The sequence below is a fragment of the Allobosea sp. NPDC055353 genome (assembly GCF_053644975.1).
In genome coordinates, this window is record NZ_JBSHMC010000003.1 from 389999 (window position 1) to 446030 (window position 56032).

Below are 56032 nucleotides of genomic sequence, written 5' to 3' on the forward strand. Positions count from 1 at the left end.
GTTCGATCAGGCTGAAGCTTGCCGCTCGAACAGGGCGCGGATGCGATCGAGCGGCTCGCCGATGAAGGACTGGATGCCGATGGCGACCTGCCAGGGTTCCAGAACCTCCTCGAAGGAGGCGAGGCGCTCCATCCCGGCGACATCCTCGCTGAACCAGTAGACCTTGCAGAGTTCGCGCTCATCCGGCCAGTGGCCGGCGGCCTCGAGCCCCAGCACGCGCTCGACGAAATAGCCGTAGATCACATATTCCGAGAACTGCCGCTCGCGGGCGATCGCGGAAACCCAGTCGCGCCCGCTGACACTTTCGACATGGTCGAGCAGGGCCAGCACATGGTCGCGCCGCCAGCTCACCAGATTGTTGATGTAGTCCGGGCTCGGGAAGGATGGCGCATCGAGCCCGAGCAGGGCGCAGGCATGCTCACACCAGGGGATATGGCGCGCCATCTCGGCGGTGATCGCATCGGGCTTGCGATAAAGCCGGATCGCGCCGTCATCGGCGAGGCTCGTCAGGTCGAAGGGCCGCACAAACAGCATGTCGGAATCGGCGAAGAGGATGACGTCCTCGGCGCTCGCCCGCGCCACCGCGAATTTCCGGAGCTGCTGGGCGTGCCAGCCGCGCAGCGGCGGGACGCCGCGGGCCAGAGCTTGCGCGCCAGTCCAGAGGCGACGCCTGCCGAAGCTCAGTGGATCAGGCCGCGATTTCAGCCAATCCGGCAGCAATTGCGATTCCGGCAGGATACGCCGGCGCGGCCCTTCGAGCTCGCGAAAGAGCGGGACGTCGCGGTCTTCGACCAGGAGATAATGGACGGCGTGGCCGGTGACGAAGCGATCAATGCTGGCGCAAAGCAGCCGGCAACGCTCGATATCGCCCCTGTAGCTCGGCGTCGCCAGGGCAAAAGTTTCACTCAATTCGTTGGACTCACCCGCTCCGTCGGCCCCCCACGGCATATTGCCGGGCCATGCGCAGGAGGAAAGCGGGATTTCCGAGAACGTAGCGGCGCCAGAGCCGGCGCGGCTCGAGCCAGAGCCGATAGATCCATTCGAGCCTGATCTGGCGCATCAGCTCGGGCGCACGCGGCACCTCGTCGGCGAAGAAGTCGAACAGCGCCCCGACGGCGGCCGCGACCGAGCCATGCTGCGGCCCGAGCTTGTCGGCGATGAAGCGCTCCTGCAGCGGATTGCCCATGGCCACCAGCAGCAGGTCCGGACGCTCGACCTTCAGCTTGCCGAGAAGCACGATCTCCTCGTCGGCGGTGAAATAGCCGTGCGAGACGACGCTGAACCGATGCGCCGGATAGCGCTGCGTCAGATTGGCGACGGCGCGATCCGCGACGCCGGGCCGGCCGCCGAGCAGGGCAACCCGCATCGGCCGCTCGGAGCGGGCGAAGAGGGTGGGGAAGAAATCCGTCCCGTTGAGATTGGCCGGGAAGGCCTTGCCGTAGAGCATCCAGCTGCCGAGATCGACGCCGATGCCGTCGGCCAGAACGAGAAAGGTTGAGAGGCTGCGTTGCAGAGCCGGGTTGTTGGCCGCGACATTCACCAGATTGGCATTGCAGAAGGCGAGCTTCATATGGCCGCCCGTCAGCACCGCATCGGTGACCTCGGCGATCGCCGCCTCACGCTCCATCACGGCGATGCCGATGCCACCGATATCGCGCTTGGCATAGCCCGGCCGCTTGCGGTTTCCGGCATCGCGGGCGATCGTGATGGAGGCGGTTACGGACACGGTGCTCTCGATCAGGGGCACGGCGGCCCAGTGCGAACATCACGATTGTCTTGGCCGTTCCACGCCTCGGGTCAAGGCAAAGCCGGCTGAAAGGTGAACGGCTTATTCCCGCGATCGGCGAAGCCGCGTTAATGGCAATCCTTTTGCAGCAACAAGGCCTTGTACCGAACCGGAACGATAACCCGGATCGCGGTGCCACCCCCTCGCGCATGCCGTGCCGCGGCGATACAGAGCCCGTCCGAACCGCTCCGATCCGGCACGCGCGGGAGACCGTCCGCCGCGGATTTTTTTGTCATCATCCTTAACGATTTGCATGGCAGGTCTGCGCGTTCGTCGGAAGCCACGATGCCCTCTGGCCGCTGCCAATCCGGCCGGCTAGGGTGACTCGCACAAAAATTCGGGAGGGCTGGGCATGAACCAAATCGATTTAAAGAAGCGCGTCGCCATCGTGACCGGCGGGGCGCAAGGCATCGGCCGCGCCGTCGCCGAACGCTTCGCCCAGAGCGGTGCGACCGTCGCGATCTGGGATGTGGATGCTGCCCTGGCCGCGAAGGCCGCCAGCGAGATCGGCCATGGCGCGATCGGCGTCGGCGTCGACGTGACCGATGCGACTGCCGTCCAGAAGGCGAGCGACGCGCTGGAAGCCCAGCACGGCAGCATCGACATCCTCGTCACCAGCGCCGGCATCGCCGGACCCAACCACAAGACCTGGGAATACCCGCTGGAAGACTGGGCCAAGGTCATGAAGCTCAATGTCGACGGCACGCTGCATTGCTGCCGCTCGGTGATCCCCGGCATGGTCAAGCGCAACTATGGCCGCATCGTCCTGGTCGCCTCGATCGCCGGCAAGGAGGGCAACCCCAATGCCTCCGCCTATTCCGCCTCGAAGGCGGCGGTGATCGCGCTGACGAAGTCGCTCGGCAAGGAGCTCGCCGACAAGGACATCGCCGTGAACTGCATCACGCCCGCGGCGGCACGCACCCGCATCTTCGACCAGATGAGCGAGGAGCATATCGGCTACATGCTGGCGAAGATCCCGCGCGGACGCTTCCTGCTGCCCGACGAAGTCGCCGCGATGGTCGCCTTCCTGGCCTCGGCCGAGAACAGCTTCACCACGGCCGGCGTGTTCGACCTCTCGGGCGGTCGCGCGACGTACTGACGATTGCCGATTTCACGCGGAACCATGTTCCAGAACCGTCATGCTCGCCCTTGTGGCGAGCATCCACGTCTTGAACACCGCATGGCACGAAGGAAGACGTAGATGGTCGGGACAAGCCCGACCATGACGGCAAGCGTCGTGGCGCCCAGCGATACCGCAGGGGAGAAGCTGCTTGGCGAAATTGCCGGTCGCGGTTTTCGAAACCCTGATCTAGCTTGGCGGCATGACGCAGACGCTCCCCTCCGCCGCCGTCCTCGGCGCCCGTGCCTTCGCCGCGCTTGCCGGGCTCAACCGCTTCAGCGACGAGCCCGGCAAGCTGACGCGGCTCTATCTCTCGCCCGCGCACAAGCAGGCGGCAGAATGGGTCAAGGGTGCGATGGAGGTGGCGGGGCTGACCGCCTTCATCGATGCTGCAGGCTCCGTGCAGGGACGGCGCGAAGGCACCGTGCCGGGTCAGCCTGCCGTGCTGATCGGCTCGCATATCGACACGGTGAAGGATGGCGGACGCTTCGACGGCAATCTCGGCGTCGTCGCCGGCATCCTGGCGGCGCAGGCCTTGCGCGACGCCGGGATCAGCCTGCCCTTCCCGCTGGAGGTGATCGGCTTCGGCGACGAGGAGAATGTCCGTTTCCCGACCCATCTCTCGACCTCGGAAGCGCTGGCCGGCGCCTATGATCCGGCCTGGCTGGAGGCGCGCGACAGCGAGGGCGTCAAGCTCGGCGAGGCGCTCGTCGCCTTCGGCGGCAATCCGGCGGGGATTCCGGCGCTCGCCCGCAAGCCTGGCTCGATCCAGGCTTATCTCGAAATCCATATCGAGCAGGGGCCGGTGCTGGAGGCGGAGAACGAGCCGGTCGGCATCGTCACCGCCATCAACGCGCAGAGCCGCGCGCAGGTGCGCGTCACCGGCGAAGCCGGCCATGCCGGCACCGTGCCGATGGCGCTGCGCAAGGATGCGCTGACCGCCGCCGCCGAGATGGCGCTGGCGCTCGAGCAGATCGCGGCCGCGCATGAACTCGCCGTCGGCACGGTCGGTGTGCTCAGGCCTGACCCCGGCGCGGCCAATGTCGTTCCCGGCGCGACCGAATTCACCATCGATTTCCGCGCCCCGAAGGATGCGACGCTTGCGGCAATGGACGCGGAAATCCGCAAACGCTTCGGCGAGATCGCGACGCGGCGCGGCGTCGGGCTGGAGATCATCCCCTATGCCAAGGCTGCGGCCGTGCCGATGGCGCCGAAACTGCAGGATGCGCTCGCCGCCGGCATCGCCCGCTGCGGCAGCAATCTCGCCGGCCGCCGTCTGCCTTCCGGCGCCGGGCATGACGCCATGGCGATCGCGGCGGTGGCGCCCGTCGCCATGCTCTTCGTGCGCAACGAGAAGGGCATCAGCCACTCGCCCCTGGAGAATATGACCGAGGCCGATGCCGGCATCGCCATCCGCGTCCTGATCGAAACGATTCTGGAACTGGCCGGGCAGTCAAAGTAGAACAATTCCAGCCGCGACACCGCGCACCATTCCGAAGGCCGCCCGAAAGGCCTAGGAAAAGCGCGCCGCAGGAGGCTGGCCATGGATTTCGAGAATTTCTTCCGCCGGGAACTCGACGGATTGCGCAGCGAAGGCCGCTATCGCGTCTTCGCCGATCTGGAGCGCCAGGCCGGCCGCTTCCCGATCGCGACCTATCATGGCGAGAGCGGCCCGCGCGACGTCACCGTCTGGTGCTCGAACGACTATCTTGGCATGGGCCAGCATCCCAAGGTGCTGGCCGCAATGCATCAGGCGCTCGACGGCAGCGGCGCCGGCGCCGGCGGCACCCGCAATATCGGCGGCACCAACCACTACCATGTCCTGCTGGAGCGCGAGCTTGCCGACCTGCACGGCAAGGAAGCCGCGCTGATCTTCAATTCCGGCTATGTCTCGAACTGGGCCTCGCTCTCGACGCTTGCCGCGCGCATTCCCGGCTGCATCGTGCTGACCGACGGGCTGAACCATGCCTCGATGATCGAGGGCATCCGCCATTCGCGCGCCGAGAAGCACATCTTCGCCCATAACGACCCGGCCGACCTGCGCCGCAAGCTGGCCGCGCTCGATCCGGCCCGGCCGAAGCTGATCGCCTTCGAGTCGGTCTATTCGATGGATGGCGATATCGCGCCCGTCCGGGAATTCTGCGACATCGCCGAGGAATTCGGCGCGATGACCTATATCGACGAGGTCCATGCCGTCGGCCTCTACGGCGCGCGCGGCGGCGGCATTTCGGAGCGCGAGGGCCTGACCGACCGGCTCACCCTGATCCAGGGCACGCTGGCGAAATCCTATGGCGTCATCGGCGGCTACATCACCGGCTCTGCCGCGCTCTGCGATTTCATCCGCAGCTTCGCCTCCGGCTTCATCTTTTCCAGCTCGCTGCCGCCGGCCGTAGCGGCCGGTGCCATCGCCGCGATCCGGCATCTCAAGGAGAGTTCCGCGGAGCGCGAGCGCCAGCAGGACCGCGTCGCGGCGCTGCGCCGCAAGCTCGACCGGGCCGGCATCCCGCATCTCGCCAATCCCAGCCATATCGTGCCGGTGATGGTCGGCGAGGCGAAGGCCTGCAAGGCGATCAGCGACGAATTGCTCGATCGTTTCGACATCTATGTCCAGCCGATCAACTACCCGACCGTGCCGCGCGGCACGGAGCGGCTGCGGATCACGCCCTCGCCGTTCCATTCCGATGCCGATATCGACACGCTGGTGACGGCGCTCAGTGCGATCTGGGCGCGCGACGGGCTGAAGCGGGCGGCCTGAGGCTTTTCAGCCGCGCTTCGCCACGATCATCAGGATCGCCGAGAGCAGCGCGAAGACCATCGCTAGTCCACCGAGGATCAGGGTTCCCAGCCATTGCGACAGGAAGCCCTCGATCTCGGCCTTTTCCGGGGTCGCAGCGTCATAGAGGACGCTCACCCGGTCGCCCCTGCTATAGGCCGGCGGGCTCGTGCCCCATGAGGTCACGAAGGTGACGGACCGTCCCTGCGCCGTTTGAAAGCTCACGACCGGCCGATAGGTGGAATCCCCACCGCTATGCCGCAGTTCGACCACGGTCCCGGCGGCGCGGTCGGCACGCGCCAGCAGCTTCTGGTTGTGGCTGTAGATGAAGTAGCAGACCGTCGTGAGAATGACGGCGACGATGCCGAAAACGCAGCCGATGCGCCAGAACAGGAGCCGGCCATCCTGGGCCGGGCCCCCGAACTGCTGCTTCCTGCGGCTTTCGCCCATCCGCCCTCAGAGATTGAAGACGCGGTGGGGGACGAACTCGCCGTTCTGGACCGAGCCCGTCGACACCAGCGTGCCCGCGCAGGTGGCGTAGGCGGCCTCCAGCTCGATCGGGGCGCCGGCACCGCGCAGCAGGGCGCTCTGGCCGCGCTTGAGGCGGGCGGCGGCATCACGGTGGAGCACGATCTCCGGGATCAGCGTCAGAGCCGCCTTGACCGGCTGCAGGGCCGAGAGCGCGCTCTCAGGGCTCTCGCGCAGGGTCTCGACGCTCGCGGCCTCAGCGACCGTGAAGGGGCCGACGCGGGTGCGGCGCAGATGCGCGACATGGCCGAGGCAGCCGAGCTCCAGGCCAAGATCGCGGGCGATGGCGCGGACATAGGTGCCCTTGCCGCATTCGGCTTCGAAGGTGGTGGTGGCGCCGTCATGGCTGACGATGGTGAGCGCATCGATCTCGACGGGCCGCGCCTGCAATTCGACCTCCTCGCCATCGCGAGCGAGATCGTAGGCGCGCTCGCCGGCAATCTTGATCGCCGAGAACTTGGGCGGCGTCTGCAGGATCGTGCCGGTGAAGCGCGGCAGCAGGGCTGTGATCGCGGCTTCGTCGGGGCGCTCCTCCGAGGTCGCGATGACGCTGCCCTCGGTATCGTCGGTATTGGTCTGAGAGCCCCAGGCGACGGTGAACTGATAGGCCTTGCGGCCGTCCATGACGAAGGGAACGGTCTTGGTCGCCTCGCCCAATGCGATCGGCAGCAGGCCCGAGGCCAGCGGATCGAGCGTGCCGGCATGGCCCGCCTTCTTGGCGCCGAAAGCGCGCTTCACGACGCTGACCGCATGGGTCGAGGTCATGCCGATCGGCTTGTCGAGGATGACCCAGCCATGGACGTCGCGCTTCTTCGGGCGCGGCGCCGGCGCGGCTTCCTGGTCCGGGACGGTTTCGGATGGATTCTCAGCGGTCATCGTCACGGCGGTCTTCTTCGGGAGCCTGGTCTTCGTGGTCCTGGTCGATCCTGAGGCGCTCGACCTGCGTATCGCGGCGCACCGCGTCGGTATCGAGCAGCGCGTCGATGCGCTCGGCCTCGGCGAAGCTCTCATCGGCACGGAAGCGGAGATCCGGCGCGTATTTCAGGTTCACGCGATGGGCGATCTCGCCGCGCAGATAGCGCTTGTTGGCTTCGAGCGCCTTGAGCACCGGCTTAATATCCAGCCCGCCGAGCGGCATGATGTAGCAGGTCGCGAGCTTGAGATCCGGCGAAAGGCGCACCTCCGGCACGGTGATGACGTGCTTTGCCAGCACATCGTCATGGATGTCGCCGCGCGCCAGCATCTCGGCGAGCGCGTGGCGGATCAGTTCGCCGACGCGCAACTGCCGCTGGGAAGGACCGGTGGGTTTCGCAGGTTTTGCCATGGTTCTCGTTTCTCCGGGATCGGACCGGACCAAACGTCACGGCTGGACAAGGCCCGCCGTCTCAGGAGGATAAGGCGCTGGACGCGCTCTTCTCGTCACGAGATGGCCGGGCTCCGCCCGGCCATGACGCGCTGTTTCAGGAAGCGCAGCCCTTAGAGGCTGCGCTTGATCTCTTCGACGCGATAGCACTCGATCACGTCGCCGGCGCGCATGTCCTGATAGTTCTCGAAGGACATGCCGCATTCCTGGCCGGCCACGACTTCCTTGGCGTCGTCCTTGAAGCGCTTGAGCTGGCCGAGCTTGCCCTCGTGAACCACGACGTTGTCGCGGATCAGGCGGACATTGGCGCCGCGCTCGATCGTGCCGTCGGTGACGCGGCAGCCGGCGATCTTGCCGACCTTCGAGACGTTGAAGATCTCGAGGATCGTCGCGTTGCCGAGCATGGTCTCGCGCAGCGTCGGCGCCAGCAAGCCCGACATCGCATCCTTCACGTCATCCATGAGGTTATAGATGATGTTGTAATAGCGGATCTCGACGCCGGCCCGGTCGGCCGCCTCGCGCGCTTCCTTGTGAGCGCGCACGTTGAAGCCGACGACCACCGCGCCCGAAGCCTGGGCGAGCGTGACATCCGACTCGGTGATGGCGCCGACGCCCGACGAGAGCACGCGGGCGCGAACCTCTTCGTTGCCGACCTTTTCAAGCGCTCCGACGATGGCCTCGACGGAGCCCTGCACGTCGCCCTTGACGACGAGCGGGAACTCCTTGCGGCCAGCGCCTTCCTTGAGCTCGCGCATCATCTCGGCGAGCGAGCGGCCGGCGCCCGAAGCCGCGCCGCGGGCGGCAAGGCGGTCGCGACGCTGACGCTCGCGGTAATCGGTGATCTCGCGGGCACGGGCCTCGGACTCGACGACCGCGACGCGATCGCCGGCTTCGGGCGTGCCGTTGAAGCCGAGAACCTCGACCGGCATGGACGGCGGAGCTTCCTTCACCTGCGCGCCGGTATCGGCGATCAGGGCGCGGACACGGCCCCATTCGGCGCCGGCCACGATGATGTCGCCGGTGCGCAGCGTGCCGCGCTGGACGAGCACGGTGGCAACCGGACCGCGGCCGCGATCGAGCTTGGCCTCGATGACCGTACCTTCGGCGGCGCGATCAGGATTGGCCTTGAGATCGAGCAATTCGGCCTGAAGCGAGATCGCTTCCAGCAGCTTGTCGAGGTTGTGGCCGGTCTTGGCGGAGACCTCGACTTCGAGGGTCTCGCCGCCGAGCGTCTCGACCTGGATCTCGTACTGGAGCAATTCGGCGCGGACGCGGTCGGGGTTGGCGTCGGCCTTGTCGACCTTGTTGATCGCGACGATCAGCGGCACGCCGGCGGCCTTGGCATGATGGATCGCCTCGGCCGTCTGCGGCATGACGCCGTCATCGGCGGCCACGACCAGCACGACGACGTCCGTCACCTTGGCTCCGCGGGCGCGCATCGCCGTGAAGGCGGCGTGGCCAGGCGTGTCGATGAAGGTCACCTGGGTGCCGAGCGGGGTCGTCACCTGATAGGCGCCGATATGCTGGGTGATGCCGCCGGCCTCGCCGGTGACGACCTTGGTCTTGCGGATCGCGTCGAGCAGCGAGGTCTTGCCGTGGTCGACATGGCCCATGATCGTCACGACCGCCGGGCGGGAGGCCAGGGTCTCGTCGGTATCCGGCGTGTCGAACAGACCTTCCTCGACGTCGGATTCGGCGACACGCTTGACGGTGTGGCCCATCTCCTCGGCGATGAGCTGGGCGGTATCGGCATCGATCACGTCGGTGATCTTGTGCATCGCGCCCTGCTTCATCAGCAGGCGGATGACGTCGACGCCGCGCTCCGTCATGCGGTTCGCGAGTTCCTGGATGGTGATCGTCTCGGGGATGATCACCTCGCGCATCACGCGCTCTTTCTGCACATCGGAAGCCCGATGGCCGGTCATGCGCTGCACGCGCCGGCGGAACGAGGCGACCGAACGTGTCCGCTCGTCCTCGCTCCCGGTCGCGGTCGACAGCGTCAGGCGGCCGCGCGGCTTGTCATTCGTGGTCTTCGGCGTCTTGGGCGCGGCGGGAGCCGGGCCACGGCCGGCGCCGGCGCTCAGGCCAGGGCGGCGGAACGCGGCCTTGACGTCGACATCATCCGAACGGTTGCGAGTCGTGTTGGCCGAGGGCGCCTGGCGCACCGGCCGGGCGATCGCGGGCTCCGACGGGGCCGTCGTGTCGATGCGGGGCGTGCGCGGCGCATCGGAGCGCGGCGGGCGGCTGTCGAGCCGCGGCGGGCGCGCACCGGTATCGCGCATCGGCGGACGCGAGGTGAACTCGCGCGGTCCAGAGGGAGCCGGACGGCCGAAATACTGGGTCGGCTGCGGCGCAGGCGCCTGGGACGCAGGCGCATCCTCGCGGGCCGGGGGCGGCGAAGCCGGGCGGACGGGCTGGTCGTCGCGCTGACGCGCGGCGGTTTCGACCCGGCGCTTCTGGTCGTCTTCCTGACGGCGGCGCTCTTCCTCCTGGCGCTGACGCGCGGCGGCGGCTTCACGCTCCTGGCGCTCGCGCTCGGCGGCGGCGGCACGCTGGCGCGCCTCGTCCTCGGCGATCCGGCGGGCCTCGGCCTCGCTGCTGCGGGCCTCCGAGAGCGCGCGCTGACGGGCGTCCTTCTCCTCATCGGAGAGGGTGCGCAGCAGCATGCTGCTGGCCGGGCGCTGGGGCGGCTGCGGAGCGGCCGGGCGCGGCGGGGCCGCCTGGGGAGCCGGGGCCTGGGGCGCACGCGGCGCGACCGGCTCCTTGACCTCGTGCCCGGCGGCGCGGCGCTTCACCTCGACGACGACCTGCTTCGTACGCCCATGCGAGAAGCTCTGGCGAACAGTGCTCTGCTCGACAGGCCGCTTCAGCGACAGGGTCTTGGGCGGGTTGACGGTCAGCGTCTTGTCGCCCGGGGTCTTGGTATCGGTCATTCCGCGTTCGGTCCTGCCGGTTCGGTCGTGTCTTCGGTATCGTTCTGGTCGGATGCGGCGGCATCGTCCGTCCGGTAGCGGACGAGCCGACGCCAGCGGGAGAGGACGCCCTCGGCCGCTGGTCCCGGAGCAAGCGCGGCATGTATCACATGTGCCCGCCCCAACGCCAATTCCAAATCCGCCGCCGTGAAAATAGCGACGACGGGCAGTTCACGGGCCTTGAGCCCTTCGGCTTCACGGGCCACCCCGATCCGCCTGATGGCCTGGCCGATCTTGCGCTTGCCGTCATCGGCCCCATCGCTGGCCGCGATGACGCCGATACAACGGCCCGAGCCGATCAGGGCCTCGACCTTGGCGAAGCCCGCGATCACGAGCCCCGCCTTGTTGGCCATCGACAGCGCCTGGAGCGCATCGCGCAGCATCAGCGCATCGATCATCTCCGGAAGGTCGGCGGGAACCGCGACCTTCGCCTTGAGCGAGCGCTCGAAGGCCTTGCGTTTGATCGCCTCGGTGACCGTCTTGCGGCTGAGGCTGGCCCAGACACCACGTCCGGGCAGCTTGCGCCTGAGATCCGGCACCAGCATGCCGTCCGGCCCGGCGACGAAGCGGATCAGATCGTCAGGCGCCTTCACCGCACGGGTGACCACGCAACTCCGTTCCGATTCCTTCTGCGCCGCCGCTTTCACTACGCGGGCTCCGCTCAGGCCTCGGCCGCCTCATCGGCTTCCGCCTCAGGCTCCTCGGCCGGCGCCTCGATCCAGCCGGCGTGGATACGCGCGGCCATGATGATCGCTTCCGCCTCCTGGCGCGACAGGTCGAACCCATCGAGATAGCCGGCGTGGCGGGTGGTCTCGCCATCCTTGCGCTCGGTCCAGCCGACGAGATCGTCGGTGGCGCAGCCCGCGAGGTCCTCGACGCTCTTCACGTCGTTCTCGCCGAGCGCGACCATCATGGATGTGGTGACGCCCTCGACCTCGCGCAAGGCGTCCTCGACGCCGAGCGCACGGCGCTTCTCGTCGAACTCGGCCTCGACCGCGGCGAGATGCTCCTGCGCGCGGCTCTGGATCTCGCCGGCGGTGTCCTCGTCGAAGCCCTCGATCGAGGCGAGCTCGGAGAGGTCGACATAGGCGACCTCCTCGACATTGCGGAAGCCTTCCGAAGCCAGGAGCTGGCCGACCGTCTCGTCGACGTTCAGCGCGTTCATGAACAGGTCGGTGCGCTGCACGAATTCCTTCTGGCGGCGCTCCGATTCCTCCTGCTCGGTGAGGATGTCGATGTCCCAGCCGGTGAGCTGCGAGGCCAGGCGGACGTTCTGGCCGCGGCGGCCGATGGCGAGCGAGAGCTGCTCGTCGGGGACCACGACCTCGATCTTGTCGGCTTCCTCGTCGAGCACGACCTTGGCGACTTCCGCCGGCTGCAGCGCGTTCACGACGAAGGTCGCGACATCCGGCGACCACGGGATGATGTCGATCTTCTCGCCCTGCAATTCGCCGACGACGGCCTGCACGCGCGAGCCGCGCATGCCGACGCAGGCGCCGACCGGGTCGATCGAGGAATCGCGGCTGATGACGGCGATCTTGGCGCGCGAGCCCGGATCGCGGGCAACGGCCTTCACCTCGACGATCCCGTCATAGATCTCCGGCACTTCCTGGCCGAACAGCTTGGCCATGAACTGCGGATGGGTGCGCGACAGGAAAATCTGCGGGCCACGCGGCTCGCGGCGCACGTCGTAGACATAGGCCCGGGCCCGGTCGCCGACCTTGAAGGTCTCGCGCGGGATCATCTCGTCGCGGCGGATGATCGCCTCGCCACGGCCGAGATCGACGAAGACATTGCCGTATTCGACGCGCTTGACCGCGCCGTTGACGATCTCGCCGATGCGATCCTTGTACTCGTCGTACTGGCGGTCCCGCTCGGCTTCGCGGACCTTCTGGACGATGACCTGCTTGGCCGACTGAGCGGCGATGCGGCCGAAATCGAAGGGCGGCAGCGGATCGGCGATGACGTCACCGGCCTGGGCAGCGGGGTTATGGCGCTTGGCCTCGTCGACCGTGATCTCGATCGCCGGGTTCTCGACGAGGTCGACGACCTGAAGATGGCGGGCGAGGCGCAGTTCACCGGTCTTGGTGTTGATCTCGGCATGGACGTCGGTCTCGGCGCCGTAGCGCGAGCGGGCGGCCTTGGCGATGGCGTCCTGCATGGCGTCGACGACGATCTGGCGGTCGATCGACTTCTCGCGGGCGACCGCGTCGGCGATCTGCAGCAGTTCGAGCCGGTTGGCGCTGACGACCATGACGCTCACTCCTCTTCGTTATTGTCTGGCGGGGCCGTCTCGCCGGCCTTGGTCGGCCGCGGTCCCAGCGATTTCCCTCGGCCCTTCTTAGGGCTGGCGATCTCTTCGGCGGCCGGCATCTCCGGCGGCAGGCCGGACTTGCCGCGGCGCAGCGATTCGGTGACGAGCGCGTCGGTCAGGACGAGGCGGGCCTCGGCGATCGCCCGCATCGGAATCGCGACGTCACGCTCTTCCTCGCTCTTGGCGTCGTCGCGCGTCAGCAGCGCGTCCTGACCGGCGACACCGCGCAGGATACCACGGAAGCGCTTGCGCCCGGCGACCAGCTCGTTCGTATCGATCTTGGCGAGATGGCCGGCCCAGCGCTCGAAATCGCTGGCGCGCACCAGTGGCCGGTCGATGCCCGGCGACGAGACCTCGAGATGATAGGCCGCCTGGATCGGGTCGTCGACATCGAGCGCCGGCGAGACCGCCTGGCTGATCGCCTCGCAACCCTCGACATTCATCGTGCCGTCCGGCCGTTCGGCCATGATCTGCACGGTGCAGCCATTCTGGGCGCTGACGCGCACGCGCACCAGCCGGTAGCCGAGATCGACGATCGCCGGTTCGATGATCACGGCGACACGCGCCGCGACGCCACCCTCGACGACGAGGCGGGGTTCCTGATCGGGTGCCGTTGTCGGCTCGTGGGTGGGTTCACTCATGGCGCGGACCGTTCCGTCTGCCTCCGGCGGGTCGCGGCCAATAAAAAAGAGCGGGCCGGTGGGCCCGCTCTTGATCATCGGCGTTAACCGATACCAGAGCTGTTGCCCGCTATTTAGTCCGCATCGCCCCGATATGCAAGCTCGGTCACGGCGGCGCTAACCCGATGGTCATCCTTCGCATGCCAGAGTGCATGACGGGATAGCGGTTGAGGATCAGGTATGAGTGCGGTCGGCTCGCTGCTGCGAGATCTCGAATCCACGATGCTGCGCGGCTCGAACGACGAGCGCGCCGACATCCTCTCGCGGCTGACGGATCTGTTCCTGGCCACGGCCGTCCATATGGACGAGGAGCAGGTCGGCGTCTTCGACGTCGTGATCGGGCGGCTGTCGCGCGCCATCGAACTGCGCGCCCGCGTCGAACTGTCGGAGCGGCTCGCGCCGGTGCCGAACGCGCCGAGCGGCGTCGTCCGCCAGCTCGCCCTCGACGAGATCGCCGTGGCGCGCGCCGTGCTGGTGCAGTCGCCGCGCCTCAACGACCAGGACCTCGTCGCGGTCTCCGCCGCCAAGGGGCGCGACCATATGCTCGCGATCACCGAGCGGCCCGAGCTCGGCGAACCCGTCACCGATTTCCTGATCCTGCGCGGCGGGCGCGTCGTCACCCATGCGGTCGCGGCCAACCAGACCGCGCGCTTCTCCCGCCACGGCATGGGCGTGCTGGTGATGCGGGCGGCGCAGGACGATGCGCTCCAGGCCACGCTGGGCTTGAGGCGCGACATTCCGGCGGAACTCGTCGACCAGCTCATGACTGCCGCCAAGAACTCCGCCCGGCGCCGGCTCAGCGAGAGCCTCGAACCCGTCCTGGCGGGCGAGGTCGACGGCGCGGTCGAACGCGGAGCGGACGCGATCGCCGCCGGAGGCCAGATGCCCGGCGAGCTCGGCGCCATCAGCGCCGCCCTCGTGGAAATCCGCGAACTGAACGAAGCCGGTCTGCTCGACGAGGCCAGGGTCCGCGACTACGCCCGCGACGGCGCGGCCGAACATGCGATCTGCGGCGTCGCCGTGCTGGCGCAGCTCGGCCTGCCGGCGAGCGAGCAGATCATTCTCGGCAGCGATCGCGAGGCCGTGCTGCTGGTGGCGCGCGCGCTCGGCTGGTCGTGGGAGACGACGGCGGCGCTGATCTCGCTGCGCAAGGATTTCGGCAAGTCGCAGGCCTCCGTCGAGCGCGCCCGCGAAAGCTTCCGCAACCTCGCCCAGGGGACCGCCCAGCGCGTGCTCGGCTTCCTCAGGATGCGCGACGCAAAGCCGTGAGATAGCTGGAGATGCGCCCCTCGCGGACCGCCTTCGCCTCGTAACGGGTGCGAATCCAGCCGGGATAGGGCGTGCGCCAGTCGCCCGGCCGTTCGTCGGTCCAGTCGAAATCGGGCGAGGCCATCAGGCGCGACAGGGTCCAGCCGATATAGTCGTCGATATCACTGGCGAAGCGGAAGCGCCCGCCCGCCCGCAGCGCGCGCGCGAACAGGCCGAGCGTATGCTCGGAGACGAAGCGCCGCTTGCGCTGGCGGCGCTTCGGCCAGGGATCGGGATAGAGCAGGTCGATCGCATCGAGGCTGCCGGCCGGCAAGCGCGGCAGCAGAAGGGCGGCATCGTCGTCCCAGACGCGGATATTGGTCAGCCCCTCGCGCTCGGCGACGGCCAGGAACTTGGCCATGCCGTTGATGAAGGGCTCGACGCCGATGAAGCCGATCTGCGGGCTCTCGCGCATCCGCATCAGCAGATGCTCGCCGCCGCCGAAGCCGATCTCCAGCCGGACCGCCTCGACAGCTTGCGGGAACAGCGCCTTCAGATCGGCGATCCCGCCTTCCGGCAGGCGCAGACGCGGCAGCGTGTGCTCGATCAGATGGCTCTGGCCGTCGCGCAGGGCCTTGCCCTTGCGGCGGCCATAGAAGGCGCGGTCGTCATGATCGGGGTCGTGGGTCATTCGAAATCGTCTCGCAGGAACCGAGGTCATCCCGGACAAGCGGCTCCAGCCGCGCCGATCCGGGATGACGGCGCGGATAGGACGCCTGTAGCAAAATGAAAAGGCCGGAGCGATCAGCCCCGGCCTCGTCAGTTCAAGCGAAAACGCTGGATCAGGCGACGGCCTTCTTCAGCGCGTCGACGAGATCGGTCTTCTCCCAGGAGAAGGAGCCGTCGCGGCCGGCCTTGCGGCCGAAATGGCCATAGGCCGAGGTCTTGGCGTAGATCGGCTTGTTGAGGCCGAGATGGTTGCGGATGCCGTTGGGCGAGAGATCGATCAGCTTGCCGAGGACCTCCTCGAGCTTGGCCTCGTCGACCTTGCCGGTGCCGTGCAGGTCGACATAGATCGACAGCGGCTTGGCGACGCCGATGGCGTAGGAGAGCTGGATCGTGGCGCGGTCGGCGAGCTTGGCCGCGACCACGTTCTTGGCGAGATAGCGCGCCGCATAGGCCGCCGAGCGATCGACCTTGGTCGGGTCCTTGCCCGAGAAGGCGCCGCCGCCATGGGGAGCAGCACCACCATAGGTGTCGACGATGATCTTGCGGCCGGTGAGACCGGCGTCGCCGTCCGGGCCGCCGATCACGAACTTGCCGGTCGGGTTGATGTGCCAGACCGTGTCCTTGGAGATCCAGCCATCCGGCAGCGCCTGGCGGATATAGGGCTCGACGATCTTGCGGACGTCGGCGGAGGTCAGCGTCTCGTCGAGATGCTGGGTCGAGAGCACGATCTGGGTGACGCCGACCGGCTTGCCGTTCTCGTACTTGACCGTGACCTGGCTCTTGGCGTCGGGGCCGAGCTTGGCGGCCGCGCCCTCGCCCTTCTTGCGGGCGAGCGTCAGCGTCTCGAGGATCTTGTGGGCGTAATAGATCGGGGCGGGCAGCAGCTCAGGGGTCTCGCGGCTGGCATAGCCGAACATGATGCCCTGGTCGCCGGCACCGACATCCTTGTTGCCGGCCTCATCGACGCCGACGGCGATATCCGCGGACTGCGGATGCAGCAGCACGTCGATCTTGCACTTCTTCCAGTGGAAGCCGTCCTGCTCGTAGCCGATCGCCTTGATCGCCTTGCGTGCCGCCGACTTGACCTTGCTCTTCATCGCCTTCTCGTCGAGCGAGGTACGGACCTCACCGGCGATGACGACGCGGTTGGTGGTCGCAAGCGTCTCGCAGGCGACGCGGACCTTGCTCGCATCCATGCCGGCCTTGGCCGCTTCCTTGAAGAACAGATCGACGATCTCGTCGGAGATGCGGTCGCAGACCTTGTCGGGATGCCCCTCCGAGACGGACTCGCTGGTGAACAGGTAATTCTGGCGTGACACGGTCGGCGCTTCCCTGAATCGGCACATGGAAAAGGCCGGCGCAGCGGCGCCAGCCCGACGAAAATCCGTCATTGCAGCGGACGCGTTCGTCGTCAAGCGGAAAAGTCCGCTTATCGGGAGGATCGTTCGTCACATCGAACGAAACGAGGGCGATATCACGCCGTTCCGGCGTCTTCCTCTGCGAGCGCCTCGACGAGATCGATGATGCGCCGGCGAACCCGGCCGCTCTTGATCTGCGTGAAGGCCTTGGTGAGCTGCACACCCTCGCTGGTGGCCAGAAACTCGGAAATATAGGTCGTCGCGGCGGAATCGGCGAAGCCGGGCTCGGGCAGGTCGCCGGTCGGAGCGCCATCGAAGAAGAAGGCCACCGGCACATCCAGCATCTTGGCGATCTGCTGGAGGCGGCTCGCGCTGATGCGGTTGGAGCCCTTCTCGTATTTCTGCACCTGCTGGAAGGTCAGCCCGAGTGCATCGCCCAGCTTCTCCTGGCTGACGCCCGCAAGCATCCGACGCATGCGGACGCGGCTGCCGACATGCTTGTCGATCGGATTGGGGACCTTCTTGATCATGATTCACCCTGCTTTAGCATCAGTGTCATGACCAGGAGCCGCCATCCTGGTCGGAGCGGAAGCGTCCTTTATTATAGGTGCGGCAGCTAATCCACCCTCTGCCGCGAAAAAGTTCCAATCGGGATTAATTTCGGGCGCGAAACCGGGAAAACGCCAGAAAAAGAAGCAGCAATCCCGCGAAGGCGATATCCCCCGCCCTGGCATAAAGCGTGACGGGGCCGCTGCGCGGTAGCCCTGTGTCCAGCACGCCCTCGACGCCCAGCGGCAGGCTCGCCACGGTGCGGCCGTAAGGATCGACCACCGCGGAAATCCCGGTATTGGCGACGCGCACCAGCGGCAGGCCTTCCTCGATGCTGCGCAGACGGGCCTGCGCGAAATGCTGGTAAGGGCCGCTGGTCTGGCCGAACCAGCCATCATTGGTCAGGTTCAGGAAGAAGCCGGCACGCGGGCCGCGCGCGGCAACGTCGCCCGGAAACACCGCCTCGTAGCAGATCAGCGGCGCGGCCGTCGGCAGCCCCTTGATCGCGAGCGGCATCCGGGCGCTGCCCGAAGCGAAGCCGCCGGGGATCGAGACGAACTCGGAGAGACCGACCCGGCGGATCAGCGTCTCCAGGAACGGCGGCAGGTATTCGCCGAAGGGGACGAGATGGACCTTGTCGTAGCTCGCGACGATGACGCCCTCGTCATTGACCACCTGGATCGCATTGTAGATCGGCGGCCGGCTTTCGCCGGGCAGCGTTTCGCCGGCGCGCGCCGCGCCGGTGATCAGCGTCACGTCCGGCGGCAGCACCGCGGCGATGCGCGACAAGGCGCCGGGCGTGCGGCCGAGCAGGAAGGGAAAGGCCGATTCCGGCCAGATCAGGTGCGTGACGCTCTGGAGGCCGGGCGTGGCCGGGCCGGTCGCCCGGTCGCTCAGCTCCAGATAGCGTTCGAGGATCGCCGCACCGTTATTGCCGTTGAACTTGGCATCCTGCGGCAGGTTGGGCTGCATCAGCCTGAGCTTCACGCCGGCGACGAGCGGCGACGGGCCGGCCGGCAGGCGCCAGTATCCGAAGGCGAAGAGGCCGGCCAATGCGACGAGCGCCAGCAGCAGCGGCAGGTTGCGCCCCGCTGGCGTCCGCGCCGTTCCGAGCACAGCCGGGGCCGCGCCGATCGCCACCGCCAGTAAGGTCAGGCCGTAGAGCCCGACGAGCGAAGCGGCCTGCGCGAGATGGATCTCGCCCGCCAGCATCATGCCGTAGAGATTCCAGGGAAAGCCGGTCAGGACATGGCCGCGCAGCCATTCGCTGAGCGCCAGCATAGCGGCGAGCACCAGGATGCGCCCAGCGCCCTTGGGCCAGGCCAGCCGCGCCAGGCCGAAGGCGCAGGCCGGGAAGAGCGCGAGGAAAGCCGGCAGGGCGACGACGCCGAGCGGCATCGCCCAGGCGAACTTGTCGGCCTCGACGAGAAAGGCGGCGCCGAGCCACCACAGGCCGGCGAGGAAGAAGCCGAAGCCCCACCACCAGCCGACCGCGAAGGCGGCCCGGAAGCGGCGCCAGGCGCTGGTGCCGACGGCGCCGTCAATCAGCCAGACCGCAATGGTCATCGGCACGATGAGGAGCGGCCAGAGATCCAGCGGCGGCAGGGCAAGCGCGCCGCTCGCCCCGGCGATCAGCGCGATCACGCGCTTGCGCCAGCCCCAACCCAGGATGACGGCCTCGGCTACCCGCGCCAGAGCCATCAGCCGGGCTCCATCGCCGGTTCTTCGGCGGCGGGCGCGCTATGGCAATGAATGGTCAGACGCTTCACGCGGCGCTGGTCCGAATCGAGGATCTCGAAGCTGAGGCCATCCGGCCCCCTCACCATCTCTCCAAGAGTCGGCACGCGGCCTGCCAGCGTGACGATCAATCCGCCGAGCGTGTCGATGTCATCCGCCACTTCGTTGCCGGACAGGTCCACGCCGGTCGCGGCCTTGAGCTCGGCGAGGGTCGCGCGCGCATCCGCCGTGAAACGGTTCTCGCCGGCGGGAACGATCGGGGTCTCCTCGAGATCATGCTCGTCCTCGATATCGCCGACGACGATCTCGATCAGGTCCTCGATCGAGACGAGGCCGTCGGTACCGCCATATTCATCGATGACCAGCGCGATATGGGTACGGGTCGACTGCATGCGGACGAGCAGGTCGACCGCCGGCATCGAGGGCGGAACATAGAGGACGGGGCGCAGCAGCTTCGTCTCGGACAGGCGCGTCGAGAGATCGACAGCCGAAAGCGTATGCGGAATGGCGAGCTTGCCGTTCTCTTCCGGCGGCTGGTTCTCCCCGGGCCGGGCCTTCTCGGCGATATATTCGAGGAAGTCGCGGATATGGACCATGCCGCGGGGATCATCGAGCGTGTCGTCGAAGACCGGCAGGCGCGAATGGCCGGCGGTGCGGAAATGCGCGAACAATTCGTCCAGCGTTGCGTCTGCCGGGACGGCGACGATGTCGGCCCGCGGGATCATCACGTCGTCGACGCGGCGCTCGCGCAGGCTCAGCACATTGGTGAGCATCGCGCGTTCCTGGACGGAGAGATCGGCGAGCTCGCCGTTCTCCTCAGCCAGGGCTTCGACGATTTCCTCGCGGGCGGTGCCGCCGCCGCGCAGGCCGAGGCGGTCGAGGAACTGGCCGAGCCAATGGCCGAGGCCACGGCCGGCGGTTTCGTTCTGGGATTGTCGACTGTCGTCGCTCATGATCGTGGGGGCTTACGCGGAAGAAGGAACGGGCGCCGTGACGAGCTCGGCACCGGCATAGGGATCGGACACGCCGAGGCGGGCAAGTGCCGCGATTTCGAGCGCTTCCATGCGGCGCGCCTCCGCCTCGGTCTCGTGATCCTCGCCGAGGAGATGGAGCAGGCCGTGGATGGCGAGGTGGCGCAGATGGTCGGTCGCGCTCTTGGATTCGGCGTCGGCCTCGCGCAGCACGGTCTCATAGGCGATGACGATGTCGCCGAGCAGCGGGCTCTGCGCGATGCGCTCCGGCGGCGCGGCCGGAAAGGAGAGCACGTTCGTCGCCTTGTCGAAGCCGCGCCAGTCGCGGTTGACGGTGCGGATGCGCCTGTCGTCGGTGAGCAGCAGGCTGAGCTCGGCGCCGGGCATGGGCTTGCGCGGCGCGACCGCGATCCCGGCTTCCAGCGCCTCGTTCAGCAGCGCGCGCAGGCTCGCCAGCTTGCCCAGCTCGTGCCAGCGGCGCGACTGCGCCCTGAGGTCGAGATGGATCTCCGGAGACGTCTTCTCGGGTGGCGGCGCCAGGCGCCGCCCGCGAGGTCGATCGTTCATCGCGGCCGCTCCCGCGCCAACATCCGCTTCAGCCCTTCGCTGTCACCTTCCCGGTTGAGATCCGGGGGCGCATCGGGATTGCGCATGCGCTCTTCCCGCTCCGCGCGCTCGTGGCGCGCCGCGCTCTCATAGGCCATGACGATGCGCCGCACCAGATCATGCCTGACGACGTCGCCTTCCTCGAAGCGGGCATAGCCGACGCCCTCGACATCCTTGAGCAGCTTCACCGCCTCGTTGAGGCCGGAACGCTGGCCCGGCGGCAGGTCGATCTGCGAGGGATCGCCGGTGATGATCATGCGCGAGCCCTCGCCCAGGCGGGTGAGGAACATCTTCATCTGCATCGAGGTGGTGTTCTGCGCCTCGTCGAGCAGCACCACCGCATTGGTCAGGGTGCGGCCGCGCATGAAGGCGAGCGGCGCGATCTCGATCATGCCGGTCTGCAGGCCGCGCTCGACATGGCGCGCCTCCATGAAATCGTTGAGCGCGTCGTAGATCGGGCGCAGATAGGGGTCGACCTTCTCACGCATGTCGCCGGGCAGGAAGCCAAGCCGCTCGCCGGCTTCCACCGCCGGGCGCGACAGGATCATGCGCTCGACCACGCCCTGCTCGATCAACGAGACGGCATGTCCGACGGCGAGCCAGGTCTTGCCGGTGCCGGCCGGGCCCTCGGCGAGCACGAGCTCATGGCGCTTGAGCTGGCGCAGATAGGCATCCTGCGCGGCATTGCGCGCCCTGACAGGTCCGCGCTTGCGCGTCACGACCGCGTCGAAGGAGGTCTTGCCGGCATCCGCTGTCGGGAAGAGCGAACGCTGGACGTTGCTTTCCTCGATCGCGCCATCGACCTCGCCCAAGGTGACCGGCGCGCCGGCCTTGGCGCGGGCATAGAGCGTCTTCAGCACGCGCCCGGCCTGCTCGGCCGTCTCGCGGGGACCCTTGACGGTGACGTGGTTGCCGTTCGGACTGACCACGACGCCGAGGCGGCGCTCGAGATGGGCGAGATTCTGGTCGTACTGGCCGAAGACCAGGCTGGCCAGGCCATTGTCGTCGAAGGAGAGCACGACCTCCGTCGCCGCCAGCCCGTCGCGGCCCGCGCTTTCGCGCACACCGCCTTCGGGGCGGGCAGGCGCGAGATCGCGCCGCGGGTTCCGGTCGGGTCTTTGCGTCGTCGAATCAGCCTGTGCCAAATGCGTCGCCTCGCTTCAGGTCCGGGAGAGGGATGATCCGCTCCCGGTACCTATTCCACCCGGGCAGGAGCGCCCGGCCGGGTCGTCTCGCAGCATAACCGGACGCAACAATTTCAGCCTGATGACAGGCCGCCGCCCATCCCTGGCAAATGGTGACGAGGCGGGGCGCGCTCAAGCGGCCAGGCCCTTCCCACTGGCGTCGCCGGGCTCCACCAGCCGGCCGAACAGGGAATTGGTGCTCGTCCTCTCGATCATCACGCGCACGATATCGCCGATCTGATTCGTTTCGCTCTCGATCTGCACAGCCTGCAGATAGGGCGACTTGCCGGCAAGCTGTCCGGGATACCGTCCCGGCCTTTCCAGGAGCACATCCACAGTCCGTCCGACCATGGCGGCGTTGAAGGCCTGCCGATGATGCTCGATGCGTGCCTGCAAACGGTAGAGCCGCTCGTTCATCAATTCGCGCGGAACCTGCGCCGCGAGCTCGGCCGCCGGCGTGCCGGGGCGCGGCGAATAGTTGAAGGAATAGCTGGACGCGAAACCGATCTCGTCGACCAGGCGGATCGTCTCCTCGAAATCGGCATCGGTCTCGCCGGGGAAGCCGACGATGAAATCCGAGGACAGCGCGATGTCGGGCCGCGCCTCGCGGATGCGCTCGATCAGGCGGCGATACTCGTCGCCGGTATGCTTGCGGTTCATCGCGGCGAGGATGCGATCCGAGCCCGCCTGCACCGGCAGATGCAGGAACGGCATCACCTGCGGCAGGTCGCGGTGGGCGGCGATGAGATCGTCGTCCATATCGCGCGGGTGACTGGTCGAGTAGCGGATGCGGGCGATGCCCGGCACCTCCGCGACACGATGCATCAGGCGCGCCAGGCTCCAGACGGCGCCGTCCGGCCCCTCGCCGTGGTAGGCGTTGACGTTCTGGCCGATCAGGGTGACGTCGCGCACGCCGGCCTCGGCGAGGCGCTCGACCTCGGCCATGATCTGCGAAACCGGCCGGGAGAACTCGGCGCCGCGCGTATAGGGCACGACGCAGAAGGCGCAGAACTTGTCGCAGCCTTCCTGCACAGTGACGAAGGCGGAAACGCCGCGTGCGCGGATCGCCTGCCGCTTCGGCGCCGGCAGGAAGCCGAACTTGTCCTCGATCGGCAGATCGGTATCGACGACGCGGCGCTTGCCCGCTTCGGCCAGAAGCTCCGGCAGGCGGTGATAGGCCTGCGGCCCGACCACGAGGTCGACGGCGGGCTGGCGGCGCTGGATCTCGCCGCCCTCGGCCTGGGCGACGCAGCCGGCGACGACGATCTTCGTCTCCTGGCCCTCAGTGCCTTGCGCCTTCTTGATGTCGCGCAGCTTGCCGAGCTCGGTATAGACCTTCTGCACCGCTCGGTCGCGGATATGGCAGGTGTTGAGCAGGATCAGGTCCGCGCCCTCCGGCGTCGCCGTCTCCTCATAGCCCTGATGGCTCAGGATGTCGGCCATGCGCTGCCCGTCATAGACGTTCATCTGGCAGCCGAAGGACTTGATATGGACTTTCTTCATCGGTGCGGATCGGGTCTCCAAAGCGCATCCTTTACTGCGGATCGGGCGCCTTGGGAACGGTCACGGGGCGCCGGGGAAGGATAAGCAAGCGGCGGACCAGCCAGCGTCATTCCTCGGAACGACCCGTGACGGCCCGGCGGCGCGCCTTGCGGACCGACGCCTCAGCCAGTCGCGTCGCCTCCTTGCGCGAGGTCGCCCGCCCCATCACGATCGGCTCGCCCCAGACCAGTTCGACATCGATCGCGCCGCATTCCAGCACATGCTTGAGATGCGGCCAGAGCTCGGTATCGCCATACCAGGCGAGCGCTGCGCGGCCGATGCGGCCACCCGGCAGGTTCTGCCAGCCGATATAGGTGAGGGTCAGCGGATAGACCGTCACATCCGCCGTGGCATCGCCCATCGCCTGATGCGCGGCGCCGAGCAGGGAGGAGCGGAAGGGCAGGATGCGCGTGCCGTCGCCGGTCGTACCCTCGGCAAAGAGCACGACCTCCTCGCCGCCGGCGATGCGTGCCCCCATGGTCGCGGCCATGCCGGCGGTCGCGCTGCGGCGCTGCCTGTCGATGTAGAGGGTGCGCTGGAGATTGGCGAGGAAGCCGACCACCGGCCATTGGCCGACCTCGCTCTTGGCGACGAAGGCGAGCTCACGCTCGGCACCGATCACGCCGATATCGAGCCAGGAGACGTGGTTGGACACGATCAGCGCCCCAGTCCCGGCCGGCGGCGGAGCGCCGCGCACCTGCCGCCGAACGCCCAGGCACCAGCAGGTCAGGCGATGGAAGCGCAGCGGGAGGACGCCGCGCCGTTTCGGCGCGACACGCATGACGACGAGCTGTGCGAGGACGAGCCCGAGCGTGCCCGTGCATAGCATCACCAGACGGGCGAGCGCGCCGAAGCGGAGTCCGTTCATGCGCTGGCGGGTCCGGTCATCGGCGGGACGGGCAATCTCATCGGGAGGTCAGATGCCGTCAATGGCGCGATTGCGCCGCCTTGTCACGCAAGATCGAGCCGCATCGCGATCGCGGTGGCGCGGGAGCCGTCCAGCTTGGGGTAGTAACCCTTGCGCCGCCCGACCTCGCGGAAGCCGAAATGGCGGTAGAGCCGCTCCGCCGGCAGATTGCCCTCCTCGACCTCGAGGAAGACCTGGACCGCGCCCTCCTCTGCCAATCGAGCAAGATGCGCGGCGAGCAGCGCGCGGCCGAAACCGTCGCGGCGGCGGGCGGGCGCGACGACGATGCTGAGGATCTCGGCCTCATCGGCAGCCCTACGCGAGATGACGAAGCCCTCGGGGTGTTGGCTGCCGCCGCTGAAGACGCCGTCCGCAGCGACCGCCGGATCGGCGATCAGCGCTGCGCACTCGGCCGGCTCCCAGCCGCGAGCGAAGCCGCCCTGATGGTGCAGCCTCGCGACATCGAGGGCATGGCCGGCATCGAGCCGCATCGTGCGCGGCGGGGCCGAATCAGGGTGAAGCAGTCTGCGCAGCCAATCCATGCCGCCTGTTCGCACAGACTGACGCAGCGGCAACCACCATTTGGGGTATACGCTCACCGGCGCGGCAGGCGGGCTTTGTCCTGCGGCGTCGTCTCGGGCGCCTTCAGGTAGAGCGGGCGGGGCGGCGCTGTTTCGGGATCGGCGATGAAGCCGAGCCGGGCGACCCAGGCGATGTCAGGCGCCCTGGCATCGTCGATCACCAGCGCATCGAGCCCGATCGCCCAGGCTTCATTGGCGACAGCCAGCGCCGAAGAACCGACGAGGCTGACGGGGCCTGCCCCGATGGCGCGGGCCGCGTCGCGATAGCTGACCTGCCGGAGCGAGACCAGCGGCTTGCCCTCGGCCGTCAGGGCCTGGAACCAGACCTGGCCGTGCCTGGCATCGAGCGCGGCGGCAATGACACGGCCCGATTCGCGCCCGATCAGGGGGGCGGCGCAGGCCGCGACCGTGGTGACGCCGACCGCCGGGATGCCGGCGGCGAAGGCGATGGCGCGCGCCGCGCTGACGCCGACGCGCAGGCCGGTATAGCTGCCGGGACCGACGGTGACGGCGACGCGCGAGAGCGAGCCGAAGCCGCCCTCGACATCCTTCATCACGCGCTCGACCAGCGGCATCAGCGCCTCGGCATGGCCGCGATCCATGGCGATCTGCTCGATCGCCAGGGGCTTCACCATGTCGGCCGTGTCAAGCACGCAGGCCGAGCAGGCGCCGAGCGCGGTATCGATCGCGAGAATGCGCATCAGAATGTCATTCCGCGACAGGCCACGCTCATCGTCACCAACAATCCCGCTTCGCTCAGACGGCTTCGACTTCGCGCACATCCGGCAGGAAGTGGCGCAGCAGGTTCTGGATGCCGTGCTTCAGCGTCGCGGTCGAGGAGGGGCAGCCCGAGCAGGAGCCCTTCATCGCAAGATAGACTGTGCCGTCGCGATAGCCGCGGAAGGTGATGTCGCCGCCATCGCCAGCCACCGCCGGGCGGATGCGGGTCTCAAGCAGGTCCTTGATCGTCTCGACAGTCTCGGCATCGGCAGGATCGAAGAACTCGCCCTCCTCGATCACATCGGCGGCCGAGCCGGCTGCCAGGACCGGAGCGCCCGACATGAAATGCTCCATGATGGCGCCGAGGATCGCGGGCTTCAGATGCGGCCATTCGCCGTCCGACTTGGTGACGGTGATGAAATCGGAGCCGAGGAAGACGCCGGAAACGCCGGAAACGCCGAACAGCCGCTGTGCCAGCGGCGAACGCTCGGCGTCGGTGACGTCGCGCAGGTCGAGCGTGCCGTCGGGCATGACGGCGCGGCCGGGGAGAAACTTCAGGGTCGCCGGATTCGGCGTGGCTTCGGTCTGGATGAACATGGATACCTCCGGTACCGGCGATTCAAGGTCGCCGTTCCTGGCTCCGATATAGGCTGCCGGCTGGAATCATTCCAGCAGGAAGCAGCACCACAACCCGTCATTGCGAGGAGCGAAGCGACGAAGCAATCCAGGGGGGCCGGTTGGAACGCTCAGCCAAGCCCCCCTGGATTGCTTCGCTGCGCTCGCAATGACGGGGAGAGCCGCCGCCTTCAGGCGAGGGCGTCGATCTCCTCGTCCTCGAGATGGCCCGGCACGATGGCGACGGGGATCGGGAAGCTCGCCGAGGACTTGCCGGCGAGCGCCGAGACCAGCGGGCCCGGCCCCTTGCTGCTGGTGCCGGCTGCCAGCACGAGCAGCGAGATATCCTCGTCCTCCTCGATCAGCTTCACCAGTTCGTCGGCCTTGTTGCCGACGCGCACGACCTTCTCGGGTTCGAGGCCCGCGAGGGTCCGCACCGCTGCCGCCGCCGTTTCGAGGCGCTTCTCGGCCTCGGCCTCGGCCTCGGCCTGCATCACTTCGCCGACGCCGAGCCAGGTTTCGTGCTCGGGCGGAGTGGCGACGCCGAGCAGGACGATCGCCGCGCCGACACGGGCGCAGCGGCGCGCAGCGAAGCGAATCGCCTTGGCGCATTCCTCGCTGCCGTCGACGACGGCGAGGAATTTCGGGCGATGGCCCGTCTCGTAGGACCGCCGTCTCTTGACCATGAACTGTCCTGCCGCCGCTTCAGGGACGGGCATGGTGGCCCGCGCCGGCACCCCGGCGCAAGTGCACCCAGCGTCAACGACTGCGCACGAAGCCGACGATGTCCTTGACCTCGCGCATGATCGGCGCGGCGATCGCATCGGCGCGGTCCGCACCGGCGCCGAGGATATCGTCGATATGCTTCGGTTCAGCCAGCAGGCGGCGCATCTCGCCGGCGATCGGCGCGAGCTTCTCGACCGCGAGATCGACCAGCGCCGCCTTGAAGCCGGAGAACTGACCGCCACCGAACTGCTTGAGCACCGCATCCTTCGACATGCCCGACAGGCCGGCATAGATGCCGACGAGATTCTCGGCCTCCGGCCGGCTCTCCAGCCCCTTCTGCTCCGAGGGAAGCGCCTCGGGATCGGTCTTGGCCTTGCGGATCTTCTGCGCGATGGACTCGGCATCGTCGGTCAGGTTGATGCGCGAGTAATCGGACGCGTCCGATTTCGACATCTTCTTGGTGCCGTCGCGCAGGCTCATCACACGCTGCGCCGGTCCCATGATCATCGGCTCGGGCAGCGGAAAGAAGCCGAGCTCGCCGGTACCGAGACCGCGTTCCGCGATCTGCGGCCCGAAGTCGTTGTTGAATTTCTGGGCGATGTCGCGGGTCAGCTCGAGATGCTGCTTCTGATCCTCGCCGACCGGGACATGCGTCGCCTTGTAGAGCAGGATATCGGCCGCCATCAGGCTCGGATAGGCATAGAGGCCGAGCGAGGCGTTCTCGCGGTCCTTGCCGGCCTTCTCCTTGAACTGGGTCATCCGGTTCATCCAGCCCAGCCGCGCGATGCAGTTGCAGATCCAGGCAAGCTCGGCATGGCCAGGGACCTGGCTCTGGTTGAAGATGATGCTCTTCTGCGGATCGATGCCGGCCGCGATATAGGCGGCGGTGACCTCACGGATGGCGCGCTTCAGATCGGCCGGGTCCTGCCACATCGTGATCGCGTGCATGTCGACGACGCAAAACACGCAATCATGCGTCTCCTGCATCGCGACCCAGTTGGTCAGCGCGCCCAGATAGTTGCCGAGATGCAGCGTCGAGGTCGGCTGCATGCCTGAGAATACGCGCTGATGAAAACCCGACATGGGGCACTCCGTCGTCACGATGGAGAAGGGAAGCGGCGCTTCTGGCTCAACCCCGCCGCTTGCGCAAGGGGAGAGCGCCGAAGGCGCCCAGCATCCAGCCCGCTGCGACATAGGTCGCGAGCCCTGCAAGGCAGAGCAGGCCGAGCGCCCCGACCCGGTGCAGCGCCAGCTGATCGGCGGCCAAAGAGCCGGCCAGCAGCCTGAGCAGCAGTTCGAGCACGACGAGCATGATCGCGCTTGCCGCGAGGCTGGCGGCGATCGGCCGCAAGCTGTTCACGCTCGGACGCCAGATACCGTCGCGCAGCAGCGTCCCGCCAAGCAGGGCAGCCTGCGCCACGAAGGCGAAGGTCGCGGCGAGCGCCGCCATAGCCGCCGCATTGCCTTCATTCGCCAGACCGAATCCGACCAGCGCCGCCACGAGAACTGCGATACCACCCGAGATCAGCGGCAGGCGCGGCGCCCGGCGCGCGAAATAGACCTGGCCGAAGACCTTTGCGGCAATGGCGAAGGGCAGGCCGTAGCCGAGCATGGCCAGCGCTGCCGCCGTGCGCCCGCGATCGGTGGCATCGAAACGGCCATATTCGAACAGCACGGAGGCGATCGGCTCGGCCAGCACAACCAGCGCCGTCGCGGCCGGCAGAGCAAGCGCGAGCCCCAAAGCCAGTGCCTGCCCCAGCATGGCGTCAGGGCCTTCCCGCTTCGCCGCCAGCGCCATGTCGGAGAGCACCACCGTGCCCATCGCGACGCCGACGAAGCCGAGCGGGAGCTGGAAGACGCGATCGGCATAGTAGAGCGCGGCGACCGCACCCGAGCCGATCGAAGCGATCTGGGTCGCCACCAGCAGGACGAGCTGTGCGGCGGAAGCGGCGAGCAAGGTCGCGCCGCCGGTGCGGACGAGCCGCGTCATGTCCGGCGACCAGCGCAGGCTTGGTCGCGGCAGGCCAGGGCCACGCAGCGCCAGCAGGATCATCACGAGATGGGCGAGACCGGTCAGGCTGGTACAGAGCGCGAGCCAGCGCGCGCCGGCCTCCGGCTGCGCGCCGCTGGCGTGCAGCAACAGGAGCACAGCGAGCAGGATCGCGTTCATCAGCGCCGGGGCCAAAGCCGCGACGGCGAAGCGCTTCTCGGCATTGAGCAGCGCCGCCAGCATGGAGGCGAGGGTCGTCAGGAACAGGAAGGGCAGCATCAACCGCGTATAGGAGGCCGCCAGCGCCAGGGTCTCCGGCGCCTCGGCGAAACCACCGGCCAGACCGAGCACAAGCCAGGGCGCGAACAGCTCGCCCAGGCCGACGAAGACCAGCAACAGCAAGCCGATCTGCCCGGCAGCCTCGCCGGCAAAGCGGCGCGCCGCCACCTCTCCGCGCCCGCCCTTGATGGCGAGATAGAGCGGCACGAAGGGCGCATTGAGCCCGCCTTCACCCAGCACGCGCCGGACGAGGTTGGGCAAGCGCAGGGCCGCGAGGAAAGCATCGGCCACCGGCCCACCGCCGAGCAACCGAGCGATCAGCACGTCGCGCGCGAAGCCGAGCAGGCGCGAAGCGATCGTGGCCGCGCCGACGACGGCGGAATCGCGAGCGAGGCGGGAGGGCTGTTCGCTCAAGGCCGGGGATTCCCGATCACAATCCGAAATCCTCGCGGAAGCGATCGATCTGATGCATGCGCCGGTGAAGGATCGTCACGATGCCGATATCGCCGTTCGCAAGCCTGCGCCAATACACGACATGGCTTTCATAGCGGAAGCTGAAGCCGTGGACCCCGAAATCGGCCGGCACCGGGCGGGAGAGCACGCCATGCGTCGCAATCCTGCCGAAAGCCTCGAAGAGTCCCTCGATATAGCGTTCCGCCTGCACGGCGCCGAACTGCTCCAGGGTGTAGCGATAGATCTCGTCCAGGCGGCGCGACGCCGCTTCCTGGATACGAACAGCCGTCACGCCCGTGCCTTGTTGCGCGCGATCACCTCTGCCGCCGTCAGGGGCCGGTAGCTGGAATCCGGCGCCGCGAAGGCATGGGTCAGCTCGGCCTTGAGCCGCTGGAAAGCCTCGCTTTCAGCACGCTCCTTGTCGCGGCGAATCAGGTCGCGGACATACTCGCTGACATTCTCGTAGGGGCCGTCGTCACCGACCTTGCCCGCCACGAACTCGCTGAGCGCGCTGCCGATGCGCACGGTCATGGTCGTCGTTCGAGACATGGTTCGGGCTCCCTTATGTCTTCAAGATACACAATCTTGAAGACATAAGCCATCGCGGTGCCGCTCGTCTCATGCTCTCGTCAGAGGATGAACCGGCTCAGGTCGGCATTCTTGGCAAGGTCGCCGATGCGCGCCTCGACGTAAGGAGCATCAATCGTCACGGCCTCTCCCGAGCGGTCCGGCGCCGTGAAGGAGATTTCGTCCAGAATGCGCTCGATCACAGTCTGGAGCCGGCGGGCGCCGATATTCTCGACCGTGGAGTTCACCTCGACGGCGATGCGGGCGATGGCGTCGATCGCATCGGGCGTGAAGGTGACGGAGACCTCCTCTGTCGCCATCAGCGCGACGGATTGCTTGATCAGGCTTGCTTCCGTGTCGGTCAGGATGCGCTTGAAATCCTCGATATCGAGCGGGTTGAGCTCGACGCGGATCGGCAGGCGGCCCTGCAGTTCCGGCAGCAGGTCGGAGGGGCGCGAGACGTGGAAGGCGCCCGACGCAATGAACAGGATGTGGTCGCTCTTCACGGCGCCGTGCTTGGTCGCGACCGTCGTGCCCTCGATCAGCGGCAGCAGGTCGCGCTGCACGCCCTCGCGCGAGACATCGGCGCCACCCTTGCCCTCGCGGGCGCAGATCTTGTCGATCTCGTCGAGGAAGACGATGCCGTTCTCCTCGACCTCGCGGATCGCCGCCTGGATGATCGCGTCCTGGTCGATCAGCTTGTCGCTCTCCTCGGCCAGCAGCGGCTGGTAGGCATCCTTGACCAGGACGCGCTTGGGCTTGCCCTTCTGGCCGAAGGCCTTGCCGAGCATGTCGGAGAGGTTGATCGCGCCGATCGAGGCGCCGGGCATGCCGGGAACCTCGAACATCGGCGCGGAGGCTCCGGCGCCGGCCGCGACCTCGACCTCGATCTCCTTGTCGTCGAGCTCGTTGGCGCGCAGCTTGCGGCGGAAGGAATCGCGCGTCGCCTGGCTGGCATTGGCGCCCACCAGCGCATCGAGCACGCGCTCCTCGGCCGCGACATGGGCCTTGGCCTGGACATCCTTGCGGCGGCTCTCGCGCACCAGCGCAATCGCGACCTCCAGGAGGTCGCGCACGATCGATTCGACGTCGCGGCCGACATAGCCGACCTCGGTGAACTTGGTCGCCTCGACCTTGAGGAAGGGCGCGTTGGCAAGTTTCGCCAGACGGCGGGCGATCTCGGTCTTGCCGCAGCCGGTCGGCCCGATCATCAGGATGTTCTTCGGCGAGACCTCCTCGCGCAGCGGCCCTTCGAGCTGCTGGCGGCGCCAGCGGTTGCGCAGGGCGATGGCGACGGCGCGCTTGGCGTCCCTCTGGCCGACGATGAAGCGGTCGAGCTCGGAAACGATCTCGCGGGGGGAAAAGCTGGTCATTGCGTGCAGTATCCGGTGAACGGGCCTGGCGGGAAAATCAATCAGGCCGCTTCGAGCGTCTCGATGACGAGCGAGTGGTTGGTGTAGACGCAGATGTCACCGGCGATCTTCATCGCCTTGCGCACGATCGCCTCGGCATCGGGCTCGACATCGATCAGCGCGCGCGCCGCCGAGAGGGCGTAATTGCCGCCCGAACCGATCGCCATCACCGCGCCGTGCTCGCTCGCCTCGGGTTCCAGCACGTCGCCGGTGCCCGAGATCAGCAGCGAAACCTCCTTGTCGGCGACCAGCAGCATCGCCTCCAGACGGCGCAGATAGCGGTCGGTGCGCCAATCCTTGGCGAGCTCGACGCAGGCACGCAGCAACTGAGTCGGATACTGCTCGAGCTTCTTCTCGAGCCTCTCGAACAGGGTGAAGGCATCGGCGGTGGCGCCGGCGAAACCCGCGATCACCTCGCCCTTGGCGAGGCGGCGGACCTTGCGGGCATTGCCCTTCATGATGGTCTGGCCGAGCGAGACCTGGCCGTCGCCGCCGATGACGACGCGCCCGCCCTTGCGCACCATCAGGATGGTGGTGGCGTGCATGACGGGGACATTGCTGTTTTCGGACATGAGATGGCTAACCGGAAATCGAGACGGGGCGGCGGGTCACGCCAAACATGTTCAGGCGAGGCCGCTCTATCAAGGGGCAAGCCGCCATGCCACCCTGGCACGTCGTTTGGCGGAAGGCGGACCCTTCCCTTGAGTCATGACGCTCTCTCGAAGACGACCGAAAGCTTTCGGCAGGGCCGGAAAGCCCTGCCAAGGATCAGTTCGATCCTGCTGCGGGCGAGTCCTTTCGCCGCGTTTAAGCTTTGGCAGAAAAACAGAGAATTTTCATCCCCTTAAGCTTTTAAGCAGTTTTTTATCATTAACGCCCAAAGGTCAGAATTTGGAACGGCTTCCAATGTCGGGGAGCCGCCTCGGGGCGCCATTCATGAAATCCATCCGCCTGAAAATCCTTGCCATGCTGGCCATCGTCGCCGCCGGCGCCATCCTGTCGGCGATCATCAGTCTCTACGGCCTGCACAAGGCCGACGACCTGAATACACGCGCCGATCTCCAGGCCAATGTCGCGCTGCTCACCCAGCGCATCAACGGCGTGGTCACCGCGGTGGTGATGGATTCACGCGGTGTCTACATGGCAAAGACGAGCAAGGAGGCCGAGCCTTTCGCCAAGGGCATCGAGGATCGCTTCCCGACGCTGCGCAGGTTCTCCGCCGATTTGCAGAAGGTCGCGCCGCCGGAAGAACGCGCTGTCGTCGACCAGATCGCCAAGGCGGTCGAGGAGTTCATCACCTTCCGGGCCGAGACGGCCCGGCTGGGCCGCGAGGTTTCACCCGCGGCAGCCAACGAACAAGGTAACAACGAAGCCAACCGCTCCAACCGCAAGGCCCTGAACGACCTGCTGATCAATTTCAGCCAGCGTGTCGAGAAAGCCAGCATCGCGGTCAGCGACGAGGCGACCGCCTTCACCCGGCAGGTCCAGTGGCTGATGCCGATCGTGCTGTTGATGACGCTGCTGGTTTCGGTCGGTGTCGCGCTGATCTTTGCTCAGCGCTCGATCACCCGCCCGATCCTGGATCTCAGCCAGGTCATGGAGAAGCTGACCGCAGGCGATACCCACATCGACGTGCCTCATGCCCAGCGCGGGGACGAGATCGGCACGATGGCGCGCGCCGTATCCGTGCTGCGCCAGAGCACCGAGCAGGTCGCCCTGCTGCAGGAACAGGAACGGGCCGCGGCAGCCACGCGCCTCGCCAGGGCGCAATCGATGGAAGCAGTGGTCTCGGATGTCGGCGAGGTCGTTGCTGCGGCCGCAGCCGGTGATTTCTCGGCGCGCCTCCAGATCCAGGATGCCGACGAGCAGATGCAGCGGCTGGTGGCCGGCATCAACGAGATCAACGCGGTCGTTGACGGGGCGACGACGGAATTCGCCGGGGCGCTGTCTGCGATCGCGGGCGGGGACCTGACCAACCGGATCGAGACGGCCTATCGTGGCCGCTTCGCCGATCTGAAGGGCGCGATCAACGAGACGGTGGATCGCCTCTCGGACACGGTCGCGACGATCCAGACGACCTCGGCCGATGTCGGGCTGGCCGCGCGCGAGATCAACATGGGCGCCGACGATCTGTCGAAGCGCACCGAGGAGCAGGCCTCCTCGCTCGAGGAGACCGCTGCGACCACCGAGGAGCTGGCCGCCTCGGTCAAGGCCTCGGCCCAGGCCTCGAAGGATGCCGCCCGGATCGCCGACGAGGCGATGCAGGCCGCCGAGAGCGGTGGCGCGATCGCCGGACAGGCGGTCGACGCCATGGCCCGGATCGAGACCGCCTCGCAGAAGATCTCCGACATCATCCGGGTGATCGACGACATCGCCTTCCAGACCAACCTGCTGGCGCTCAACGCCGCGGTCGAGGCGGCCCGCGCCGGCGATGCCGGCAAGGGCTTCGCCGTCGTCGCCTCGGAGGTGCGGACGCTGGCGCAGCGTTCGAGCGAGGCGGCCAAGGACATCTCCGGCCTGATCTCCTCGTCCAATGTCGAGGTCGGCGAGGGCGTCAAGCTGGTGCGGCAGGCCGGCGACCAGCTCAGCCGCATCCTGGCGGCCTCGCAGAAGGTCGCGGCGACGATCGCCGACATCTCGGCAGCGTCCGGCGAGCAGGCCAACGGCATCGACGAGATGAGCCAGGCGGTCGCCCATCTCGACGAGATGACCCAGCAGAACGCGGCTTTGTCCGAGCAGAGCGCGGCCTCCGCCAACGCCCTCTCCGGCCGGATCGAGCAGCTCAACGGACTGGTCGCGACCTTCCGCACCGGGCGCGAGCCCGCCGGCCAGGCGGCTTATGCGCAGCCGGCCGCGATGGCCCGCGCGAAGGCGCCGATGCGGGCCACCAGGCCGGCTCCCGCCACCTCCGGCGAGCCGGAGCGGCTGCGGCAGCTCGCCGAGGCCGCCTTCGTCCAGTCCCGCACCGCGCCCGCCCCGCGCAAGGTCGCCAATGGCGGCCGGGCCAACGATTCCGGATGGGAGGAGTTCTGAGGCGGCACAGCCTCGGCGCATCCTCGAACGACACGCGCGGCGCCCGAAAGGGCGCCGTTGGCGTTTCGAGGAGAAATTTTTGCTCGCCGCCTCTTGCCGAGACGCTCGATCGGCCTATCTCCGTGACAGGCGCCGGAGCTCTGCTCCATCACGACGCCGCCCTTGCACATTCAATCCGTGACGTTCCTCGGCCGACTCGCTGGAGTCGATCGATGCCGCACCGCTTGCTGACAGGTCCCGACGGGGATGTCTGCGACAAGCGGTTTCAGCCGTCACCACCACAGGGAGACGAAAACCATGCAGATCAGCCAGGTTCTTCAGGCTCTCGGCCAGTTCGCCTCCGGCCTCGCGCCGGCCAGCCGTTCCGTCCGCCCGCTCGAGATCGATTTCGACACTGCCGACACCCTCGGCCCCTTCGAACAGGCCGCGATCGGCCAGTGGAAGACCGAGGACGGGTCGATCCTGATCGACCTCCGGCCCGATGGCCAGTTCCACAAGGCCAAGCCCGCCGCCGGGGCCAAGCATGTCGGCCGCTATGCGGTCGACCGCTCGAAGCTCTATTTCGAGGGCGAAACCGGCTGGGTCGCGCTCGGGAAGCTCAAGCGCGGCACGCTGAGCATCGGCGAGAAACGCTTCCGCAAGGCGTAAGCGCAATCGCGAGCCGCTCAATAAAGAAGGGCCGCGCTTCCCGATGGGAGGCGCGGCCCTTTTCGTTATCACGCGCGGATCAATAGCCGACCGTGAAGCGGCGGCGGCTATGGGCCGGCTTCTCCAGCTCGTCGACGAGCGCGATCGCATAATCCTCGGCCGAGATCGCGCTGTTGCCCTTGGCGTCGACCAGAAGCTGGTCGGTGCCGAGGCGGAATTGTCCGGTGCGCTCGCCCGGCTGGATCAGGGCCGAGGGCGAGAGGAAGCTCCAGTCGAGGCCCTGCTCCTGCTTCAGCAGGTCGAGGAAGGCGCCGCCCTTGCGGGCTTCTTCGAGATAGATGGCAGGGAATTCCGGGGTGTCGAACAGCTTCACGCCCGGCGCGACCTCGAGGCTGCCGGCACCGCCGACCACCAGATAGCACTTCACGCCGGACTGCTTCACCGCCGCCAGCAGGACCTGCGGATCGCTGGCCGTGAAATGAACGGCGCTGACCACGACGTCATGGCCGGCGATGAGCTTGGCCAACCCGTCCTTGTCGAAGACGTCGCCCTTGACGGCGGTGACGCCCGCCAGAGCGGCGACCTTCTCGGGATTGCGGACGATGGCGGTGACGGCATGGCCGCGCGCGGCAAGCTCGGCCAGCAGGCGCAAACCGATGAATCCGCTGGCGCCGATCAATGCGACCTTCTTGGCGATTGTCATGACAGAGGTTCCTTGTTGTAGTATCCAATGGATACCTGCACTCCAATTGAACCTATCTGACCCTGCCGGGCCGCCTCGTAAAGAAGGCACTTTCACGCGACATGGTCACCTCCGGGAAACCGCCATGCTGAAACGCCCCGATCCTTTCCAGGCGCTCTGCCCGACCCGGCGCGTGCTCGACCGCATCGGCGATACCTGGGCCGTGCTGATCCTGATCGCGCTCGACGACGGCACCTTGCGATTCAACGAGCTCAGGCGCCGGATCGAGAACATCTCGCAGAAGATGCTGTCGCAGACACTGAAGAGCCTGGAGCGCGACGGGCTGGTGCGACGCGAGGTGTTCGCGACGGTGCCGGTGACCGTCGAATATTCGCTGACCGGGCTCGGGCGGACGCTGGCGCAGACGGTGAACCAGCTCACCCTCTGGGCCGAGGCGCATATCGGCGAGGTCGAAGCCGCGCAGCAGCGCTACGATCGCGGCGGGGTCTCGGTCTAGCCCGGACTCGGGAACGCTGGCGTTTCCACCGATTTCGTGTATATGCCCGGGCAACCGGCTCAACCAGCCGGCGGCGCGACCCCTCCGCGATGAGGCGGCTCGCGGGCTTCGGACCTTGCTGGACGACATCCCGGCCTGGCCCGCCAGATCAACCCGAACACGAGGATATCCCGATGTCGATCACTGCCGAGCGCAAGACCGCGCTCATCAAGGAACACGCCACCAAGCCGAACGATACCGGCTCGCCGGAAGTGCAGATCGCGATCCTCACGGAGCGCATCACCAACCTCACCGGCCACTTCAAGTCCCACAACAAGGACAACCACTCGCGTCGCGGCCTGCTCAAGCTGGTCTCGCAGCGCCGGTCCCTGCTGGACTACCTGAAGGGCAAGGAAGAGGCCCGCTACAAGACGCTGATCGAGAAGCTCGGCATCCGCCGCTGATCGAAAGCCGACGGTTTCCGCCCGGTGCGACCTGCTCCGGGCGGCTCCTTCTCAGGTGAGGCCGCCATGGGGCGAGCCGCCTGACTGCCGCGGCGGCCGCATGGGGCGGCCCTCCCGCGTGACCCGCCGGGCGCCCAAGACGTCCATGGCAGGATCGCCGAGCGCCCGGACGCGCAATCTCGCATGATCCGGGTGTTCCGCCGTCTTGCCCATGGGCCTGAAGGCACCGGACGGGTCAAAACCCGACCGAAAGATATAAATCCATGTTCGACATCCAAACCGAAGAACTGATCTGGGGCGGCCGCAAGCTCGTCCTCGAGACCGGCAAGGTCGCCCGCCAGGCCGATGGCGCCGTGCTCGCCACCTATGGCGAGACCGTCCTGCTCGCGACCGTCGTCTCGGCCAAGGAGCCGAAGCCGGGCTTCGACTTCTTCCCGCTGACCGTCAACTACCAGGAAAAGACCTTCGCGGCCGGCCGCATCCCCGGCGGCTATTTCAAGCGCGAAGGTCGTCCGAGCGAGAAGGAGACGCTGGTCTCCCGCCTGATCGACCGTCCGATCCGCCCGCTCTTCGTCGAAGGCTACAAGAACGACACGCAGGTCGTCGTCACCGTGCTCCAGCATGACCTGGAGAACGACCCCGACATCCTGGCGATGGTCGCGACCTCGGCTGCGCTCACCCTCTCCGGCGTGCCTTTCATGGGCCCGATCGGCGGCGCCCGCGTCGGCTATATCGACGGCGCCTACAAGCTCAACCCGACGATCGAGGAGATGAAGGACTCGGTTCTCGATCTCGTCGTCGCCGGCACGCAGGACGCCGTGCTGATGGTCGAGTCGGAGGCCAAGGAACTTCCCGAGGACGTGATGCTCGGCGCCGTGATGTTCGGCCACAAGCATTTCCAGCCGGTGATCGACGCCATCATCCGCCTGGCCGAAAAGGCCGCCAAGGAGCCGCGCGACTATACCCCGGCCGACAACTCCGTCGTCCTGGACGCCGTCCTGAAGCTCGTCGACGCCGATCTGCGCGCCGCCTACAAGATCACCACCAAGGCCGAGCGCTACAAGGCGCTGGACGCCGCCAAGGCGAAGGTCGCCTCGCTGATCTCGGCCGAGCCGGATGGCAAGACCAGCTTCACCAAGGAGCAGGTCGGCGGCCAGTTCAAGGAAGCCCAGGCCAAGGTCGTGCGCTGGACCATCCTCGACGACGGCACCCGCATCGACGGCCGCGACCTGAAGACCGTGCGCAAGATCGTCGCCGAGGCCGGCATGCTGCCGCGCACCCACGGCTCCGCCCTGTTCACCCGCGGCGAGACCCAGGCGCTGGTCGTGACCACGCTCGGCACCGGCGATGACGAGCAGTTCATCGACTCGCTGGAAGGCACCTACAAGGAAACCTTCCTGCTGCACTACAACTTCCCTCCCTACTCCGTCGGCGAGACCGGCCGCATGGGTTCGCCCGGCCGCCGCGAAATCGGCCATGGCAAGCTCGCCTGGCGCGCCATCCGTCCGATGCTGCCGGCGAAGGCGGAGTTCCCCTACACGATCCGCGTCGTTTCGGAGATCACCGAGTCGAACGGCTCCTCCTCGATGGCCACCGTCTGCGGCACCTCGCTGGCGCTGATGGATGCGGGCGTTCCGCTGAAGTCCCCGGTCGCGGGCATCGCGATGGGCCTCATCCTGGAAGGCGAGCGCTTCGCCGTGCTCTCCGACATCCTCGGTGACGAGGATCATCTCGGCGACATGGACTTCAAGGTGGCCGGCACCGCCGCGGGCATCACCTCGCTGCAGATGGACATCAAGATCGCCGGCATCACCGAGGAGATCATGAAGGTCGCCCTCGACCAGGCCAAGGGCGGTCGCGATCACATCCTCGGCGAGATGAACAAGGCGCTCTCCGCCTCGCGCAGCCAGCTCGGCGAGTTCGCGCCGCGCATCGAGACGATGAAGATCCCGGTCGACAAGATCCGTGAAGTCATCGGCTCCGGCGGCAAGGTCATCCGCGAGATCGTCGAGAAGACCGGCGCGAAGGTCAATATCGAGGACGACGGCACCATCAAGATCGCCTCGGCCGACGGCAAGTCGATCGAAGCCGCGATCAAGTGGATCAAGTCGATCGTCTCGGAAGCCGAAGTCGGCGTGATCTATGACGGCACCGTCGTCAAGATCATGGAGTTCGGCGCCTTCGTGAACTTCTTCGGCGCCAAGGACGGCCTCGTCCACATCTCCGAGCTCGCTCCCCAGCGCGTCCAGAAGGTCTCGGACGTCGTCAAGGAAGGCGACAAGGTCAAGGTCAAGTTCCTCGGCCAGGACGAGCGCGGCAAGATCCGCCTCTCGATGAAGGTCGTCGACCAGGCCACCGGCGAGGACCTGACCGAGAAGCTCAAGGCTCAGCGCGAGGCCGAGAAGGCCCGCGAGAAGCAGGGCGCGGCCGAGTAATCGGCCAAGCTACCTTCACGTGAAACAGGACGCCCCGCATCGGCTGATGCGGGGCGTTTTTCGTTCCGGCGAAGCGATATCCCGCCCTATCCGGACAATGGCTTTGCTAGTCTTCCGTGAAAGCCGGAGTGCCTGCCGATGAAATCCTTTGCCGTTCCCGATGCTGGCGGATCGTTGCGCTACCATGATCTCCCCGGCGAGGAGCCGGCCCTGGTCATGATCCATGGGCTCGGCTGCGCCTCGTCCTGCGACTATCCGACGGTCGCGGCCGATCCGGCCTTGCACGGCCGGCGCATGCTGCTGGTCGACCTGCTGGGCTCCGGCTTCAGCGATCGGCCGGAAGCGTTCGGCTATACGATCGCGGATCACGCCCGCTGCATCGTCGCGCTGGTCGATGCGCTGGAACTGCCCCGGGTCGATCTCTTCGGGCACAGCATGGGCGGCGCCGTCGCAATTGACGCAGCCGCGATACTGGGGCCGCGCCTGGGCAGGCTCGTTGTCGGCGAACCCAATCTCGATCCGGGCGGCGGACAGTTCAGCCGCGGTATCGCAGCGATCCCGGAAGCGGAGTATTGCGCCGGCGGCCAGGACGCGATCGTGCGTGCGGCCCAGGCAGAGGGCAACGATATCTGGGCGGCCTCGCTCGCCCGCAGCGCCGCCTATGCCGTGCAGCGGACGGCGCGCTCGCTCGTCGAGGGCAGCGACCCGACATGGCGGAGCACGCTCGTGTCACTGCCCGTGCCGCGCACGCTGATCATCGGCGAGCTGTCACTGCCCTACGATGACGCGTCGGGGCTGCCCGAGGCCGGGGTCGAGATCGCCATCGTGCCGCACGCCGGGCATTCGATCCCGTGGGACAACCCGGCCGGTCTCGCTGCGGCCATCGCCGCTGGCTTGTCTCTCACGCAACGTGCCGGGAGGTGATGACGCGCTGCATTCAATAGTCTAGACATATGCCGATCCAGGGAGACCGGCATGTCCGACCACCGCATCGCCTCGCTCGACGACCTCGCCCGTGCCTATCCCAACCTGATGGCGCCGGCATCGACCTTCAAGGAGATCGATCATGTCGACGCGAACTATGCGGCGCTGATCGCCGCCTCGCCGTTTTTCGTGCTCGCGACGGTCGGTCCGGAGGGGCTGGATTGCTCGCCGCGCGGGGATCTGCCGGGCTTCGTCACGGTCCGGGACGCGAAAACGCTCCTGATTCCCGACCGAAAAGGCAATAACCGACTGGATTCGTTGAAGAATATCCTGTTCGACGATCGAATCGGAATGCTCTTCCTGATCCCTGGTTGCGGCGAGACGCTGCGCGTGAACGGACGCGCGGAGCTTTCCTGCGATTCAGGGTTGTGTTCGCAGTTCGAGATGGCCGGGAAGCTGCCGGCGAGCGTCATGATCGTCCATGTCGACGCCGTCTACTTCCAGTGCTCGCGCGCGGTGGTGCGGGCCGAGCTCTGGAACCCGGAGCGGCAGGTCGACCGACGCAACCTGCCCTCGCCCGGGACGATCCTGCGCGACATCACGGCGCGCGACGCCAAGGTCGAGACCTTCGACGGCAAGGCCTATGACGAGGCGCTGCCGGGCCGGGTCAAGGCGACGCTGTATTGAAGCGCCCTCTTCCTTCTCCCCTTGGGGGAGAAGGACAATGTCAGAGCAGTCCTTCGTTGCCCGCCAGCGTCTTCAGGCTGACATCGGGCCGGGCGCCGAGATGCGAGATGATCTCGGCTGCCGCCAGCGCGCCGAGGCGCAGGCAGTCGCGGGTCTCACGATTCGAGGTCAGGCCATAGAGGAAGCCGGCGGCGAAGAGATCGCCGGCGCCGGTCGCATCGACCACGCGCTCGACCGGGAAGACCGGCTCCTCGACGATGCCGTCCGGCGTCACCGCCAGCGCGCCCTTCTCGGAGCGGGTGACGACGGCGAGGATGTTCTCCGCGCGCAGCGCCGCCAGCGCAGTGTCGAAATCCGCGGTCTCGTAGAGGCTCTTGAGCTCATGCTCGTTGGCGAAGACGAGATCGACCATGCGGTTGCGGATCAGCCCGACGAACTCGTCGCGATAGCGGTCGACGCAAAACGAGTCCGACAGGGTGATGGCGACGCGGCCGCCGGCCTTGTGCGCGATCTCCGAGGCCTTGCGGAAGGCTTCCTTGGCCGCCGGCGGATCCCAAAGATAGCCCTCGAGATAGACGATATCGGCGTTCTCGACCGCCTTGGCATCGACATCAGCGACGGACAGGCCCTGGCAGGCGCCGAGATAGGTGTTCATCGTGCGCTCGCCGTCCGGCGTGACGATGATGAAGGAACGCGCGGTCGCCGGGCCTTCCGTCGCATCGGCCGTGCCGAAGGCAACGCCGAGCGAGGTCAGGTCATGGCGATAGAGCTTGCCGAGCTCGTCGCCACGGACCTTGCCGATGAAGGCACCCTTGCCGCCAAAGGAGGCGAGGCCAGCGATGGTGTTCGCGGCCGAGCCGCCCGAGATGATCCGGGCCGGACCCATGGCGGCGTAGAGGGACTCGGCGCGAGGCTCGTCGATCAGCATCATCGCGCCCTTGGTCAGCTTCTGGGCGATGAGGAAATCCTCCTCGGCCGAGGCCAGGACATCGACGATGGCGTTGCCGAGGGCGAGAACGTCCGTACGGGTCTGGGTCATGGCTCTTGCTTGCTCTGTCCGGAGGGCGCGGCCCGTCGGCCGATAGGGAAGGTGCTGGCCCTGTCGCATCCGCCTGCCCTGCGGTCAAGCATGGCCGTTTCAGGCCGGGCCACGACGGGCGACAGCCTCGTCGAGCACGGCGGCGAGGCGGCGCAGGTCCTCCCCCTCCAGCAGACCGATCTCGCGCGCCAGCCGGTTGGCGAAGAGCGTCGCTTCCGGCTCGAGCCCGGCGCTGTCGATGATCACGCGGGGATGCGAGAGGTCAGCGAGGCGAACGAGCTCGTCGGCCTCGTCCCAGATCACGCCGAGCAGATGGATCGCACCCTGGATCAGGGTGAAGGTCGGGCGGCCGCGCTTGCCGTGCTCCAGCGCCGAGAGATAGGCCGGCGAGACACCGAGACCCTCCGCCATCTGCGCGAGGCTCATGCCGCGCGCCTCGCGCAAGGCCCGGACGCGCTGGCCGAAGGGGGTCACGGCCCATGCTCCCTGAGCCGGCGCAGGCGGACATAGAGCGCGCCGGAGCCGCCATGGCGCTGCTCGGCCTCCTCGAAGCCCAGGACCAGCGTGCGCAACTCGGGCAGGCGCAGCCAATGCGGCACCATCCGGCGCAGCACGCCACGCTCGTCACCGAACAGAGCCGGCGCCACCGCGCCCTTGCCGGTGACGACCAGCGCGATGCGGCAGCCGCGGCGCTGTTCGCGGCGCAGGAAGGCATGGAGCGCCAGATGCGCCTCGTCCTGCCGCATGCCGTGCAGGTCGATCGAGGCATCGACGCTTTGCTGGCCGCGGCGCAATTGCGTGCGCAAACGCCGCTCGATCGGCGCCAGCGGCGGGGCTGACGGCGGTAGGGCTTTCACGGGCAGAGCTGCAGCGACGGCTCGTATCGCGGTTTCTGTCGGTGCGGGAGCGGCCTCGGCAGCCGGCTCGGGCTCGACCGGCGCCCGGCCGGGCAAGGGCCTGACCGAGCGCGCGACCTGGCGCCAGAGCGCGATATCGGCCTCCGTCAGGGTCTTTCCGCGGCGCGCGCGCATCTCAGCGCGGCCAGAGCACGGTGAAGGCGACGGGATGGCGAATCAGGCCGGCGCGATGGCCCGCCGCAGCCCCGGAGCCGACGAAGAGATCCATGCGGGCCGGGCCCAGAATGGCGGAGCCGGTATCCTGCGCGATCATCAGGCGCGCGAGATGCTCGTCGCCGCCGGTTCCGGTCGGGATGGTCGTGTCGATCCAGACCGGCACGCCATAGGGCCAGGCCGTGCGGTCGACCGCGATGCTGCGCAGGGGCGTCAGCGGCAGGCCGGCGCCGCCGATCGGCCCGCTTTCGGCGGGAAGGTCGTCGCGGCGGGCAAAGAAGACGAAGGATTTGTTCAGGCGGATCAGGTCGCGGGCGAAGCCGGCATCGGCCTTCAGCCGGGCGATCAGCCGGTCCATGGTCATCTGCTCGGGCGGAATGCTCTCGCGCTGGCTGAGCACGCGCCCGAGCGAGGTATAAGGATGGCCGTTGCGACCGGAATAGCTCAGCCGCGTGACGGACCCGTCCGGCAGGCGAACGCGGCCGGAGCCCTGCACCTGCAGGACGAAGCGATCGACGGGATCGCGCAGCCACATGATCTCGAGCCCCTGCCCGTCGAGCGCACCGGTCTCGATCGCCGTGCGGTCCGGGAATGCTTGGAAGCCCTTGCCGGTGCGGCGTGCAGCCGAGAGCGTCTTGTCGAGGCCCGGAAAGTCATCCTCGGAGAAGCGCGTCACCAGATCCTTCGGCCGGTCGTAGAGCGGCGTCGGGAAGGCGTCGGAGCGGGTCAGCGAGCCCTCGAATTCCGGCTCGAAATAGCCGGTGGTGAAGCCGGTCCCACCGCCCTCCGGATGGATGCGCCAGAAGGAGAAGTTCTGTTCGAAGAAGACTTTCGCCTCCGGGCGATCGACCGGCCCTGCCGTAAGCAGCGCCTTCGCCTTGTCGCAGACAGAGGTGAGATGTTCCGGCAGCGGCACGCCCTGGCGCAGGGGCGGATCGGCCATGCATCCCTCCGCGAAGATGGCGAAGGCCCTGGCGTGATCGTCCTGCGTCCAGCCGGCGAGATCCGCTGGCGAGAGCGCCTCGGCGCGGGCTCCTGGAGGCAGCGGGGGCGACGAGGCCATGGCGGTCACGGGTGCAAGGGCCAGGATCGCGGAGAACGCCAGTGCGACACCGGCGCCGCCACGCTTCACGCGGCGGATTCGGTGGCCACGAGCAGCCAGTTGGGATCGCGGCTGCCGAGCTGGCGCGAGAAGGTCCAGATGTCGTTGACCTCCGAGACCTGCTCGGCGCTGCCATCGACGACCGACCCTTGAGCGTCGCGGGTGACGCTGATCAATTGCGAGACGAAGGCGATCGTGACCTGGGCGGTCTTGCCCTTGACGTCCACCGCAGCGAGATCGGCCTTGTCGATCGAGACGAAATTCGATTCCGCCTTCTCGCCGCGTTTCTCGCGTTCGGAGATGGCCTGCTCGAAGCCGTCATAGACCTCCTTGGCGAGGAGGCCCTTCAGCATCTTGCGGTCACCGCGCGCGAAGGCGGTGACGATCGCCTCATAGGCGGCCTTGGCACCGCCGACGAATTCATGCGGATCGAAACCGGGCTCCTGGCGGATCACCGCCTCGATGCCGGCGCTGACGGGCGAATCCGGCGCGGCCAAATCCTTCCAGCGCTCGGCCGCCGGCAACTCCGGTGCGACCGGGTCGTTGGCGGCGCCCGGCAGGCGGATCACATTGTCGCGCTTGTCCGGGCTTTGCGCCTGATCGGGCCGCATCGGCGGCGTCTCGCGGCGGGCGAAGGGGTCCTTGGGCTGCTCGTTGCCGGTTTTCTGGCCGAGCACGGAGCGCAGCTTCCAGGCCACGAAGACGGCCAGGATCAGGAAGACCAGAGTCTGCATGTCGAAGGAATTTTGCATCGAAAGCTGACCCGCGGCTCCCCGTTGTTACCCTGCCCATCCGCGCTCGCGCCGGGCCTTCACCATCATATGGTGAGACTGGCTCGTAACATCCACCCCTCCGCTTGTGAAGGCGACTTCTTGTGCCGGCACGGCGTCCATGATAGCCGACGCGCGCGCCGCTCCATAGCATGGAGCGCAGTCCCGAGTGCCGGCAGAGGCGCGGGATTTCCCGAGACAGCCTGCCAGAACAAGATGGGACCGATGGCCAACGAACTCCCCAACGGCAATGGCGCCGGCGCCGAAGCGGCTCCGAGCCTGAATGCCCTGATCCAGTACACCAAGGACTTTTCCTTCGAGAACCCGAAGGCGCCGCGCTCGCTCGCCCAGCAGGAGGCCCAGCAGGGCCCGCAGATGTCGCTGCAGGTCAATGTCGGCTCGACCGCTCTCGCCGACGACGATTACGAGACCGTGCTGCGCCTCGAAGGCAAGGCCGAGCTCAAGGGCGAGACGCTGTTCGCCTTCGACCTGAGCTATGCCGGCGTGTTCCGCCTGCAGAACATCCCGCAGGAGCATATCCACCCCGTGCTGGTGATCGACTGCGCCCGCCTGCTCTTCCCCTTCGCCCGGCAGATTATCGCGGAAGCCGTGCAGAACGGCGGCTTCCCGCCCTTCTACGTGCCGCCGATCGATTTCGCCCAGCTCTTCCAGCAGCGCCTGCAGGAGCTCGAGGGCCAGCAGGGCACCGCGACCAACTGATCGGTCGCCGTATCGCAAACCTGACGGAAGGGCCCTCGTGGGCCCTTTCTTCGTTTATTGCGGATGATTGTTGTCCTTGCGGTGCAAGGCATCCCTCTCCATCTCGACCGGATCGACGGCGGACGCCCCGGCAGGGACGCCCGCCTTTTCCGTATCCGATGGAGACCCGATGGACCACCTGATGACGCTTGCCGCCGACCCCGCCGTCTGGGCCGCGCTCGGGGCACTGATCGCCATGGAGGTCGTGCTCGGCATCGACAACCTGATCTTCATCTCGATCCTGACCAACAAGCTGCCCGAGCATCAGCGCTCGAAGGGCCGCAAGATCGGCATCGGCCTGGCGCTGGTCATGCGCCTCGGCCTGCTCGGCACCGTCGCCTTCATCGTCAAGCTCACCGCGCCGATCTTCACGGTCTTCGGCCAGGCCTTCTCCTGGCGCGATCTCATCCTGATCGCCGGTGGCCTCTTCCTGGTCTGGAAGGCGACGAAGGAAATCCATCACAAGGTCGATCCCGATCCGGAATCCGTCCTCGCAGAAGGCGGCACGCGCGCCGCGACGCTGGGCTTCGGCGCGGCGATCTTCCAGATCCTGATCCTCGATCTGGTGTTCTCGATCGACTCGATCATCACCGCCGTCGGCATGACCGAACATGTGCCGGTCATGGTGATCGCCGTCATCGTCGCCGTCCTGACGATGCTGCTCGCCGCCGATCCGCTGGCGCGCTTCATCGACAGGAACCCGACCATCGTGATGCTGGCGCTGGGCTTCCTGCTGATGATCGGCGGCACGCTGATCGCCGAGGGCTTCGGCGTGCATGTGCCGAAGGGCTATATCTACGCCGCGATGGCCTTCTCGGCCCTCATCGAGGCGCTCAACATGCTGTCGCGCCGCCGGGCGCGATAAGCTTCGGCCTTCCCATTGTCATTCCGGGGCGCGCCAGCGGCGCGAACCCGGAACCCACGACTGGGTGAGACATCGGGTGTTCCGTTGCAGCCCGTTCACCCGGTCGTCGTTTCCGGGTTTCTTCGCTTCGCGAAGCCCCGGAATGACAAGCTGCGATGCTACTGCGCCGCGTCGTCGGTGATGCCGAGATAGCCCTTCCAGAGCGGCGCCTTGAGCGAGCCGAGAATGAAGGCCTCGTGCGCCTTGAGCGCCTCCTCGCTGAGGCGCGGCGCCAGCGGGCGCTGACGCTGCGGCTTCTCGACCGCCGCCATGGCGAGGCCGGGGCGGCCGGCGGCCGCCTCGACGCCAAGGCCGAGCGAGGCCTGCTTGCCGCCGATCAGCTCGATATAGACCTCGGCCAGGATCTCGGAGTCGAGCAAGGCGCCGTGCTTGGTGCGGCGGCTGTTGTCGATGCCATAGCGCGAGCAGAGCGCATCGAGGCTGTTCGAGGCGCCAGGATGCTTGCGGCGCGCCATCGACAGGGTATCGACCACAAAACCCTGCTCGATCGGCGGCAGGCCGAGGCGCTTGAACTCCATGTTGATGAAGCCGACGTCGAAGGCGGCGTTATGGATCACCAGCTTGGCGCCGGCGATGAAGTCGGCGAATTCATCGGCGACCGCAGCGAAGACCGGCTTGTCCGAGAGGAACTCTTCCGAGAGGCCGTGGACGTTGAAGGCCTCGATCGGCATCGAGCGTTCGGGGTTGATATAGACGTGGAAGGTGCGGCCGCTCGGGCAGTGATTGAGCAGTTCGACGCAACCGATCTCGACGATGCGGTCGCCGTTATTGGCTTCGACGCCGGTGGTTTCGGTATCGAGAACGATCTCGCGCATCGCTTCAGGACCTCGCTTGTGCACCGCGCCCGGGACGGCCGGCGAGCGCCATCAGGATAGAACCGACCTGCCGCTCGGCGGCCACGAGGCCGCGCGAGGTGTCCACAAGGAAATGGGCACGGCGGCGCTTCTCCGCATCCGGCATCTGGCGCGACAGGATCGCGTCCAGTTTTTCCGCGCTCATGCCGGGTCGTGCGAGCACGCGCTGGCGCTGGACTTCGGCCGGCGCCGTCACGACGAGGACGGCGTCGCAGCGCGCCTCGCCACCTGTCTCCAACAGCAGCGGCACATCGATGATGGCGAGCTCCGCACCTTCGCGACGGCAGCGGGCGAGGAAAGCTTCCTCCTCCTCGCGCACGAGGGGATGGATGATCGCTTCGAGCCGGCGCAGCGCCTCGGGCTTGCCGAGCACCGCCGCGCCCAGCTTCGCGCGATCGACCGCTCCGTCGACCACCGTGCCCGGAAAGGCCGCTTCGATCGGCACTGCGGCCCGGCCGCGATGCAGGCGGTGCACAGCCGCATCGGCATCGTGCAGGGGCACGCCACGCTTTTCGAAGAGCTGCGCGGTCGTCGATTTTCCCATTCCGATAGAGCCCGTCAGGCCCAGCACGAAGGTCATGGCTGCTCCGGCGAATCAGGCCTTCAGGATATCGGCTTCGATGAGGGCGCGAAGCGCCGACGTGACCTGCGGGGTCACGCCGAACCAGCGGGCGAAACCGGGTACAGCTTGATGCAGCAGCATGCCGAGACCATCGACGGGAACCCCGCCACGCCGTTCCGCTTCGGCCAGCAACGCGGTCTTCAGGGGGACATAGACGATGTCGTCGACGACGGTCCCCGGCCGCAGGGCCGCGAGATCGATCTCCAAGGACGGCTTGCCGTGCATGCCGAGCGCCGTCGTATTGACGATGAGATCGGCCTCTCCAACGAGGCTGTCGCGCTTGGCCCAATCGCCGGCATCCAGGGGATGGCCGAGGGCAGCGACCAGTTCGGCCGCGCGCTCGGGGCTGCGGTTGACGACGAGGATGCGCTCGAGGCCACGCGCCTTCAGCCCGTAGCAGATGCCGCGGGCCGCGCCACCGGCGCCAAGGACGAGGGCGGTGCCGACCCGATCCTGCCAACCGGGCACCGTCGCATCGAGATGGGCGAGGAAGCCGCCGACATCGCTGTTATCGGCGATGATCCGGCCATTCTCGCGCCAGAGCGTGTTGACTGCGCCGACCGCGCGGCCGGCATCGCTGACCTCATCGACCAGCGCCATCACCGCTTCCTTGTGCGGAACGGTGACGTTGCCGCCAGCGAATTCGCCATCGCGCAGGCGAGCGATGAAGGCCGGGAGATCGGCGGGAGCGACATCGATCCGCTCATAGGAGCCGGCAAGCCGGTGCTCGCGCAGCCATTCGCCATGGATCAGGGGCGAGCGCGAATGCGCGATGGGATGTCCGATGACGAAGCAGCGAGGCGCCATGAATGCAATCCGTTAGCGGGCGAGGCAATCGAGATCGCGCAGCGCAGCGAGCACAGCCAGGAGCGGCAGGCCCAGAATGGTGAAATGGTCGCCCTCGATCTTGTCGAAGAGCTGGGCGCCCGGCCCTTCGAGTTGATAGCCGCCGACGCTGCTCAGAGCAGCCGCGCCGGCGACAACCAGATAGCGCGCGATGAAATCAGACTGGAGCCTGCGCATGGTGAGACGCGCGGCCTCGAGCCCTTCCGCCAGCGGCGCGCCGTCCTGCGCGATGACGAACGCGGAATGGAGTTCGTGAGTCCGGCCGGCGAGGGATGCGATCTGCCTTTCCGCCGCGGCGAGAGCGGCGGGCTTATGAAAGGCTGTGCCCTCACAGGTCAGCGTCTGATCGGCCGCGAGGACGAAGCGACCAGGACGGTCGCGCGAAACGGCCAACGCCTTGGCACAGGCGAGAGCGGCCGCAACCTGATCCGCCGGCACGCCGCGATCGACCAAAGGCTTTTCGACGGCGCGCTCGTCGATCTCCGGCTTGACCACCTCGACCGGGATACCGGCGGCCAGGAGCATGTCGCGCCGGGTTGCGCTGCCTGAGGCGAGGATCAGCGGCTCGGGAACGAGCCAGAGGCTGGATGATCCGCTCATGTCGCGATGAACTTCATGCGGTGGTCGCGGAGCAGGTCGAGGATCGAGGCCGCGGTTTCCTCGATCGAGCGGCGCGTCACGTCGATCACCGGCCAGCCCTTGCGGGCGCAGAGACGGCGCGATTGCGTGACCTCGTCGGCGACGGCGGTGGGATCGACATAGGATGTATCGTCATCGGCACGCAGGGACAGCAAGCGGTTCTGGCGGATCTGGACGATGCGATCGGCGCTGGCGATAAGACCGACGATCAGGGGCTTGCGCGCGCTTTCCAGTTCCGGCGGCAGCGGGATATTCGGCACCAGCGGAATGTTCGCGGTCTTGATGCCGCGATTGGCGAGATAGATGCTCGTCGGCGTTTTCGAGGTTCGGCTGATGCCGACCAGGATGACGTCGGCATTGTCGAGATCACCGCCCATCTGCCCGTCATCATGCAGCAGCGTGTAGTTCATCGCGTCGATACGGCGGAAATATTCGGTGTTGAGCACATGCTGCGCGCCCGGCTTCGGCGCCGACGCCTGGCCGAGATAGGACTGGAACAGCGAGAGCACGGGCTGCAGCACCGACAGGCACGGGCAGCCGAGCTCGCGGCAGAAATTTTCGAGCTTCTCCTGCCATTCCGGTTCGACCAGGGTGTAGAGCACGACGCCGGGCGAGGCCTCGATCTCGGCGAGGACGCGGGCAAGCTGCGCCTCGGAGCGAACCAGCGGATAGACATGCTCGATCGCCGAGACGCTTTCATATTGCGCGGCGGCGGCCCGGCTGACGGCAATCAGCGTCTCGCCGGTCGCATCCGAGACCAGATGCAGATGGAAATAGTTGCGGACCACGGCATCCCCCGGCCTGAAGCGTGATTATCCTCTAGCGCGCTTTGAGCGCGACCGGAATCACCGCGACGAGAATTGACGTGGCTGGGGTTTCTTTCCCCGCGGTTTCGGAACGACCGGGTTATCCCGGGCCATGGGGAGCAGTGTGGACAACCGAACAGGAAACGGAGGCCGGGTGGCGGCTCTGTATAACCCGCCCGAACCATCAACAGCCGCCCCGCTGTTGATGGTAAACAAAGTGTTTCACGTGAATCATTTCGGAAGCCGGCGAGGCGCCCGCCGAATCCAATTCGTTAATAAAGCCTTAACCGGTGACCATGGCTCCGCGCGACCCGCGACTCGCTGTCCCAGTGGCTGTGGATCGGTTGTGGACAAAATTGCGGCGGGCTATCTCCCTGCCTCCAAGAGTCAAAACAAAAGATTCTCTCTAGGAATCTTAATTTAAGAGATAGCGGGATGGATGGCCCGTCAGGCATGACGACACGCGAGACCCCTGCCCTGATCCGTGTGCTTGGCGGTGAAGCCCTGCCGATCCCTCCGATCTGGCTGATGCGCCAGGCGGGTCGCTATCTGCCGGAGTATCGTGAGCTCAGGGCCAAGGCCGGCAGCTTTCTCTCGCTTTGCTACGATCCCGAGCTCGCTGCCGAGGTAACGCTCCAGCCGATCCGGCGTTTCGGCTTCGATGCCGCGATCCTGTTCGCGGATATCCTTCTCGTGCCGCAGGCTCTCGGCCAGAAACTCTGGTTCGCCGAAGGTGAGGGGCCGCGGCTGGAACCGGTAGCCGACGCGAACCGCCTGGCGGAGATCGATCGTGCCGCGGATCAGGCCAAGCTGGATTCGATCCCGGAGACCGCTCGCCGGGTCCGGGCTGCCCTGCCGGCTGAGACCGGCTTCATCGGCTTCTGCGGCGCGCCATGGACCGTGGCGACCTATATGGTCGCAGGTCGAGGCACGCCGGATCAGGGGCCAGCGAAGGCGCTGTTCGCACGCGACCCGATCCTGTTCCAGGCGATCATCGACCGGATCGTAACCTCGTCCATCGCCTATCTGAACGCGCAGATCGCGGCGGGCGTCGATGCTGTCCAGATCTTCGACAGCTGGGCGGGTGCGCTCGGGCCGGAGGATTTCAGGCGCTGGTGCATCGCGCCGACGCGACAGATCGTCGAGGGTGTGCGCGCTGTGCATCCGCAAGCGCGGATCATCGGCTTTCCGCGCGGGGCCGGGCACCTGATCCCGGACTATGTCGCAGGCACGGGCGTCGATGCCGTCGGGCTCGAAACCGATATCGACCGGGCTTTCGCCCGCAATGAGATCCAGTCCAGGGTTCCGGTGCAGGGCCATCTCGATCCGCTGGTGCTGCGCGCCGGCGGCGACGCGCTGGAGCGAGAGGCCGATGCCATCCTGACAGCCTTCGGCGATCGGCCCTTCATCTTCAATCTCGGCCACGGCATTCTGCCGGATACGCCGATCGCGCATGTCGAGCGCCTGCTGAAACGGGTACGGGGCTGAGGGTTCAGGCAATGTACGAGTGGATCAAGGCTTTCCATGTCATGGCCGTCATCTCCTGGATGGCCGGCATGCTCTACCTGCCGCGATTGATGGTCTATCATGCGGAAGCGCAGACCGGCTCGATCCAGTCGGAGACCTTCAAGATCATGGAGCGCCGGCTCCTCAAGGGCATCATCAATCCGGCGATGATTGCGACCTGGGTGCTGGGCCTCTACCTCGCCTGGTCCGCCTTCGGCTTCAAGGGCGGCTGGCTGCACGGCAAGCTTCTGCTCGTCTTCATCCTCTCCGGCATCCACGGCGTGCTGGTGAAGCACGTGCGCAACTTCGCGAACGACCGCAACGTGAAGTCGCCGCGCTATTTCCGCATCCTCAACGAGATCCCGGCTCTGCTGATGGTCGGCATCGTCATTCTCGTCATCGTGAAGCCGTTCTGAGGCCTTCCGCGCTTTCCTGCTTGAGCCCCGGGCCGATTCCCGCTATCAGGACGCTGCGCTTCTCCAGCGTCCTCCCTTGTTGTCGACTGTTCATGAGCCGCCTGCCCTAGCAGCAGCTCATGTCGCGCAACCCAAGCGCAGGTCCGGCCAGGACCGATAAGTCGATCAATCCAGTACCGTCCCAACCCCTGCCGGTTCGCAGGGCGTTCATGATCCGGGTGCCCCATGCGGGAAATCAAGCTTCAAGAGCTCAAGAGCAAGTCGCCGACCGAACTCCTGGCGTTCGCCGAGGAAGTCGAGGTCGAGAACGCCAGCACCATGCGCAAGCAGGAGCTGATGTTCGCCATCCTGAAGCAGCTTGCGGCGCGAGAGACCGAGATCCTGGGCGAGGGCGTCGTCGAGGTCCTGCAGGACGGCTTCGGCTTCCTGCGCTCGTCCGATTCGAACTATCTGCCAGGACCAGACGACATCTACGTTTCGCCGTCGCAGCTCCGGAAATTCGGCCTGCGCACCGGCGACACCGTCGAAGGGCCGATCCGCGGGCCGAAGGATGGCGAGCGCTATTTCGCCCTGCTCAAGGTCAACTCGGTCAATTTCGAGGACCCGGAGAAGATCAAGCACAAGATCCATTTCGACAACCTGACGCCGCTCTATCCGGACGAGCGCCTGAAGCTCGAAGTGCAGGATCCGACCAAGAAGGATTTCTCGCCGCGGGTCATCGACATCGTCGCGCCGATCGGCAAGGGTCAGCGTGCGCTGATCGTCGCGCCGCCGCGCACCGGCAAGACGGTGCTGCTCCAGAACATCGCCCAGTCGATCACCACCAATCATCCCGAGTGCTATCTGATCGTGCTGCTGATCGACGAGCGGCCGGAAGAAGTCACGGACATGCAGCGCTCGGTGAAGGGCGAGGTCGTCTCCTCGACCTTCGACGAGCCGGCCTCCCGCCACGTTCAGGTCGCAGAGATGGTGATCGAGAAGGCCAAGCGCCTGGTCGAGCACGGCCGTGACGTCGTGATCCTGCTGGACTCGATCACCCGCCTCGGCCGCGCCTACAACACCGTGGTGCCGTCTTCCGGCAAGGTCCTGACCGGTGGTGTCGACGCCAACGCCCTGCAGCGCCCCAAGCGCTTCTTCGGTGCGGCCCGCAATATCGAGGAAGGCGGCTCGCTGACCATCGTCGCGACTGCGCTGATCGATACGGGATCGCGCATGGACGAAGTGATCTTCGAAGAGTTCAAGGGCACCGGCAATTCCGAGATCATTCTCGACCGCAAGGTGGCCGACAAGCGCATCTTCCCGGCGATCGACATCATCAAGTCCGGCACCCGCAAGGAAGAGCTCATCACGCCGCGCTCGGATCTGCAGAAGACCTACGTGCTGCGCCGCATCCTCAACCCGATGGGCCCGCAGGATGCGATCGAGTTCCTGTTGGACAAGCTGCGCCAGACCAAGCAGAACTCGGAATTCTTCGATTCGATGAATACCTGACCGTCCGCACGACGGGTTTCGGCGTTCGATTCGCCGCCGTATCGATCCCGCCGGGGTCGTGCGGCGGCGAAATTGTTTTCGGAGCAACCGCAACCCAGCGCCCGGATTTCCGGTCACTTCGTAAGCTGCGTGAGACTTCGCCCGGGACCGCCGCAGCGCGGCTGCCTTGTATCGATGGGCGACGTCGAGCATCGGGTGGGATCCGGCCCGGCTCCCATCATCGATTCGGCAGCGAAACGGCGGCCTGCCGTGTCTCGCGCAGCAAACCGTGCACGCTCACCGGACTCGGCTCTTCGGCCGCTCGCGCCGGTGGTACACGGGCAGTGTGAAGCGGCACTACCTGCGTGACCCCTCTCTGCCGCCGATTCGCTGATCCGGCTTAGCCCGTTGAAAATATTAAATTTTGCTCGAATGGAGCCGTTTGCTGCTGTGGTAGTGCCGAGTGGTTGGAAAGTACCGGTAGTGCCAGGTAGTGCCGCGATCTCGGGCGTTAGATCCGGGTCGACACAGCTTCGAGAGCGCTTCGTGTTGACGAGCCCAGCTTCTGTCGGCCGATCGGGAGGTGAGGTCCTGTCTGCTTCGCGGTTGACTTGATGTTGGCGAGGGCCTCGTTCATGACGGCTGCAGTCGCGGGGCTCACGGAGGAACTCGACAAGCATGACGGGCGCGGACGCCTATCCCACCATCGTGGCCCTGTCATCGGCGCCGGGCAAAGCCGGAGTGGCGGTGATCCGCGTGTCTGGAAACTGGACTCGATTCGTTCTCGAAACGATTGCAGGGATCATACCCGAACCCCGCGTCGCGACCCTGCGAAGGCTGGTTGATGCCGCAGGCGAGACGATCGATAGCGCGCTCGTGCTGTTCTTCGCTGCCCCTGCCAGCTTTACCGGTGAGGACGTCGCCGAGTTCCACGTCCATGGTTCGCGCGCTGTCCTGGCGCGTCTCCTTGCCGTTCTGACCGCATTGCCGGGTGTGAGGCTGGCCGAAGCCGGAGAGTTCACGCGGCGGGCCTTCGAAGCAGGGAAGCTCGATCTTGCTGCGGTCGAGGGTCTGGCGGACCTGATCGATTCGGAAACGGAATGGCAGCGCCGGCAGGCGTTGCGCCAGATGGACGGGGCCTTGAGCGGCTTCGCCACAAGCTGGCGCCATTCGCTGATCGACGCCATGAGCCTGCTCGCGGCCGAGCTGGATTTCTCCGACGAGGGCGACGTCTCCGGCCCGCTGCAACAGCAGGCGCTCGCGCTGGCGGGAGAAGTGCTGGCCTCCTTGCGCGCGGCGCTGGGCAGCTTCGCCATGGGCGAGCGTGTCCGCGAAGGCTTCGTCTTGGTGCTGGCCGGGCCGCCCAATGCCGGCAAGTCCAGCCTCCTCAATGCATTGGCCCGCCGTGAGGTCGCGATTGTCTCGCCGATCGCGGGAACGACGCGCGACATCCTGGAGGTGCGGCTGGACCTGGCGGGGCTGCCGGTCATCCTGATCGATACCGCGGGCCTGCGCGACAGCGCCGATCCGATCGAGGCCGAAGGTGTCCGGCGCGCCCGGGCGCTCGTCGCACGGGCCGACCTCGTTCTCGCGCTGCGCGGAGTCGATTCGGAGCCGTATCGAGTCGAAAGTACGGCCGAATTGCTTCACATCGCTACGAAAGCCGACCTTCCCGGGCTGGTCCTGCCCGGGGAACGGGCGATTTCGGTCAAGACCGGCGCGGGCTTGACGGATCTCCTTGCCGAGGTCGTCGCACGTCTTCAGCGGCTCGGACCGGGCGAGCCGGCTCTCCTGACCCGCGAACGCCATCGCATGGCCGTCATCGACGCGGTTGCGGCGCTAGAGCAAGCGGTGACCGCGGGCCACGGACAGGGAGAATTGCTGGCGGAGGATATCCGGGTTGCCGTCGTCGCGCTCGAGCGATTGGTCGGCCGGATCGGCGTCGAGGACGTGCTCGACAGGCTTTTCGCGGGATTCTGCATCGGAAAGTGAGGCGGCGGCCGGGATCGGCCTGCCCTTTCCGCGATTGTCGTTGACCCGCCCGCCGGGCTTCGCTAGCGAAATCGCATGTCAATTTATCGGCAGCATTACGACGTGATCGTCGTCGGCGGCGGCCATGCCGGAGCCGA

General features: G+C 67.1%; 57 protein-coding genes (1 of these 57 only partly in view). 18 read left to right on the forward strand and 39 right to left on the reverse strand.

The genetic code is table 11. From position 1 onward, the window contains the following. Positions 1–6: 6 nt before the first annotated feature. Both ACWIEX_RS22425 and ACWIEX_RS22430 read right to left on the reverse strand, forming a co-directional pair. Complete coding sequence (locus tag ACWIEX_RS22425; protein WP_454035146.1) at positions 7–909, reverse strand: DUF6492 family protein; 903 nt, start codon at positions 907–909, stop codon at positions 7–9. A gap of 10 nt (positions 910–919) precedes the next feature. Beyond that, positions 920–1726 (reverse strand): WecB/TagA/CpsF family glycosyltransferase, encoded by an 807-nt coding sequence (locus ACWIEX_RS22430; RefSeq protein ID WP_454035147.1) that lies wholly within the window; start codon positions 1724–1726, stop codon positions 920–922. Between the two features lie 412 nt (positions 1727–2138). On the opposite strand from ACWIEX_RS22430, the gene ACWIEX_RS22435 reads away from it, so the two are divergent. The 3 genes from ACWIEX_RS22435 to hemA all read left to right on the forward strand — a co-directional run bounded on the left by ACWIEX_RS22435 (position 2139) and on the right by hemA (position 5661). Beyond that, positions 2139–2885, forward strand: coding sequence for an SDR family NAD(P)-dependent oxidoreductase (locus tag ACWIEX_RS22435; protein WP_454035148.1), 747 nt, complete (start codon positions 2139–2141; stop codon positions 2883–2885). Between the two features lie 223 nt (positions 2886–3108). After that, positions 3109–4368: an allantoate amidohydrolase gene (locus ACWIEX_RS22440; RefSeq protein ID WP_454035149.1), complete on the forward strand. Its 1260-nt coding sequence runs from the start codon at positions 3109–3111 to the stop codon at positions 4366–4368. 81 nt (positions 4369–4449) lie between these two features. Beyond that, positions 4450–5661 (forward strand): 5-aminolevulinate synthase, encoded by a 1212-nt coding sequence (hemA, locus tag ACWIEX_RS22445; protein WP_454035150.1) that lies wholly within the window; start codon positions 4450–4452, stop codon positions 5659–5661. A gap of 6 nt (positions 5662–5667) precedes the next feature. Here hemA and ACWIEX_RS22450 read toward each other — a convergent pair whose 3' ends face one another. The 7 genes from ACWIEX_RS22450 to rimP all read right to left on the reverse strand — a co-directional run bounded on the left by ACWIEX_RS22450 (position 5668) and on the right by rimP (position 13497). After that, a complete protein-coding gene (locus tag ACWIEX_RS22450) occupies positions 5668–6129 on the reverse strand; it encodes a DUF3592 domain-containing protein (RefSeq protein WP_454035151.1) in 462 nt (153 codons plus the stop codon). A 6-nt stretch (positions 6130–6135) separates the two neighbouring features. Beyond that, positions 6136–7083 carry a tRNA pseudouridine(55) synthase TruB gene (gene truB / locus ACWIEX_RS22455; RefSeq protein WP_454035274.1) on the reverse strand — a complete coding sequence of 316 codons (948 nt, stop codon included), beginning with the start codon at positions 7081–7083 and terminating at the stop codon, positions 6136–6138. Next, complete coding sequence (rbfA, locus tag ACWIEX_RS22460) at positions 7073–7531, reverse strand: 30S ribosome-binding factor RbfA (RefSeq protein ID WP_454035152.1); 459 nt, start codon at positions 7529–7531, stop codon at positions 7073–7075. The genes truB and rbfA overlap by 11 nt, the downstream gene beginning before the upstream one ends. A 152-nt stretch (positions 7532–7683) precedes the next feature. Further along, the gene (infB, locus tag ACWIEX_RS22465) at positions 7684–10503 is read right to left on the reverse strand and encodes a translation initiation factor IF-2 (RefSeq protein ID WP_454035153.1); all 2820 of its coding nucleotides are present in this window, start codon (positions 10501–10503) and stop codon (positions 7684–7686) included. Further along, a complete protein-coding gene (locus ACWIEX_RS22470; RefSeq protein ID WP_454035154.1) occupies positions 10500–11189 on the reverse strand; it encodes an RNA-binding protein in 690 nt (229 codons plus the stop codon). The genes infB and ACWIEX_RS22470 overlap by 4 nt, the downstream gene beginning before the upstream one ends. A gap of 14 nt (positions 11190–11203) precedes the next feature. Continuing rightward, complete coding sequence (gene nusA / locus ACWIEX_RS22475) at positions 11204–12796, reverse strand: transcription termination factor NusA (RefSeq protein ID WP_454035155.1); 1593 nt, start codon at positions 12794–12796, stop codon at positions 11204–11206. A gap of 5 nt (positions 12797–12801) precedes the next feature. Next, the gene (gene rimP / locus ACWIEX_RS22480; protein WP_454035156.1) at positions 12802–13497 is read right to left on the reverse strand and encodes a ribosome maturation factor RimP; all 696 of its coding nucleotides are present in this window, start codon (positions 13495–13497) and stop codon (positions 12802–12804) included. Between the two features lie 219 nt (positions 13498–13716). On the opposite strand from rimP, the gene ACWIEX_RS22485 reads away from it, so the two are divergent. Beyond that, positions 13717–14805 carry a DUF2336 domain-containing protein gene (locus ACWIEX_RS22485; RefSeq protein ID WP_454035157.1) on the forward strand — a complete coding sequence of 363 codons (1089 nt, stop codon included), beginning with the start codon at positions 13717–13719 and terminating at the stop codon, positions 14803–14805. On the opposite strand, the gene trmB is transcribed toward ACWIEX_RS22485, so the two are convergent. The 19 genes from trmB to hslV form a co-directional block, all read right to left on the reverse strand. After that, a complete protein-coding gene (trmB, locus tag ACWIEX_RS22490) occupies positions 14780–15475 on the reverse strand; it encodes a tRNA (guanine(46)-N(7))-methyltransferase TrmB (RefSeq protein ID WP_454035158.1) in 696 nt (231 codons plus the stop codon). The two genes, ACWIEX_RS22485 and trmB, sit on opposite strands and share 26 nt — an antisense overlap. Positions 15476–15626: 151 nt before the next feature. Beyond that, positions 15627–16859 (reverse strand): methionine adenosyltransferase, encoded by a 1233-nt coding sequence (metK, locus tag ACWIEX_RS22495; protein ID WP_454035159.1) that lies wholly within the window; start codon positions 16857–16859, stop codon positions 15627–15629. Positions 16860–16987: 128 nt separating this feature from the next. Then, a complete protein-coding gene (locus tag ACWIEX_RS22500) occupies positions 16988–17401 on the reverse strand; it encodes a helix-turn-helix domain-containing protein (RefSeq protein WP_454035160.1) in 414 nt (137 codons plus the stop codon). Positions 17402–17525: 124 nt separating this feature from the next. Next, positions 17526–19121 carry an apolipoprotein N-acyltransferase gene (lnt, locus tag ACWIEX_RS22505; protein ID WP_454035161.1) on the reverse strand — a complete coding sequence of 532 codons (1596 nt, stop codon included), beginning with the start codon at positions 19119–19121 and terminating at the stop codon, positions 17526–17528. Beyond that, entirely contained in the window at positions 19121–20110 is a 990-nt protein-coding gene (locus ACWIEX_RS22510; protein ID WP_454035162.1) for a hemolysin family protein, read from the reverse strand. Before ACWIEX_RS22510 ends, lnt begins: the two co-directional genes overlap by 1 nt. A 12-nt stretch (positions 20111–20122) precedes the next feature. After that, a complete protein-coding gene (gene ybeY / locus ACWIEX_RS22515) occupies positions 20123–20695 on the reverse strand; it encodes an rRNA maturation RNase YbeY (protein ID WP_454035163.1) in 573 nt (190 codons plus the stop codon). Further along, positions 20692–21798 carry a PhoH family protein gene (locus ACWIEX_RS22520; RefSeq protein WP_454035275.1) on the reverse strand — a complete coding sequence of 369 codons (1107 nt, stop codon included), beginning with the start codon at positions 21796–21798 and terminating at the stop codon, positions 20692–20694. Before ACWIEX_RS22520 ends, ybeY begins: the two co-directional genes overlap by 4 nt. A gap of 252 nt (positions 21799–22050) precedes the next feature. Then, on the reverse strand, positions 22051–23421 hold the full coding sequence (miaB, locus tag ACWIEX_RS22525) for a tRNA (N6-isopentenyl adenosine(37)-C2)-methylthiotransferase MiaB (protein ID WP_454035164.1): 1371 nt from the start codon (positions 23419–23421) through the stop codon (positions 22051–22053). Positions 23422–23527: 106 nt separating this feature from the next. After that, positions 23528–24328: a lysophospholipid acyltransferase family protein gene (locus tag ACWIEX_RS22530; RefSeq protein ID WP_454035165.1), complete on the reverse strand. Its 801-nt coding sequence runs from the start codon at positions 24326–24328 to the stop codon at positions 23528–23530. Between the two features lie 83 nt (positions 24329–24411). After that, complete coding sequence (locus ACWIEX_RS22535) at positions 24412–24909, reverse strand: GNAT family N-acetyltransferase (protein WP_454035166.1); 498 nt, start codon at positions 24907–24909, stop codon at positions 24412–24414. A gap of 53 nt (positions 24910–24962) precedes the next feature. After that, on the reverse strand, positions 24963–25649 hold the full coding sequence (tsaB, locus tag ACWIEX_RS22540; protein ID WP_173043173.1) for a tRNA (adenosine(37)-N6)-threonylcarbamoyltransferase complex dimerization subunit type 1 TsaB: 687 nt from the start codon (positions 25647–25649) through the stop codon (positions 24963–24965). A gap of 55 nt (positions 25650–25704) precedes the next feature. Next, positions 25705–26265: a NifU family protein gene (locus tag ACWIEX_RS22545; protein ID WP_336813868.1), complete on the reverse strand. Its 561-nt coding sequence runs from the start codon at positions 26263–26265 to the stop codon at positions 25705–25707. Positions 26266–26474: 209 nt separating this feature from the next. After that, positions 26475–26969, reverse strand: coding sequence for a universal stress protein (locus tag ACWIEX_RS22550; RefSeq protein ID WP_454035167.1), 495 nt, complete (start codon positions 26967–26969; stop codon positions 26475–26477). A 73-nt stretch (positions 26970–27042) separates the two neighbouring features. Continuing rightward, positions 27043–28092, reverse strand: a complete 1050-nt coding sequence (gene trpS / locus ACWIEX_RS22555; protein WP_454035168.1) for a tryptophan--tRNA ligase — start codon at positions 28090–28092, stop codon at positions 27043–27045. Between the two features lie 46 nt (positions 28093–28138). Next, on the reverse strand, positions 28139–29692 hold the full coding sequence (gene murJ, locus ACWIEX_RS22560) for a murein biosynthesis integral membrane protein MurJ (RefSeq protein WP_454035169.1): 1554 nt from the start codon (positions 29690–29692) through the stop codon (positions 28139–28141). A 16-nt stretch (positions 29693–29708) separates the two neighbouring features. Then, positions 29709–30023, reverse strand: coding sequence for a type II toxin-antitoxin system RelE/ParE family toxin (locus tag ACWIEX_RS22565; protein WP_454035170.1), 315 nt, complete (start codon positions 30021–30023; stop codon positions 29709–29711). Beyond that, a complete protein-coding gene (locus ACWIEX_RS22570; RefSeq protein ID WP_061971143.1) occupies positions 30020–30280 on the reverse strand; it encodes a ribbon-helix-helix domain-containing protein in 261 nt (86 codons plus the stop codon). The genes ACWIEX_RS22565 and ACWIEX_RS22570 overlap by 4 nt, the downstream gene beginning before the upstream one ends. Positions 30281–30360: 80 nt before the next feature. After that, positions 30361–31671, reverse strand: a complete 1311-nt coding sequence (hslU, locus tag ACWIEX_RS22575) for an ATP-dependent protease ATPase subunit HslU (protein WP_454035171.1) — start codon at positions 31669–31671, stop codon at positions 30361–30363. Positions 31672–31712: 41 nt separating this feature from the next. Further along, positions 31713–32282 carry an ATP-dependent protease subunit HslV gene (gene hslV / locus ACWIEX_RS22580; protein WP_274532901.1) on the reverse strand — a complete coding sequence of 190 codons (570 nt, stop codon included), beginning with the start codon at positions 32280–32282 and terminating at the stop codon, positions 31713–31715. Between the two features lie 364 nt (positions 32283–32646). Here hslV and ACWIEX_RS22585 point away from each other — a divergent pair, with 364 nt between their 5' ends. Both ACWIEX_RS22585 and ACWIEX_RS22590 read left to right on the forward strand, forming a co-directional pair. Continuing rightward, positions 32647–34743, forward strand: a complete 2097-nt coding sequence (locus ACWIEX_RS22585; RefSeq protein ID WP_454035172.1) for a methyl-accepting chemotaxis protein — start codon at positions 32647–32649, stop codon at positions 34741–34743. Positions 34744–35040: 297 nt separating this feature from the next. Next, positions 35041–35391 carry an Atu4866 domain-containing protein gene (locus ACWIEX_RS22590; protein ID WP_454035173.1) on the forward strand — a complete coding sequence of 117 codons (351 nt, stop codon included), beginning with the start codon at positions 35041–35043 and terminating at the stop codon, positions 35389–35391. 79 nt (positions 35392–35470) lie between these two features. Here ACWIEX_RS22590 and ACWIEX_RS22595 read toward each other — a convergent pair whose 3' ends face one another. Next, positions 35471–36094 carry an NAD(P)-dependent oxidoreductase gene (locus tag ACWIEX_RS22595; RefSeq protein ID WP_454035174.1) on the reverse strand — a complete coding sequence of 208 codons (624 nt, stop codon included), beginning with the start codon at positions 36092–36094 and terminating at the stop codon, positions 35471–35473. A 124-nt stretch (positions 36095–36218) separates the two neighbouring features. Between ACWIEX_RS22595 and ACWIEX_RS22600 the strand changes: the two genes are divergently transcribed. The 5 genes from ACWIEX_RS22600 (at position 36219) to ACWIEX_RS22620 (ending at position 41079) form a co-directional block, all read left to right on the forward strand. Further along, positions 36219–36590, forward strand: coding sequence for a winged helix-turn-helix transcriptional regulator (locus ACWIEX_RS22600; protein ID WP_454035175.1), 372 nt, complete (start codon positions 36219–36221; stop codon positions 36588–36590). Positions 36591–36763: 173 nt separating this feature from the next. After that, entirely contained in the window at positions 36764–37033 is a 270-nt protein-coding gene (rpsO, locus tag ACWIEX_RS22605) for a 30S ribosomal protein S15 (RefSeq protein ID WP_061966650.1), read from the forward strand. Positions 37034–37296: 263 nt separating this feature from the next. Next, a complete protein-coding gene (pnp, locus tag ACWIEX_RS22610; protein ID WP_454035176.1) occupies positions 37297–39468 on the forward strand; it encodes a polyribonucleotide nucleotidyltransferase in 2172 nt (723 codons plus the stop codon). Between the two features lie 138 nt (positions 39469–39606). Next, on the forward strand, positions 39607–40392 hold the full coding sequence (locus tag ACWIEX_RS22615; protein ID WP_454035177.1) for an alpha/beta fold hydrolase: 786 nt from the start codon (positions 39607–39609) through the stop codon (positions 40390–40392). 51 nt (positions 40393–40443) lie between these two features. Next, positions 40444–41079 (forward strand): pyridoxamine 5'-phosphate oxidase family protein, encoded by a 636-nt coding sequence (locus tag ACWIEX_RS22620; protein ID WP_454035178.1) that lies wholly within the window; start codon positions 40444–40446, stop codon positions 41077–41079. A 40-nt stretch (positions 41080–41119) separates the two neighbouring features. Here ACWIEX_RS22620 and ACWIEX_RS22625 read toward each other — a convergent pair whose 3' ends face one another. The 5 genes from ACWIEX_RS22625 to ACWIEX_RS22645 form a co-directional block, all read right to left on the reverse strand. Beyond that, positions 41120–42118, reverse strand: coding sequence for an adenosine kinase (locus ACWIEX_RS22625; protein ID WP_454035179.1), 999 nt, complete (start codon positions 42116–42118; stop codon positions 41120–41122). Positions 42119–42217: 99 nt separating this feature from the next. Next, entirely contained in the window at positions 42218–42592 is a 375-nt protein-coding gene (locus ACWIEX_RS22630) for a helix-turn-helix domain-containing protein (protein WP_454035180.1), read from the reverse strand. Further along, complete coding sequence (locus tag ACWIEX_RS22635; protein WP_454035181.1) at positions 42589–43149, reverse strand: Smr/MutS family protein; 561 nt, start codon at positions 43147–43149, stop codon at positions 42589–42591. Before ACWIEX_RS22635 ends, ACWIEX_RS22630 begins: the two co-directional genes overlap by 4 nt. Position 43150: 1 nt before the next feature. Continuing rightward, entirely contained in the window at positions 43151–44320 is a 1170-nt protein-coding gene (gene mltA, locus ACWIEX_RS22640; protein ID WP_454035182.1) for a murein transglycosylase A, read from the reverse strand. Further along, positions 44317–45042: a Tim44/TimA family putative adaptor protein gene (locus ACWIEX_RS22645; RefSeq protein ID WP_454035183.1), complete on the reverse strand. Its 726-nt coding sequence runs from the start codon at positions 45040–45042 to the stop codon at positions 44317–44319. Before ACWIEX_RS22645 ends, mltA begins: the two co-directional genes overlap by 4 nt. Positions 45043–45285: 243 nt before the next feature. Here ACWIEX_RS22645 and secB point away from each other — a divergent pair, with 243 nt between their 5' ends. Both secB and ACWIEX_RS22655 read left to right on the forward strand, forming a co-directional pair. Beyond that, complete coding sequence (secB, locus tag ACWIEX_RS22650; protein ID WP_061966659.1) at positions 45286–45780, forward strand: protein-export chaperone SecB; 495 nt, start codon at positions 45286–45288, stop codon at positions 45778–45780. Positions 45781–45949: 169 nt separating this feature from the next. Next, positions 45950–46684, forward strand: a complete 735-nt coding sequence (locus ACWIEX_RS22655; protein WP_454035184.1) for a TerC family protein — start codon at positions 45950–45952, stop codon at positions 46682–46684. 158 nt (positions 46685–46842) lie between these two features. Here the strand turns inward: ACWIEX_RS22655 and dnaQ are convergent, their stop codons facing one another. Genes dnaQ through ACWIEX_RS22680 form a run of 5 tightly spaced genes read right to left on the reverse strand, consistent with a single transcriptional unit; the run spans position 46843 to position 50493 of the window. After that, a complete protein-coding gene (gene dnaQ / locus ACWIEX_RS22660; RefSeq protein WP_454035185.1) occupies positions 46843–47559 on the reverse strand; it encodes a DNA polymerase III subunit epsilon in 717 nt (238 codons plus the stop codon). Positions 47560–47563: 4 nt separating this feature from the next. Further along, on the reverse strand, positions 47564–48178 hold the full coding sequence (gene coaE, locus ACWIEX_RS22665; protein WP_454035186.1) for a dephospho-CoA kinase: 615 nt from the start codon (positions 48176–48178) through the stop codon (positions 47564–47566). 15 nt (positions 48179–48193) lie between these two features. After that, a complete protein-coding gene (locus ACWIEX_RS22670) occupies positions 48194–49027 on the reverse strand; it encodes a shikimate dehydrogenase (RefSeq protein WP_454035187.1) in 834 nt (277 codons plus the stop codon). A 12-nt stretch (positions 49028–49039) separates the two neighbouring features. After that, positions 49040–49666 (reverse strand): Maf family protein, encoded by a 627-nt coding sequence (locus ACWIEX_RS22675; RefSeq protein WP_454035188.1) that lies wholly within the window; start codon positions 49664–49666, stop codon positions 49040–49042. Then, positions 49663–50493: a pyruvate, water dikinase regulatory protein gene (locus ACWIEX_RS22680; protein WP_454035189.1), complete on the reverse strand. Its 831-nt coding sequence runs from the start codon at positions 50491–50493 to the stop codon at positions 49663–49665. Before ACWIEX_RS22680 ends, ACWIEX_RS22675 begins: the two co-directional genes overlap by 4 nt. A gap of 471 nt (positions 50494–50964) precedes the next feature. On the opposite strand from ACWIEX_RS22680, the gene hemE reads away from it, so the two are divergent. From hemE to mnmG, 5 genes are all read left to right on the forward strand, one after another. Then, complete coding sequence (gene hemE / locus ACWIEX_RS22685) at positions 50965–51999, forward strand: uroporphyrinogen decarboxylase (protein ID WP_454035190.1); 1035 nt, start codon at positions 50965–50967, stop codon at positions 51997–51999. A gap of 11 nt (positions 52000–52010) precedes the next feature. Then, positions 52011–52433 (forward strand): protoporphyrinogen oxidase HemJ, encoded by a 423-nt coding sequence (gene hemJ, locus ACWIEX_RS22690; RefSeq protein WP_454035191.1) that lies wholly within the window; start codon positions 52011–52013, stop codon positions 52431–52433. Positions 52434–52658: 225 nt separating this feature from the next. Next, the gene (gene rho, locus ACWIEX_RS22695) at positions 52659–53924 is read left to right on the forward strand and encodes a transcription termination factor Rho (RefSeq protein WP_061966668.1); all 1266 of its coding nucleotides are present in this window, start codon (positions 52659–52661) and stop codon (positions 53922–53924) included. A gap of 657 nt (positions 53925–54581) precedes the next feature. After that, entirely contained in the window at positions 54582–55895 is a 1314-nt protein-coding gene (mnmE, locus tag ACWIEX_RS22700; protein WP_454035192.1) for a tRNA uridine-5-carboxymethylaminomethyl(34) synthesis GTPase MnmE, read from the forward strand. Between the two features lie 75 nt (positions 55896–55970). Further along, positions 55971–56032: the 5' portion of a tRNA uridine-5-carboxymethylaminomethyl(34) synthesis enzyme MnmG gene (gene mnmG, locus ACWIEX_RS22705; RefSeq protein WP_454035193.1), read on the forward strand. 1825 nt of this gene lie beyond the right edge of the window; only the first 62 of its 1887 coding nucleotides appear in the window; its start codon is at positions 55971–55973; its stop codon lies beyond the right edge, outside the window.

Excerpts from the sequence above, each read along its gene's own strand:
- ACWIEX_RS22570 (WP_061971143.1), bottom strand. The coding sequence starts at position 30,280 with ATGTCTCGAACGACGACCATGACCGTGCGCATCGGCAGCGCGCTCAGC.
- hslU (WP_454035171.1), bottom strand. The coding sequence starts at position 31,671 with ATGACCAGCTTTTCCCCCCGCGAGATCGTTTCCGAGCTCGACCGCTTC.
- ACWIEX_RS22600 (WP_454035175.1), top strand. The coding sequence starts at position 36,219 with ATGCTGAAACGCCCCGATCCTTTCCAGGCGCTCTGCCCGACCCGGCGC.
- ACWIEX_RS22485 (WP_454035157.1), top strand. The coding sequence starts at position 13,717 with ATGAGTGCGGTCGGCTCGCTGCTGCGAGATCTCGAATCCACGATGCTG.
- ACWIEX_RS22625 (WP_454035179.1), bottom strand. The coding sequence starts at position 42,118 with ATGACCCAGACCCGTACGGACGTTCTCGCCCTCGGCAACGCCATCGTC.
- pnp (WP_454035176.1), top strand. The coding sequence starts at position 37,297 with ATGTTCGACATCCAAACCGAAGAACTGATCTGGGGCGGCCGCAAGCTC.
- ACWIEX_RS22620 (WP_454035178.1), top strand. The coding sequence starts at position 40,444 with ATGTCCGACCACCGCATCGCCTCGCTCGACGACCTCGCCCGTGCCTAT.
- nusA (WP_454035155.1), bottom strand. The coding sequence starts at position 12,796 with ATGGTCGTCAGCGCCAACCGGCTCGAACTGCTGCAGATCGCCGACGCG.
- ACWIEX_RS22435 (WP_454035148.1), top strand. The coding sequence starts at position 2,139 with ATGAACCAAATCGATTTAAAGAAGCGCGTCGCCATCGTGACCGGCGGG.
- ACWIEX_RS22530 (WP_454035165.1), bottom strand. The coding sequence starts at position 24,328 with ATGAACGGACTCCGCTTCGGCGCGCTCGCCCGTCTGGTGATGCTATGC.
- secB (WP_061966659.1), top strand. The coding sequence starts at position 45,286 with ATGGCCAACGAACTCCCCAACGGCAATGGCGCCGGCGCCGAAGCGGCT.
- ACWIEX_RS22545 (WP_336813868.1), bottom strand. The coding sequence starts at position 26,265 with ATGTTCATCCAGACCGAAGCCACGCCGAATCCGGCGACCCTGAAGTTT.
- ACWIEX_RS22615 (WP_454035177.1), top strand. The coding sequence starts at position 39,607 with ATGAAATCCTTTGCCGTTCCCGATGCTGGCGGATCGTTGCGCTACCAT.
- ACWIEX_RS22645 (WP_454035183.1), bottom strand. The coding sequence starts at position 45,042 with ATGCAAAATTCCTTCGACATGCAGACTCTGGTCTTCCTGATCCTGGCC.
- dnaQ (WP_454035185.1), bottom strand. The coding sequence starts at position 47,559 with ATGCGCGAGATCGTTCTCGATACCGAAACCACCGGCGTCGAAGCCAAT.
- mnmE (WP_454035192.1), top strand. The coding sequence starts at position 54,582 with ATGACGGGCGCGGACGCCTATCCCACCATCGTGGCCCTGTCATCGGCG.
- hslV (WP_274532901.1), bottom strand. The coding sequence starts at position 32,282 with ATGTCCGAAAACAGCAATGTCCCCGTCATGCACGCCACCACCATCCTG.
- hemA (WP_454035150.1), top strand. The coding sequence starts at position 4,450 with ATGGATTTCGAGAATTTCTTCCGCCGGGAACTCGACGGATTGCGCAGC.
- miaB (WP_454035164.1), bottom strand. The coding sequence starts at position 23,421 with ATGAAGAAAGTCCATATCAAGTCCTTCGGCTGCCAGATGAACGTCTAT.
- trmB (WP_454035158.1), bottom strand. The coding sequence starts at position 15,475 with ATGACCCACGACCCCGATCATGACGACCGCGCCTTCTATGGCCGCCGC.
- lnt (WP_454035161.1), bottom strand. The coding sequence starts at position 19,121 with ATGGCTCTGGCGCGGGTAGCCGAGGCCGTCATCCTGGGTTGGGGCTGG.
- ACWIEX_RS22450 (WP_454035151.1), bottom strand. The coding sequence starts at position 6,129 with ATGGGCGAAAGCCGCAGGAAGCAGCAGTTCGGGGGCCCGGCCCAGGAT.
- ACWIEX_RS22670 (WP_454035187.1), bottom strand. The coding sequence starts at position 49,027 with ATGGCGCCTCGCTGCTTCGTCATCGGACATCCCATCGCGCATTCGCGC.
- ACWIEX_RS22590 (WP_454035173.1), top strand. The coding sequence starts at position 35,041 with ATGCAGATCAGCCAGGTTCTTCAGGCTCTCGGCCAGTTCGCCTCCGGC.
- hemJ (WP_454035191.1), top strand. The coding sequence starts at position 52,011 with ATGTACGAGTGGATCAAGGCTTTCCATGTCATGGCCGTCATCTCCTGG.
- ACWIEX_RS22550 (WP_454035167.1), bottom strand. The coding sequence starts at position 26,969 with ATGGTCAAGAGACGGCGGTCCTACGAGACGGGCCATCGCCCGAAATTC.
- ACWIEX_RS22510 (WP_454035162.1), bottom strand. The coding sequence starts at position 20,110 with ATGAGCGACGACAGTCGACAATCCCAGAACGAAACCGCCGGCCGTGGC.
- hemE (WP_454035190.1), top strand. The coding sequence starts at position 50,965 with ATGACGACACGCGAGACCCCTGCCCTGATCCGTGTGCTTGGCGGTGAA.
- tsaB (WP_173043173.1), bottom strand. The coding sequence starts at position 25,649 with ATGCGCATTCTCGCGATCGATACCGCGCTCGGCGCCTGCTCGGCCTGC.
- ACWIEX_RS22535 (WP_454035166.1), bottom strand. The coding sequence starts at position 24,909 with ATGGATTGGCTGCGCAGACTGCTTCACCCTGATTCGGCCCCGCCGCGC.
- ACWIEX_RS22440 (WP_454035149.1), top strand. The coding sequence starts at position 3,109 with ATGACGCAGACGCTCCCCTCCGCCGCCGTCCTCGGCGCCCGTGCCTTC.
- ACWIEX_RS22655 (WP_454035184.1), top strand. The coding sequence starts at position 45,950 with ATGGACCACCTGATGACGCTTGCCGCCGACCCCGCCGTCTGGGCCGCG.
- rbfA (WP_454035152.1), bottom strand. The coding sequence starts at position 7,531 with ATGGCAAAACCTGCGAAACCCACCGGTCCTTCCCAGCGGCAGTTGCGC.
- ACWIEX_RS22675 (WP_454035188.1), bottom strand. The coding sequence starts at position 49,666 with ATGAGCGGATCATCCAGCCTCTGGCTCGTTCCCGAGCCGCTGATCCTC.
- ybeY (WP_454035163.1), bottom strand. The coding sequence starts at position 20,695 with ATGAACGATCGACCTCGCGGGCGGCGCCTGGCGCCGCCACCCGAGAAG.
- rho (WP_061966668.1), top strand. The coding sequence starts at position 52,659 with ATGCGGGAAATCAAGCTTCAAGAGCTCAAGAGCAAGTCGCCGACCGAA.
- rpsO (WP_061966650.1), top strand. The coding sequence starts at position 36,764 with ATGTCGATCACTGCCGAGCGCAAGACCGCGCTCATCAAGGAACACGCC.
- ACWIEX_RS22500 (WP_454035160.1), bottom strand. The coding sequence starts at position 17,401 with ATGATCAAGAAGGTCCCCAATCCGATCGACAAGCATGTCGGCAGCCGC.
- metK (WP_454035159.1), bottom strand. The coding sequence starts at position 16,859 with ATGTGCCGATTCAGGGAAGCGCCGACCGTGTCACGCCAGAATTACCTG.
- infB (WP_454035153.1), bottom strand. The coding sequence starts at position 10,503 with ATGACCGATACCAAGACCCCGGGCGACAAGACGCTGACCGTCAACCCG.
- trpS (WP_454035168.1), bottom strand. The coding sequence starts at position 28,092 with ATGTCGGGTTTTCATCAGCGCGTATTCTCAGGCATGCAGCCGACCTCG.
- rimP (WP_454035156.1), bottom strand. The coding sequence starts at position 13,497 with ATGAGTGAACCCACCCACGAGCCGACAACGGCACCCGATCAGGAACCC.
- ACWIEX_RS22595 (WP_454035174.1), bottom strand. The coding sequence starts at position 36,094 with ATGACAATCGCCAAGAAGGTCGCATTGATCGGCGCCAGCGGATTCATC.
- ACWIEX_RS22635 (WP_454035181.1), bottom strand. The coding sequence starts at position 43,149 with ATGCGCGCGCGCCGCGGAAAGACCCTGACGGAGGCCGATATCGCGCTC.
- truB (WP_454035274.1), bottom strand. The coding sequence starts at position 7,083 with ATGACCGCTGAGAATCCATCCGAAACCGTCCCGGACCAGGAAGCCGCG.
- coaE (WP_454035186.1), bottom strand. The coding sequence starts at position 48,178 with ATGACCTTCGTGCTGGGCCTGACGGGCTCTATCGGAATGGGAAAATCG.
- ACWIEX_RS22585 (WP_454035172.1), top strand. The coding sequence starts at position 32,647 with ATGAAATCCATCCGCCTGAAAATCCTTGCCATGCTGGCCATCGTCGCC.